The organism is Burkholderia sp. Ax-1720 (assembly GCF_011753035.1).
GTDB classification, from domain to species: Bacteria; Pseudomonadota; Gammaproteobacteria; order Burkholderiales; family Burkholderiaceae; genus Burkholderia; species Burkholderia gladioli.
In genome coordinates, this window is sequence record NZ_VWWK01000002.1 from 1 (window position 1) to 56765 (window position 56765).

Below are 56765 nucleotides of genomic sequence, written 5' to 3' on the forward strand. Positions count from 1 at the left end.
CGCCATCGCGGCGCGACGGCGCGCACCGTCGACGTGCTGACGGCGCTGTTGCCGCCGCCTGGCGCCGCCGCGCGCGACGAGGCCTGGACGGCCTGAGCGCGCGCCATCGGAGGGCGCATCGCCCCGAGCGAAGACGGCCGGCATTGCCGGCCGTTCGCACGTTTACGCGTTCAGCAAACCCTTCTTCTCGATGAAGGCGATCACCTCGGCCACGCCTTCCAGCGCCTTCAGGTTGGTCATCACGTAGGGGCGCTCGCCGCGCATCTTGCGCGTGTCGGAGGCCATGATCTCCAGGTTCGCGCCCACCAGCGGCGCGAGGTCGGTCTTGTTGATCACCAGCAGGTCCGACTTGGTGATGCCGGGGCCGCCCTTGCGCGGGATCTTCTCGCCGCCGGCCACGTCGATCACGTAGATCGTCAGGTCCGACAGCTCGGGGCTGAAGGTGGCCGCGAGATTGTCGCCGCCCGACTCGATGAACACGATGTCGGCATCGGGGAAGCGGCCCAGCATGCGATCGACGGCCTCGAGGTTGATCGAGGCGTCCTCGCGGATCGCCGTGTGCGGGCAGCCGCCGGTCTCGACGCCCATGATGCGTTCCTCGGGCAGGGCGCCCGCCACGGTCAGCAGGCGCTGGTCTTCCTTGGTGTAGATGTCGTTGGTGATCGCCACCAGGTCGTAGCGCTCGCGCATCGCCTTGCAGAGCATCTCGAGCAGGGTGGTCTTGCCGGAGCCGACGGGGCCGCCGATGCCCACGCGCAGCGGCGGCAGTTTCTTGGTACGGCGGGAGGAAGCGGAGGGCGTGTTCATGGTCGTGCGTTCAGGAGCGGAACAGTCGGGAGTACTGGGTTTCGTGCCGCGCCGACAGGATGCCGAGCAGCGGCGCGAAGGTGTTGATCGCCTCGGGCGGCGTGGCCAGCGCGCGGCGCACCGCGGCCGCGATGGTGCCGCGCAGCGAGACCAGGATCTTCTGGCCGGCGAGCTGGCCGAGCGGCACCGCCTTGAGCGCGGCGGCGGCCTGGTTCTCGACCCAGCCGAAGGCATAGGCGGTCAGCGTCGCGTCGGCCGCCGCATCGTGCGCGGCGGCCGCGAAGGCATAGGCGGTGGGCAGCGCGATGGGGCGCATCGCGGCCAGCGTGGTGCGCTGCGCGGCGTCGCCCCATTCGAGCGAGCCGCACAGCTGGGCGAGCGACCAGCCCATCTGCTCGGTCTCGCGGCGCAGTTCGGCCGATTCGCGGCTGGCGATGAATTCCGCATTGGCGTCGAGCAGCGCCTCGGTGTCGTGCCGGCGCCAGCGTTCGAGCTGGTGCGCGACCAGCGGCAGCTCGCCGAGCGCGAGCACGTCGGCCAGGCCGCTGGCGATCCAGTCGCGCGCGCTGTCGGCGTCGCGGATCAGCTCGGCGTCGAGCGCGGCCTCGAAACCCTGCGAATAGCTGAAGGCGCCGATCGGCAGGGCCGGCGAGGCCAGGTGCAGCAGCGCGACGAGTTCAGTCGTGTCCATGGTCGTGGCAATGCTTGCAGTCGTCGCCGTGCCGGTGCTCGTGATCGTGATCGTGCCGATGTTCGTGCGGATGCGCGTGCGCGCCGTGCGCATGCGCATGATCGTGCCCGTGCGCATGATCGTCGTGATCGTGGCCGTGCCCGTGCGCATGTCCGTGATGCTCGCCATACACCTGCTGCGCGAGCGCGTAGTCTTCCGCGAAGCTCGCGTCGTGGCCGTGCCGATGACCGCCGCCATACGCGCCCGCCTCGGGCTGGAACGGCGCCTCGACGCGTTCGACGCGCGCGCCGAGCCGCGTCAGCATGTCGGCCAGCACCGGATCGTATTCGAGCTTGAGCGTGTCCAGGCCGATCTCGACCGGCGTGTGACGATTGCCGAGATGGTAGGCCGCGCGCGTGAAGGTCAGCGCATCGGGCGCGCGTACCCGCATCACCGCCTCGGCGGCGGCCACCACGCGCACCAGCGCGCCGTCGTCGGCCACCAGCACGTCGCCGTCGGCCAGCACGGTGCCGCGCGGCAGCACCACGGCCAGCTCCTCGCCGCTGTCGAGCGTGGCCGCGAAGCGGCTGCGGCAGCGCGCGTCATAGGCCAGCGTGAGGGTCGGCGCGCGGGCCACCAGCGAGGCGGCCAGCTTCACGTTCGGGGCAATGCGTTTGTCGAGAGTGCGCATGAAACGTAATCGGAATCCGGTCAGAACAGGAAGTAGCGCTGCGCCATCGGCAGCACCGTGGCGGGCTCGCAGGTCAGCAACTGGCCGTTGGCCACCACGTCGTAGGTTTCGGGGTCGACCGTGATGCTCGGCCGCCAGGCGTTGTGGATCATGTCGGCCTTGGTCACCGTGCGGCAGCCGCGCACCGCCACCACCTGCTTGGCCAGCCCGTAGCGCGCGGCCACGCCGCGATCGGCCGCCAGTTGCGAGACGAAGGTGAGCGAGGTGCGCCCGAGCGCGCCGCCGCGGGTGGCGAACATCTCGCGGAAATGCACCGGCTGCGGGGTCGGGATCGAGGCGTTCGGGTCGCCCATCTGGGCCACCGCGATCATGCCGCCCTTGAGGATCATGGCCGGCTTCACGCCGAAGAAGGCCGGCTCCCACAGCACCAGGTCGGCCCACTTGCCCGGCTCGACCGAGCCGACCTCGTGGGCGATGCCGTGCGTGAGCGCCGGGTTGATGGTGTACTTCGCGACGTAGCGCTTGGCGCGGAAATTGTCGTTGCGCGCGCCGTCCTCGGGCAGCCGGCCGCGCTGCACCTTCATCTTGTGCGCGGTCTGCCAGGCGCGGATGATCACCTCGCCCACCCGGCCCATCGCCTGCGAATCCGAGGACATCATCGACAGCGCGCCGAGGTCGTGCAGGATGTCCTCGGCGGCGATGGTCTCGCGGCGGATCCGCGATTCGGCGAAGGCCAGGTCCTCGGCGATCGACGGATCGAGGTGATGGCAGACCATCAGCATGTCGAGGTGCTCGTCGAGCGTGTTGATCGTGTAGGGCCGCGTCGGGTTGGTCGACGAGGGCAGCACGTTCAGCTCCGAGCAGACCTTCAGGATGTCGGGCGCATGGCCGCCGCCGGCACCCTCGGTGTGATAGGTGTGGATCGTGCGGCCCTTGAAGGCGGCCACCGTCGATTCGACGAAACCGCCCTCGTTGAGCGTGTCGGTGTGGATCGCCACCTGCGTATCGGTTGCGTCCGCAACCGTCAGGCAGTTGTCGATGGCCGCCGGCGTGGAGCCCCAGTCCTCGTGCAGCTTGAGGCCGATCGCGCCGGCCGCGATCTGTTCCTCGGCCGGCTGCGGCAGGCTCACGTTGCCCTTGCCGAGGAAGCCGATGTTGATCGGCCAGCCGTCGGCGGCCTGCAGCATGCGCTCGAGGTGCCAGGGCCCCGGCGTGCAGGTGGTGGCATTGGTGCCGGCCGCGGGCCCGGTGCCGCCGCCGATCATGGTGGTCACGCCCGAGGCCAGCGCCTCGTCGATCTGCTGCGGGCTGATGAAGTGGATGTGGGTGTCGATGCCGCCGGCCGTGACGATCATGCCCTCGCCGGCGATCACCTCGGTGCCCGCGCCGATCGCGATGGTCACGCCGGGCTGGATGTCGGGGTTGCCGGCCTTGCCGATCGACTGGATGCGGCCGTCCTTGATGGCGATGTCGGCCTTGACGATGCCCCAGTGATCGAGGATCACCGCATTGGTCACCACCGTGTCGGCCACTTCCGCCGCGACGCGCTGCGACTGGCCCATGCCGTCGCGGATCACCTTGCCGCCGCCGAACTTCACTTCCTCGCCGTAGATCGTGCAGTCGCGCTCGACCTCGATCAGCAGTTCGGTGTCGGCGAGGCGGATGCGGTCGCCGGTGGTCGGGCCGAACATTTCCGCGTACGCGCGGCGGCTCAAGCGTAGTGTCATGGTGTCGAATCCTTGGGGCGCCCGGCGGGGGCCGGGCTGCGAACGATGGGAGGGCGCGGGGGCCGGCCTGGCGGGCTCAGAGCTTGCCCATCACCTTGCCCTGGAAGCCGTAGACGATGCGATCCCCCGCCAGCTCGACCAGCTCGACGGTGCGCGTCTGGCCGGGCTCGAAGCGCACGGCGGTGCCGGCGGCGATATTGAGCCGATAGCCGCGCGCGGCGGCGCGATCGAAGGACAGTGCGTCGTTGACTTCGTGGAAGTGGTAGTGCGAGCCGACCTGCACCGGCCGGTCGCCGGTATTGGCGACCGCCAGCGTGAGCGTGGCGCGGCCGACGTTGAGCTCATGCTCGCCGTCGTCGGTGAGGATTTCGCCGGGGATCATGGTGGGCCTCAGGGAATCGGGTGATGGACGGTGACCAGCTTGGTGCCGTCGGGAAACGTCGCCTCGACCTGGATGTCGGGAATCATCTCGGGCACGCCGTCCATCACGTCCTCGCGCGTGAGCAGGGTGGTGCCGTAGTGCATCACCTCGGCCACGGTCTTGCCGTCGCGGGCGGCTTCCATCAGCGCCGCGGTGATGAACGCGACCGTCTCCGGGTAGTTGAGCTTCAGTCCGCGGGCGCGGCGGCGCTCGGCCAGCAGCGCGGCGGTGAAGATCAACAGCTTGTCCTTCTCTCGTGGGGTCAGCTTCATGAAAGCCTAATGTTTAGCTAGACGTAATGATTCGAGCGTGTGTTGCAGACATGGCAAGCGATCCTAGCATCGCGACCGGTGGCCCGCATGAGGTTCTCTCTGAATGCAAGCCGTGTGCCATGCGGTAGTGCGCTGCGCGGCCCGTTTGCGTGCGCGCGCTCACCGCGCCGGTGCGCGGGGCCGGCGCGGTGCATCGAGATGGTGCGAGGAAGAGGGGGAAGGGGGAGGAGAGCCTCAGGTCTGCCAGAGCCGCAGCGGTTTCGCCTCGACGCCGTGCACCACCGGGCGCAGCCGCGTCCACTGCTCGACGAACAACTGCTGCAGCGCCTCGACCGAGCCGGCCAGCGCGCGCACCAGCATCACGCGCGGCGCGACGCAGGTGGCGCCGGCGCGCAGCGTGTCGGTGAAGGGCAGCGTCGGCGCCAGCGATTCCGCCAGCGCGTCGGTGCAAGCGTCGCCGATCGCCCACAGCGTGCCGTACACGGGGAAGCCGGCCAGCCCTTGCGGTGTCTCGCGCAGCGGCTCGGTCGCGCCCAGGTGCGCGCGCTCGACCCAGAGCGGCTGTCCGTCGGCGCCGACGATGCGCGCATACGAGGCGATGCGCCCGACCGACCAGGTTTCGCCGGCGGCCTGCCTGCCCAGTTGCGAGACGTCCCAGCCGATCACGCTGGCGCGTTCGCCGAGCGTCAGCGAAAACTCCAGCGATGCCTGGGCCGCGTCGAAGAACAGGTTGTTCTGCGGCAGCCAGTCCAGGCGCGCGTCGTCGCCCACCTCGATGGCGATGCGCTGCCGCGCGTCCAGGCCGTTGGACTTGTACCACTTGGTGGCGCCCGGCGTGGTGATCACCGCATGCGAGCCGGCGCCGACGCGCACCGCGATGTCGAGCCGGTCGCCGCCGGCCACGCCGCCGGGCGGATGCACGATCACCGCGTGGCAGATCGCGTCGCCTTCGGGATAGAGCGGGCGCTGGATCCGCAGCGGCCCGTCGTGGCGGCGGTGTACCAGCGCCGTGCGCTGCGCGGATTGCCGCTCGAAGCCGAGCTCGAGCGTGGCGCGCCAGGATTTCTTCGCGGCGGCACCGGTGGTGGCGCTATCGGGTGAGGCGGGGGCGTGCGGATCGTGAGCGGACATCGAACGAACGGAAAGGCATCGGGCAAGGGACCGGGCGAGCGAGCCGCGCGATCCGGACAATCCGGAACCGGCCGCCTGGCTGCTGCGCTTCGACTGCGTTCCGGCGCGGCTCCTGCCGCGCGCCGACATGCTACCTCAGGCGGCCATGCCGGCGCGCGCGGATCAATATTGCGGCCCCGGCTCAGCCGCGTGCCGGCGAGGCGGTCCAGCGATCGCCGAGCAGCGCGCGGTAGCTCGCGTACATGCCCAGCACGACCAGCGCGGCCAGCAGCGGCGTGACCACCAGGGCGCGCAGGGCCACCGGCAGCCACGGCGCGGCCAGCGCGTCGGCGCCCAGCGCGAGGGCATGGACCAGCGCGACCGGCAGGTTGCGCAGCACGGCGCGCGCGCTCGCCAGCATCGCCTCGCCGGCCGATGCGCGGCGCAGCACCACCAGGGCCGGCGCGAACCAGAACAGGGCGAGCGCCAGCGCGTAGCAGGGCAGCGCCACCAGCAGTGACAGCGCCTCGGCCTCGAGCGGGTCGGCCGGCATCAGATGCGACTGGCGCAGGCCATGCGCGGCCGCGTAGCCGGCACCGGCGATCGCGGCCGTCGCGCAGCCGATCGCCAGCAGCGTGTTGCGATGCTCGGCCACTGCGAGCCAGGCCTCGCCGAACGACCAGGCTCGCGCATGGGTGGCGCGTTCCTGCATCAGCACCAGCACGGCGGCCGCCAGCGGCGCGGCCATCGGCGCGAGCAGCGCGAGGCGCGGCGCCAGTTCGAACAGGGTGGCCGCGTCGGCGCAGGCGAGCAGCGCGAACAGCCACCAGACGGGCCGCTGGCGCGCGATCGACAGCCCATGCGCGAGCCAGCCGGGCAATTGGCGAATCGATACGCCGCGCGGCGTGCCGCGGCGACGCGGATCGTAGGGGCGCGCGACGGCTGCCGCGCTGGAAGCGATGTGCCGGTTCATGACCGTTTCCTCTCGATGAAAAAACACTGCATGAGTCAGGGGGATGGCGCGCCGCGTCAGGCCGCGCCGGTGTCGAGTCGTTCGGTGATGCGTTCGGCCTGGCGGCGCACGTAGCGCACCAGGCCGCGCCAGGTGGCGCGGGTCAGCAGCAGGCAGAGCCAGAGGCCGAGCAGGCCGCTGACCAGCATCGCGAAGCCGTAGAGCAGGGTGCCGATGCGCTCGCCGTGCGAGCCGACGATCACCAGCCGGTCGCGTCCGCTGCCGAGCGCGACGTGGTTGCGGTCGATCTCGATCGAGTCATCGCCGCTCTTGAGGCTCAGGTGCGGGGTGTCGCCCGCGACGAAGGACATGCTGCCGTCGCGGTCCCTGATGTCCCAGGCCATCGACTCGGGCTTGCCGCCCACGCGCGCGGCCGAGACCTTGTCGCCCTGCTTGTCGCGCAGCTCGAGCGCCACCACGTCGATGCGCCGGATCGACCAGCTTTCGCCCTCGACGGTGAACAGCGCGCGCGAGCCGCCGACCGCCTCGGCGTGCAGCTTGCCGTCGCGATTGTTCAGCTCGAGGGGCCCCGCCGTGGTGACGATCGATACATGCGTGCCGGCTTGCGGGCGCAGCACGAAGCGCTCGCCGTCCACCCGCAGGTCGGGCACGTTCAGGTGCGCCAGCAGCGCTTCGGTGCTCGCCGCGGCGGTGCCGGCCTGGCTCGCCTTCGGTGCCTCGGGGGCGGGCGGAGCCTGTGGCGCGCTCGCGGCGGCGGACTTCTCGTCGTCATCGTCGTCGTCTTCGTCCGCGTCGCGACGGGCGGCCGCCTTCGCGCCGGCGCGGCCGTCGTCGGAGCCGGCCTCGATGCTGAACGGAATGAAGTCGGCCGAGGGCCAGCCGAACAGGTGATGGCTGCCGAGCATCAGCACGATCGCCAGGCCCGCGGCGAACAGCCCCGCCGACAGCGCATAGGCGGCGGTGAGCAGCAGCAGGTAGAACATGAAGGGCACCAGCAGCAGCAATTGCAGCAGGCCCAGCCCGGCGATCGAGGCGAACACGCGCATCAGGTTGCCGAACGAGCGGCGCGTCTCCCACTGGCGGAAGTTGGCCTGCGCGCGCAGTTCGCGGGCGAGCTTGGCTGGCTCGCCCAGCGCGGCCACCACCTCGGCCTCGCTTCGGCCGGCGGCCAGCGCGTCGCCGATGTACTCGCGGTAGTCGGCGACGATCTCGTCGACCACGTGCTTCGGCAAACTCCGCAGTTCATGCCGCAATTGCTCGATGAATGCGTCCTGCGTCATTGCTGCTCCCCTGTCGCGGTTGGCACGCCGGGCAAGCCGAGCACGCCGTTGACTTCATTGACGAAACTGCGCCATTCCTGTTCCATGCCCGCCAGGCTGCTGCGCCCCGCGGCCGTCAGCGAGTAGTACTTGCGCGGCGGCCCCGAGCTCGACTCGACGAAGTAGGTCGACACCCAGGCCTCGGCCTGCAGGCGCCGCATCAGCGGGTAGATGGTGCCCTCGCTGATTTCCATGGTTTCCGACAGCGTCGAGACGAGTTCGTAGGCGTAGCTGTCCCCGCGTGCCAGCACGGCCAGCACGCACATGTCGAGCGTTCCCTTTTTCAACTGGGTCTTCATGCGAATCCGTCTGCTTTGGTGTGCATTGCAGGGTACCTTGCAATGCACGATTGTTGGCGGGACTTGTTCCGTCGAGCCATGGGCTGCAATGTAGCAGCCGGTATTGTTTTATGCAAGGTACTGTTTCATGCACGACAGCGGAGGCGGGAAAAACCGCGCCCGGCAAGCGCGACGGCCTTGCCGGGCGGGCGAGGGAAGAATACGGGGGCGCGATGGCGGGCATCGAGCGCCGCCCGCCATCGGGGTGGCCTGCATGGCGCCGGCGGGGAGCCGGCCGGCGCCGTGCCGATCGGAGCCGATCAGCTGCCGGACAGGCTGAAGGTCGGCGAGCGGTAGCCGATCCCGGCGCGGCCCAGCTTCGGCAGCTCGCGCTGCTTGAGCACGGTGGCGAAGCCGGCCCAGTCCTGGTTCAGCGCGTCCTTGTCGACCAGGTGCGTGTCGCCGAGCTTGTAGCGCACGCCGGCCGCGTACGGGCGCTCCCAGTCGGCGCGATGCCAGGCGCGCTCGGCCAGTGCCAGCAGGCGCGGGTACACCATGTACTCGAACTCGCTGTCGTTGCGCATCACCTCGCCCCAGGCCTGGCCCTGCATGCCTTCCAGGCGCGGCGCGGCGCCGGTACCGGTCACCTCGAACGGATTGCCGTCGCGGTCGCCGATCACCTCGGCGTTCTGCGGCAGGTTCTCCGGCGCGAACGAGAACACCTTGTACTCGTCGGTCGCGTGCGAGCCCCAGTAGTAGCCGCGCTCACGCGGGTTGGTGGTGTAGGGGAAGTCGAAGTAGAGGTAGTCGGGCAGGGCCAGCACGGTGCGATAGCCCTTCGCGCTCCAGTCCCGCGCGCTGTCGGCGGCGCCCCAGAACAGCGTGTCCCACAGCGTCACCATGGTGTTGCGGGTGCTGAAGTCCTGCGGGCCGTTGGCATGCTTGAGGCCGTCCTGCCAGGCCGCCATGGTGCCGATGCCGTTGGCCGCGACCTGCGCGCTGACCTGCTGCGCGAAGCGCGTCGGCAGCTCCTCGGTCGACTTGATCTCGCCGCGCTGCAGCAGGGCGGTGCACATCGGCGAGCGGGCCCAGGGCAGGTCCTGCGCGGCCTGGTCGACGCGGCCCTTGTTCGGGTCGGTGCCGTTGAGCGGCTGGAAGCCGGCGCCGAGCAGGATGTTCTTGGCCTCGTCGCCGCCGAAGTGCCAGATCGGCAGCGGCGCCTGAGCATCGGCGTACATCGCGGCGATCTCGCGGATCACCTTGGTGGCGAACTTCAGCGAGCCGGGCGCGCAGGGGTTGAGATAGCTGCGGCGATCGTAGAACTGCACCGACAGCGTGTTCGAGGTGTCCTGCGGATCGACCAGCCGGTACTCGCTGGCCTCGCGCTCGCGGCCGAGCGCGTGGAACAGCCGGTAGCGCACCTCCATCGACTGCACCGCGGCGCGCGCGTGGGCCGGCATGTCGATCTCGGGGATCACGTCGACGAAGCGCTCGGCCGCGTAGCGCAGCAGCGAGACGTATTCGTCGCGACGCAGGTAGCCGCCGCCCGAGCGGTTGTCCGGCCCCGAGCCGAGCTGCGGCAGCAGGCACAGCGTCTCGCTCGGATCGTGGCAGCGGCGCGAGCCCACCGCCGTCAGCTCGGGCAGGCCGGGGATCTCGATGCGCCAGCCCTCGTCGTCGGACAGGTGCAGGTGCAGGCGGTTGAGCTTGTAGGCGCTCATCTGGTCGATCAGCTTGCGCAGCGTGTCGGCGTGCTTGAAGTTGCGCGCCAGGTCGGCGTGCATGCCGCGATGCGGGAAGCGCGGCGCGTCCTCCACCTGCATGGCCGGGATCCGGCCGCCGCCGGCCGGCGTCAGCGAGAACAGCGTCTGCACGCCGTAGTAGAGGCCGGTCTGGTCGTAGGCCTCGATGTTTGCGCCCTGGCGCGTGATCGAGAGCCGGTAGCCGCCGGGGATCGCGATGTCGGCGGGCAGTTGTTGCGGCACGATGCTGCCGCGCACCGGCAGGCCCGAGCCGCCCAGGCCCAGCTCGCCGGCGCGCTCGCGCAGCGCCGCCACGTGGTTGGCCGCGAGGCCGGTGAGTGCCAGCTGCACGCCGCGCAGCTCCACCGTGTCGTTGCCGAGGCGCTCGCGCTTCACGCTCGGCAGGGCGCGCGACGCCACCGGCTGGACCGCGGCGGGCGGCGCGTTGCCAGTCGAGCTGCTCTGCGCGTCGGCCGGCAGCGAATCGACGTAGCGCGTCTCGTCGTCGGTGTCGTTATGGCGCAGCACGGTCGGCAGCGCGCCCGAGACGATCACGTAGGGGCGCGGCAGCAGATCGCTGTAGCGCAGGAACCAGTATTCGGCCACGAAGGGCACGGTCAGGCGTGCGCCGGGCGCGAGCGTGACCGCGCCGGGCTTGGGCGTCAGCTCGTAGAGGTCGCCCGTCAGGTGGCGCAGCGTGAAGCCGGGATGGTCGATGCGCAGCAGGCGCCGGATGCTGTGCAGGTAGAGCTTCCAGCCGTCGCCGCTGATGCGCGCCTGGCCGCGGTTCTCGAGGATCAGCCGGCCGGTGGCGCAGCTCGCCGAATCGGCGCCGAGATCGGCACAGGGCACGCCGGCCGCGTTCGCGTTGTTGTTGTCGATCGCGTAATGCAGCATCAGGTCGCGGCCGAGCTGGGCCGACAGCAGGAACGGGCTGAGGATGCCGCCGGGAGGCCGGGCCTGCGCGCCGGGCGTGGCAGGTGCGCCCGGCATCGGCGCGTTGAAGGTCTGGGCGGATTGCGCGCCGGCGGCGGCCGGTAGCACGGCGGCCGCGATCAGGGCGGCCTTCAGGAGCAGCGTTCGGTTCATCGGATTTCCCCAAGAGGATGCGGCGAATCAAGGCCCGGGAGCCCGGGATCGTGGCGGCCGGTGTGTCCAGGAAACGGGCGCGCGACGGCACGCGCGATGCCCGATGGGCATCGCGGATCGGTGGCGCGGCAATCGTCAAACGGGTGCGGCGGATGCAGCAGGTGCTGAGGCGGGCTGGACGCCGGGGCGCGCTCGCGCGCGTGCCGGCGGCAGCGGAACTACGGGAATGGCGTGGGGCAGGGTCGGCCGCCGGCATGCCGGCAAGCCTGGGGCGCAACGCGGCGCGCCGAAGCGGAATTCTTCATGTCTCCCCCTCTCAGTGGGACGCGGCCTGTCGTCAGCCTTGCGCGAAATATTACGAAATCTCCAATTGGTGTTCAAGTGGTATTGATTTGGAATTGAACTGGCATTAACCCGAATGCCTGGGAAAGAATCGGGGCGGGGAGGGGACGGGCAAGGGGGAAGCGGGCGGGGCCGCGGCCGGCGAGGCGCTCGCGATCGGCGGGCTTGTCGTGGAAATCCGGGGCGCGGGGGGCGCCCCGGGAGCGGGGGAAGACGGGGAGGCGGGGAAGGCTCAGACGGCGATCAGCTCGCGCACGCCCTTGGCGTCCATCTCGTCGGCGGCGCCGCCGGCGACGATCTCGCCGCGGCTCATCACCCAGTAGTGATCGGCGATCGACTTCGCGAAGTCGTAATACTGCTCGACCAGCAGTACGGTCATCCCGGTTTCGTCGACCAGTTGCCGCAGCGTGCGGCCGATGTCCTGGATGATCGAAGGCTGGATGCCCTCGGTCGGTTCGTCGAGGATCAGCAGTTGCGGCTCGCTCATCAGCGCGCGGCCGATCGCGAGCTGCTGCTGCTGGCCGCCGGAGAGATCGCCGCCGCGCCGCGTGCGCATCTCGCGCAGCACCGGGAACAATTCGTAGATGCGATCCGGCACCTTCGAGGGTGCCTTGCGGCTGGCCGCGCCCACCAGCAGGTTCTCCTCCACGGTCAGGCGCGGGAAGATATCGCGGCCCTGCGGCACGTAGGCGAGCCCGGCGGCGACGCGCGCATGCGGCGCCAGCGCGTCGAGCGGCTTGCCGCGCCAGGCGATCTGCCCGTTCTTCGCGGCCACCACGCCCATCATGCAGCGCAGCAGGGTGGTCTTGCCCACGCCGTTGCGGCCGAGCAGAACGGTCAGCTTGCCTTCCTCGGCGCTCAGGTTGACGTTGCGCAGGATATGGCTGCCGCCGTAGAACTGGTTGAGGGAATCGATCTTCAGCATAAGCTAGTTGTCCTTCAGATTCGTCAACGGCCGAGGTAGGACTCGATCACGGCCTCGTCGCGCTTGACCTGATCGAGCGTGCCTTGCGCGAGCACCGCGCCTTCGGCCATCACGGTCACGCAGCCGGTTTCGCCGGCCAGCGCCGCGACGAATTCCATGTCGTGCTCGACCACCATCATCGAGCAGCTGCCGCGCAGCGCGTTCAGCAACTGCGCCAGCTCCATGGTCTCGTGGTCGGTCATGCCGGCCGCGGGTTCGTCGAGCAGCAGCAGGGCCGGCTGCTGCATCAGCAGCATGCCGATCTCGAGCCGCTGCTTCTGGCCGTGCGAGAGCTCGCCGGCCAGGCGGTAGGCGCTGTCCTCGAGCTTGATCAGCGCGAGCGTGTCCTCGATGCGGCGCTGCGCCGAGCGGTCGAGCCGCGCGCGCAGCGAGGCCAGCCAGCCCTTGTCGGTCTTCATCGCCAGCTCGAGGTTCTCCCAGACCGGGTGCGCCTCGAACACGGTCGGCTTCTGGAACTTGCGGCCGATGCCGGTGCGCGCGATCTCGGGCTCGCTCATGCGCGACAGGTCGAGGGTCTGGCCGAGGAACACCTTGCCCGCGTCGGGCCGGGTCTTGCCGGTGATCACGTCCATCATGGTGGTCTTGCCGGCGCCGTTCGGGCCGATCACGCAGCGCAGCTCGCCCGCGTCGATCGACAGCGACAGCTTCCTCAACGCGCGAAAGCCGTCGAAGCTGACCTCGATGTCCTCCAGGTAGAGGATGGTGCCGTGCGAGGTATCGATCGCGCCGGGCTCGACCACGCGCGCCATCGAGGCCACGCCGCTGAGGGTGAGCGCCTCGGCGCCGCCGTCGGGCTGGGCCAGGTCGGGCATCATGCCGTTCTCGTTCATCGACGCGCTCCGCGTTTGATCAGGGAATCGACCAGGCCGACGATGCCGCGCGGCATCAGCAGCGGCACCAGCACGAAGATCAGGCCGAGGAAGAACAGCCAGTATTCGGCGAAGTAGGCGGTGAAGAAGCTCTTCGCGCCGTTCACCGCGAAGGCGCCGACGATCGGCCCGATCAGCGTGCCGCGCCCGCCCACCGCCACCCAGATCGCCATCTCGATCGAGTTGCCCGGCGACATCTCGCTGGGGTTGATGATGCCGACCTGCGGCACGTACAAGGCGCCGGCGATGCCGCACAGCACGGCCGAGACGGTCCAGATGAACAGCTTGTAGGCGAGCGGGCTGTAGCCGAGGAACATCAGGCGCGTTTCGCCGTCGCGCACGGCGGTGACCACCCGGCCGAGCTTCGAGGTGACGATCGCGCGCGCGGCGAGGAAGGCCAGCACCAGGGTGGCGAAGCTCGCGAGCAGCAGCACCGTGCGCATGCCGGGCGAGGTGATGCCGTAGCCGGCGAGGCGCTTGAAGTCGGTGAAGCCGTTGTTGCCGCCGAAGCCGGTCTCGTTGCGATAGAACAGCAGCATCGCCGCGAAGGTCATGGCCTGGGTGATGATCGACAGGTAGACGCCCTTCACGCGCGAGCGGAAAGTGAAGAAGCCGAACACCCAGGCGACCACGGCCGGCACCAGCACCACCAGCGCGAGCGCCACCGCGAGGTGGTCCGAGCCGCTCCAGTACCAGGGCAGCGACTTCCAGTTCAGGAACACCATGAAGTCGGGCAGGCTGCTGCCGTAGACGCCGTCGTGGCCGATCTCGCGCATCAGGTACATGCCGATCGCATAACCGCCGAGCGCGAAGAACAGCCCGTGGCCGAGGCTCAGGATCCCGCAGTAGCCCCATACCAGGTCGAGCGCGAGCGCGCCGATCGCGTAGCACATGAACTTGCCGGCGATCGTCATCGCGTAGGCGGACAGGTGGAAGGCGCTCGATTCGGGCACCACCAGCGCGGCCAGCGGCACGCCGATGCCGATCGCGATGCACAGCGCGATCAGCGCGAGCCAGGCGCGCCGCGACAGCAGCGCCGCGCGCGGCGGCAGGCCCAGCGCGAAGCCGGGCGCGCCGCCCGCGACGGGCGTGGGCACCGTGGCCGGCGCCAGCGAGGAAGAGGAAGTGATCGAGGTCATGGTTCAGGCCTCCGCGCTGCGGCCCTTCAGGGCGAACATGCCCTGCGGGCGTTTCTGGATGAACAGCACGATCATCACCAGCACCGCGATCTTGGCGAGCACGGCGCCCCAGAACGGTTCGATCGCCTTGCTGACCAGCCCCAGGCCGAAGCCGCCCACCACGGTGCCGGCGATCTGGCCGACGCCGCCCAGCACCACCGCCATGAAGGAGTCGATGATGTAGTTCTGGCCGAGGTCGGGGCCGACGTTGCCGATCTGCGAGAGCGCGCAGCCGCCCAGGCCCGCGATGCCGGCGCCGAAGGCGAAGGCATAGGAATCGACGCGCGCGGTCTTCACGCCCACGCAGGCCGCCATCCGGCGGTTCTGCGTGACGGCGCGCACGAACAGGCCGAGCCGGGTCCTGGTCAGCACGCCCCAGGCGATCGCCACCACCAGCAGCGAGAACACCAGGATCGCGATGCGGTTGTACGGCAGGATCAGGTTCTGCATCAGGGTCACGCCGCCGCTCATCCAGGACGGGTTCGAGACCTGCACGTTCTGCGCGCCGAAGATCATGCGGGTGGCCTGGATCAGGATCAGGCTCACGCCGAAGGTGGCCAGGAGCGTTTCCAGCGGGCGGCCGTAGAGATGCTTGAGCACGGTGCGCTCCAGCACGATGCCCACCAGCGCCGCCGCCGCGAAGGAGGCCGGCACGGCCACCAGTGGGTACCAGTCGAAGGCGCCCGGCGCGTAGCGCTGGAACAGCGTCTGCACCACGTAGGTGGCGTAGGCGCCGATCATCAGGAATTCGCCGTGCGCCATGTTGATCACGCCGATCAGGCCGTAGGTGATGGCCAGGCCCAGCGCGGCCAACAGCAGCACGCTGCCGAGCGAGAGGCCGGCGAACAGGGTGCTGGCGATCTCGCCGCGCTCCTGCAGCGAGTGCAGCGCGTCGAGCCCTTGCTGGGCGGCGGCGCGCACCCGCGCATCGGGCTCGGCGTAGCTGCCGTCGGCTTGTTTGGCCACCAGCGGGCGCAGCTGCTCGATCATGTCGAGGTCGTGGCGCGCGGCCACCACGTCGACCGCCTCGAGCCGCCTGGCGGGATCGGCGTCGTGCAGCGCGGCGATCGCCCACAGCGCGTCGAGCCGGCGCTTGAGCGTGGCATCGCTTTCCCTGGCGCGGGCCTTGTCGATCAGCGGCTTGAGCGAGGCATCGGGATTCTTCAGCAGGGCATCGACGGCGGCCGTGCGCGTGGCGAGATCGGGCGAAGCCAGGTCGAGGCCCGACAGCGCGTTGGCGACCTTGCTGCGCAGCAGGTTGTTGAGCGTCACGGCTTGCGCGTCGCCGGGCTGCACGGCGGCGCCCGAGAGGGCGTCCTTGGTGCTGCCGTCGTCGGCTTGCAGCAGCAGCCGGCCGTCGTCGGCGGCCAGCGCGGTGCCGTCGGCCAGCGCATGCAGCAGGCCGACCGAGGCGGCGTCGCCGGCCGCGGCCAGATGATCGATCGCCGCCAGTTTCGCGTCGAAGTCGTCGCCGGCCAGCGCGGCTGTGTCGGCGGCGTCGAGGGCGAAGGCGGCGGGGCTGCCGAGCGCGAATGCCGCGCAAACCAGCAGCATCCGCAGGAAGGGGCGCAGTGTCATGGGAGGGATCCGTCGAGCGAGGACATCGCGGGGCATGAGCGGCACGATCCGAGCCTCATGCCCCGGTACGGCGAATTACGCCAGCGCGGCGGCGCGGCGGCGGCGCAGGAAGTCGCCGATCGAGCTGACCACGTCGGGCTTGCCCGCGTTGCCCGGAATGTAGGGGCTCCACGGCTGGGCGCGCACCGTGGTCTTGGTGCGCCAGACCACGTTGAACTGCCCGTCGGCGCGGATCTCGCCGATCATCACCGGCTTGTGCAGGTGGTGGTTGCCGTCCATCTCCAGCACGAAGCCCGAGGGCGCGTTGAACTTCTGGCCGACCATCGCCGTGCGCACCTTGTCGACGTCCGTGCTCTTGGCCTTCTCGACCGCCTGCTTCCACATGTGGATGCCGACATAGGTCGCCTCCATCGGGTCGTTGGTCACGCGCTTGGCGCCGCCGGGCAGGTTGTTCTTCTTGACCCAGTCCGCGAACATCGCCTTGAACTTGGCGTTCTCCGGGTTGCGCAGCGACATGAAGTAGTTCCAGGCGGCCAGGTTGCCGACCAGCGGCTTGGTGTCGATGCCGCGCAGCTCCTCCTCGCCCACCGAGAAGGCCACCACCGGCACGTCGGTGGCCTTGAGGCCCTGGTTGCCGAGCTCCTTGTAGAAGGGCACGTTCGAATCGCCGTTGATGGTCGAGATCACGCAGGTCTTGCCGCCCTGCGAGAAGGTGCGGATGTTCGAGACGATGGTCTGGTAGTCGCTATGGCCGAAGGGCGTGTAGACCTCCTGAATATCCGCGTCCTGCACGCCCTTCGATTTCAGGAAGGCGCGCAGGATCTTGTTGGTGGTGCGCGGGTACACGTAGTCGGTGCCGAGCAGGAAGAAGCGCTTGGCGCCGCCGCCCTCGGCGCTCATCAGGTATTCGGTGGCGGGAATCGCCTGCTGGTTCGGCGCCGCGCCCGTGTAGAACACGTTGCGCGACATCTCCTCGCCTTCGTACTGCACCGGGTAGAACAGCAGGCCGTTGAGTTCCTCGAACACCGGCAGCACCGACTTGCGCGACACCGAGGTCCAGCAGCCGAACACCACCGCCACCTTGTCCTGGGTCAGCAGGCCGCGCGCCTTCTCGGCGAACAGCGGCCAGTTCGAGGCCGGGTCGACCACCACCGGCTGCAGCTGGCGGCCCATCACGCCGCCGGCCTTGTTGATTTCCGCGATGGTCATCAGCGCGGTGTCCTTCAGCGAGGTCTCGGAGATCGCCATCGTGCCGGACAGCGAATGCAGCACGCCAACCTTGATCGGCCCCTTGTCCTCGGCGTGGGCGAGCGGCAGGCGCCCCGCCAGCGTGAGTGCACCGGCCATCGATCCGATCTTCAACAGACTGCGACGCTTCATCGAGTTCCCCTTGACGTGTTGGCGTGATTGCGCCGAGCCGGCGCTTCGAGGAGCGATAACGCAAGGCATGTGCCAGCGGGCCCGGAATCCCCAGGCGACGGGGCTCGGCAGGGCTTTTTGTTCGCCGGGCGAGCCGTCGCGGTGCAGGCGCGCGGCACGCCGATGAGCCGCGGCGGTGCAAGGGCGCGGCCGATCGTGGTGCATCGGCGGGCGATGCACAGCCGACGATCATGCGTGTGCGCGATGCGTGCGGCGCCCGCACGTTCGGGACGCATCGCACGCACCGCGATGTATCGGGAAGGGGGAGCGGCGGGGCGGCGCCCCGCGCGCGGGCATCGGCGGCGCACAAAAACGAACGCCGCTGCCTGGAGGGCAGCGGCGTTGGGGAGCGAGGCGCTCGGGACGGCTTGCTTCGGCTCGCGAGGGGCCGGGGCCCGCCCGGCGGATCAGTAGCGCGGGACGGCCGGATCGACGTCGCGCGACCAGGCGTCGATGCCGCCCTGGAGGTTGTAGAGCTTCGTGAAGCCGCGCGATTCGAGGAACATCGCGACCTGCGCGCTGCGCATGCCGTGATGGCAGACGCAGACGATCTCGGCTTCGTCGTCGAGCTCCTCGCTGCGCGCGGGGATCTGCTGCATCGGGATCGACACGCTGCCCGCGATGCTCGCGGTGGCGATCTCCCACGGTTCGCGCACGTCGAGCACGAGCGGCGCGGGGCGGGACGAATCGGCCAGCCAGGCGGCCAGGGCGGGGGCGGTCAGGATCTGCATCGGCATGAGGATATCGGGGTGGCGTGGATCAGAACTTGAAGCGCGAGGGCTCCATGGCGTTGACGAGGTGGTCGACGTAGGTCTCGAACACGTCGGCGACGCGGAACTGCTTGTCGTCGATGCGCGTGATGATCTGCGCCTTCATGACCGGGCGCGAGCCGACGAAGGCGGCCAGCCGGCCGCCCACCTTCAGCTGCTCCAGCAGCTCCTGCGGCACCACCGGCAGGCCGCCCGAGACGCAGATCACGTCGTAGGGGCCCTTCTCGGGCAGGCCGCGCGCGGCGTCGGCCAGCACCACCTCGGCATTGCTCACGCCGTTGTCGCGGAGCTTGTCGGTGGCGAACTGCACCAGGGCCGGGTCGATGTCGACCGTCACCACGTGCTGGCCGCGATGGGCCAGCAGGGCGGCCATGTAGCCCGAGCCGGCGCCGATCTCGAGGATGCTCTCGTGCTTCTTGACCGCCAGCTCCTGCAGCATGCGCGCCTCGACGCGCGGGGCCAGCATCTTCTGGCCGCCCGGCAGCGGCAGTTCCAGATCGGCGAAGGCCAGATCACGGTAGACGCTCGGCACGTACAGCTCGCGCTTGACGACCGACAGCAGGCTCAGGACCTCAGGGTCCAGCACTTCCCACGGCCGGATCTGCTGTTCGATCATGTTGAAACGCGCATTGTCGATGTTCATGGTGGTCTTGCCGCGGGGCGGCCGTCAGCGGGGAAATTGAGTGACCGATTGTACCAAACGCCTCGCCATCGCTGCGCCCGGACGCGGCGGCGGGATGCCTTCGCGCAAGGCCGCGCGGCGCCCGGGACGACCGGGGAGCGAGGCGGGCGGGGCTGCCATGCCACGGCGGGCCGGCACCGCGCCGCGCCATGGACCGGCAGGGCGCCGGCGGCGCCCGTCTCAGCCCTTGGCCTTGCGGATCTTGTCCTCGAAGGCCTCGTCGAGCTTGCTGGCCTTGCGCGGCGCCGGCGGCGAGAGGCCGTTGACGAAGGCCACGAACTCGTCGAGCGGCAGCGGCGCGCAGAGCTTCTCGAGGCTGCCGCTGGCGCGGTCGGTCAGGTAGAACAGGTCGCCCGGCACGCTGACGGCGGCATAACGCGGATTGCCGGTGCGGGTCTTCAGGCGTTCGACCGCGTGGGTCGCTTTGGTCGTGCGCATGGGGAACGGCGAAAAGCGGGAAACCGCCACTGTAGCGCAGATGGCGGGCGGCTCGCCGGGCCCGGTTCAGAGCGTGCGCGAGCAGCGGCCGGCCATCGCGTCCGACAGGTAGGCGTCGAAGCACATCGCGATATTGCGCACGAACGGCCGCCCGGCGGGGCGGATCGTCAGGCAGCCCGGTTCGATCGCGACCAGGCCGTCGCGCTCGAATTCGCGCAGCGCGGCCAGTTCGCGGGCGAAGCGATCGGCGAAGCGGATCCCGTAGGTGACCTCGATCTCGGCGAAGGGCAGGGTGGCATGGCACATCAGGCGCATGATCACGTCGCGACGCAGCCGGTCCTCGGCGCTCAGCCGCCGGCCGCGCGCGATCGGCAGCCGGCCCGCGTCGATCGCCGCGCCCCAGGCGGCGAGATCCTTGGCGTTCTGCGCGTAGACGTCGCCGACCTTGCCGATCGAGGACATGCCCACGCCGATCAGGTCGGTGTCGGCGCGCGTGCTGTAGCCCTGGAAGTTGCGCTGCAGCGTGCCCTTGCGCTGGGCGGCGACCAGCTCGTCGGAGGGCCGCGCGAAATGATCCATGCCGATGTAGATGTAGCCGGCATGCGTGAGCGTCTCGATCGCCAGGCCCAGCAGGGCCACGCGCGCGGCCGGCGGCGGCAGGCCGTCCGCGTCGATGCGGCGCTGCATCTTGAACAGCTGCGGCAGGTGCGCGTAGCCGAACACGGAGATCCGGTCCGGCGCCAGCTCGATCACGGCGGCGAGCGTGCGCGCGAAGGTCTCGACGGTCTGCTTCGGCAGGCCGTAGATCAGGTCGACGCTGACCGAGCGGTAGCCCACCAGGCGCGCGGCCGAGATCAGGCTGGCGGTGAGTTCGATCGGCTGCTCGCGGTTGACGGCGCGCTGCACCTCGGGATCGACGTCCTGCACGCCGAGGCTGAGCCGGTTGAAGCCCTGCATGCGCAGGTGGGCGAGGGTGGCGGGCGTGGCGGTGCGCGGGTCGATCTCGATCGAGATCTCGGCCTCGTTGTCCGCGGCGATCGGGAAATGGGCGCGGGTGGCGGCCATCAGCTCGGCCATCTGCGCGTCCGACAGGAAGGTGGGCGTGCCCCCGCCCCAGTGCAGCTGCGTGATCACGCGATCCGGATCGAAGCAGCGCGCCTGCAGCGCGAGCTCGCGCTTGAGGCGGTCCAGGTAGGGACGCGCGTGGGCGCGGTTGCGGGTGGCGATGCGGTTGCAGCCGCAATAGAAGCAGGCTGTCGCGCAGAACGGGATGTGCACGTACAGCGACAGCTCGCTGGAGGCCGCGCCCGGGTCGGCCGCCGCGCGCTCGTAGTCGGCGATGCCGAAGGCCTCGTCGAATTGCAGCGCGCTCGGGTAGGAGGTGTAGCGCGGGCCGTTCGCCGTGTATTTCGCCAGCAAATCGGGACGGAACAGGGGGGAGGATGAGCAGGACGTCATGTAGGAATCGACAGGCGACGAGCGACGCGGTTCAGTCTAGTGGCTTCCCGTCTTAACGAGATAAGCCGATCTGGGCGAAGTTTGCGATGGCACAATGCGGGTTCGCGCGGCGGAGCCGGTCTTGGGGCCGGCCCTCGCCGCCTGGTTGAATCAGTGCGGGTTTTTCGACGTGAACGTAGCAGTCAAGCAAGGGGCGGATGCCGCGCATGCGTGCCGCGAGGGATGCGGCGCCTGTTGCATCGCGCCCTCGATTTCGAGCCCGATCCCGGGCATGCCCGACGGCAAGCCGGCCGGCGTGCCTTGCGTGCAATTGGGCGAGGACCTGCGCTGCGCGATCTTCGGCCGTCCCGAGCGCCCCGCGTGCTGCGCCGGGCTGCAGCCGCAGGCCGAGATGTGCGGCGCCTCGCGCGGCGAGGCGCTGGCCTGGCTGACCCGGCTCGAGACCGCGACGCGCCCCGCCTCATGAGCAGGAGATCTGGCATGACCCCATCCCGTGCGAACGGCCGTCGTCGTTTCGTGACGGCCGCGCTCGCGGCCATGGCCGTATCGGCGTCGCTGGCTGCCTGCGGCGCGACGCCCACCTTTCCGTTCATCCCGAACCACTACACGTTCTCGAAGAACGACGTGCAGCGCGCGGTGGCGCGCAAGTTCCCTTACCAGCGCACCGTCTCGCAGGTGCTCGACGTGGCGCTCGCGAACCCGGCGGTGGGGCTGCTGCCCGAGCAGAACCGCATCGCGGTGCAGCTCGACGCGCGTTTCGCCAGCCCGTTCCTGCGCGAGCCGGTGAACGGGACGTTTACGGTATCCGCGCAACTGGCTTACGATCCGGCCAGCCTGTCGGTGGTGCTGCGCGCGCCGGCCGTGGACAGCGTGAACCTGCAGGGCGATGCGCAGGCCTATGCGCCGCAGGTCGGGCAGGCTGCCGGGCTGCTCGCCACGCAGGTGCTGACCAACTATCCGATCTACACCTTCAAGCCCGAGCAATTGCAATTTGCCGGGGTTAACTACGAACCCGGTACAATTACGATCCTTACAAACGGCATACGCGTCGAGATCGTCGAGAAATGACGGCATCGAGCGCGCGGCCGGCCGGGTCGCGTGCTGGATCGACGGGGGGCGACCCGTTTCTGCAACTCTGACGAACGGGCGAAGGATGGACTGGATACTGATCTGCAAGGCGCTGATACTTGGCGTCGTCGAAGGGCTGACGGAGTTTCTCCCGGTGTCGAGCACCGGCCACCTGATCGTCGCCGGCAGCTTCCTCGACTTCAACGCCGAGCAGGAGAAGACCTTCGACGTGGTGATCCAGTTCGGCGCGATCCTCGCCGTGTGCTGGGAATACCGGCGCCGGATCGGCACCGTGGTGGCGGGGCTGCCGACGCGGCCCGAGGCGCGCCGTTTCGCGCTGAACGTGGTGATCGCGACGCTGCCGGCGATCGCGCTGGCCCTGATGTTCGAGAAGGCGATCAAGCGCCTGCTGTTCTCGCCGGTGCCGGTGGCCTTCGCGCTGGTGGCCGGCGGCCTGGTGATCCTGTGGGCGGAGGCGCGCCAGCGCGATCGTAGCGAGCCGGCCCGCGTGATGTCGATCGACGCGCTGAGCCCGCTCGACGCGTTGAAGGTCGGCATCGCCCAGTGCTGCGCGCTGATCCCCGGCGTCTCGCGCTCGGGCTCGACCATCATCGGCGGCATGCTGGCCGGCCTCGACCGGCGCGTGGCGACCGAATTCTCGTTCTTCCTCGCGATCCCGATCATCTTCGGCGCGACCTTCTATGAAACCGTGAAGGACTGGCACGCGTTCTCGGTCGATTCGGTCGGGCTGTTCGCGGTGGGGATGGTGGCGGCCTTCGTCAGTGCCTTCGCCTGCGTGCGCTGGCTGCTGCGCTACGTGGCCTCGCACGATTTCACGGCGTTCGCGTGGTACCGGATCGTGTTCGGGCTGCTGGTCCTGCTGGTCGGCTACAGCGGTTGGCTCGACTGGAGTTGAGCCGGCGCTGCAGTTGCCGCGCATGAAAAAGCGGTCATGCATCCTGTCGATGCATGACCGCTTTTTTTTCGTTCGGGCTCCTCGCGATTCGAGGGGCGGGCGCCGGGATGAAGCTCAGCCGGCGCGCTTGCGGAACACCAGGTCCCAGACGCCGTGGCCGAGCTTCAGGCCGCGTCGTTCGAACTTGGTGACGGGGCGATAGTCGGGGCGCGGCGCGTAGCCCTCGGCGGTGTTCTCGAGCTGGGGATCGGCGCCGAGCACTTCGAGCATCTGCTCCGCGTAGTTCTGCCAGTCGGTGGCGCAGTGCAGGTAGCCGCCCGGCTTCAGGCGCGCCACCAACTGCGCGACGAAGGGCGGCTGGATCAGGCGGCGCTTGTGATGGCGCGCCTTGTGCCACGGATCGGGGAAGAAGATGTGGACGCCGTCGAGGCTGTCGGGCGCGAGCATGTTCTCGAGCACTTCCACCGCGTCGTGCTGGATGATGCGGATGTTGCTCAGATCCTGTTCGCCGATCAGCTTCAGCAGCGCGCCGACGCCGGGCTCGTGCACCTCGACGCCGAGGAAATCGTCGTCGCGGCGATGCGCGGCGATCTCGGCCGTCGAGCCGCCCATGCCGAAACCGATCTCGAGGATGCGCGGCGCCTGGCGGCCGAACACGGCGTTCCAGTCGGGCTGCTCGGGCTGGTAGGGCAGGACATAGCGCGGGCCGAATTCGTCGAGCGCGCGGCGCTGGCCCGTCGACACGCGGCCGGCGCGCGTCACGAAGCTGCGGATGCGGCGCAGGTGCAGCGGGTTGACGTCGTCGGACGGCGTGGCGGAGGCGGCATGGCTGCCGTCATCGTCGGGCGTGCCGTCTTGCGGCAGGCCGGTTTCGTTGGGATCGTGGATCATCGTGTTCAGAATGGACGAGTCGCGCGCTGGCTGCCGGTGCGAGGCGCAGCGCGGCGGTGTGCCTGGTTCGTCGCGTGGTTCGTATCGCCGATCGCCGGCTTGGGCCGAGGCTCGGGAGCGCCGGCCCGGTACGAAAAAGCCGCCTTCATGAGGCGGCTTCGCGCGCGCTTCGGGCTATTTTATCTGTTGCCTGGTGCCTGACAGAGAGCCGCGAAGAGGTACGTAATCTGGAGCGGGCGATGGGAATCGAACCCACGTCATCAGCTTGGGAAGCTGAGGTAATGGCCATTATACGACGCCCGCAGAACGGGGGATTGTACAGGGAGGTGGGTGGGGAGGGCAAGGGGGATCGGGCGGGGAGTTTTGCGGCTCGTGAGGTTCTTGTGGGTGGGGGGAGGAGGGCGGCATGATCGAAGCGCGCGATATTCTTATGGAGATGTCGTAATTGCATGAATGGATTTCTTGGCATTACCACCTAGCTGATCGAGTCGTTCCTGATCTTCGTTATCGTGAAAATAAGAATCCAGGCTGCCGTAGTTGGGCTGGCCCCATGAAAAACCGATTCCGATACTTGTCAGACGCTCAGCAGTGGCAGTAGATGGATGCCTTGGCGAACCATGACCTCGCAATTCCGACAGGGGCGTACGAATGTCATGTTTTGACAGAATGGATTCTGAATGTTCCCCTGCGCTGCTAACGCGCAATCAAATTCTCTTCGCTTGCAATATGATGGCGGCAGGTATCAGTGGCCGGTTTGCTGCTTTGATCGCTGGCAGTGGATTATTAAAAAAGCCTTTCGATACTCAGAGGGTGGCTGCGACGGCCCTAGCGGCCGCCCTCGCCATTGCAGAGCAAGGGGTGTGGGCATCCCTATGAGAGAAAGAGCCTCGTCGGGCTTGCCGTCAACAAGAACCGGGTAGCACATGAACCTGACCGATTTGATTCAGTCACTGCAGGGTGGGCTGATCCAACAAGATCGTCTCTTGAAGACGGACATTCCGTCGTTGCCGGATAACGCGCTCGTGCCTCGTCGCGCCGTGAGCTATTCCGAGCTCGGCCGTGATTTTCGCGTCACTCTGGATATGGTGTCGACGGCCAGCGACATCGAGCTGAAAACGCTGATCGCGCAGCCGATGACGCTTTGGATATTGCTGGCAGACAAGTCCTATTTGCCAATCAACGGCTACATCCATACGGCTCGCCGACTCGGTGCTGAAGGCAGCCAGGCAAGCTATCAGCTGACGTTCGCTTCCTGGATGCACTTCCTCAAACACCGCCGTGACATGCGGTATTGGCAAGATCGAAGCGTCGACGCGATCATCGCCGATGTGTTCAACGCCCATCCGCAGGCGAGCGGGCAGTTCCAGTTTGCATTGTCGAAGCCGCTGCCATCGCGTTCGTATTGTCGTCAAAGCGAATCTGACTGGAATTTTGTCCATCGGTTGATGGAGGAGGAAGGTCTGTTCGGTTTCTGGCGGCAGAACAAGGATGGTAAATCGCATACCTTGGTCGTGACCGACGACGTTCATTCGCTCGATCAGATACAAAGCAATCCTGTCGAGTTTTACAGAGCCGGCGCTGGCAGTGAAGTGGATGCGTTTACGCAGTGGGCGGGTTCGCGGACTTTGCAGAGTTCGGTGCATACAACCCGCACGTTTGACTACAAGGCGCCGTCAGTGGGTGCCAATCCCAAGGGCACGACACTGCCGACCATGGCTGGGCAGGGCAATCTGCCCGAGCAGACCGAGGTCTACGAGTACACGGGGGCCTACACCTACGATCGACAGGATCGAGGCGAGCATCTTTCCAAAGTGCATCTGGAAGAATGGGAATCACGCGCCAAGCGTTTTACCGGAGCGGGTGGCGTGCGCGGCATCGATGCGGGTTTGCGATTCGAATTGAGCGGTCATCCGGAGCATGATCGCGATCCTGCCAGCCAGCGAGAGTTTGCCGTGATCAAGGCATGGCGCTACATCGAGAACAACCTGCCACTGTCGGATCAGGAGGCCAGTTTCCCGCACAGCTTGCAGGATGAGTTGGCTCGGGCAAAAGCGGAATTCTCAGGAGTCTTCGTCAATCATGATGACGGTTCGGCGGGCTTCTATCTGGTCGAAGTCGAGGCGCAACGTACCACGGTTCCATACCGTAGCCCGTTCGAACACAAGAAGCCGGAGATGCACCTGGAGACGGCAATCGTCGTCGGCCCGCAGGGTGAGGAGGTGTACACGGACGAACTCAACCGCGTGAAGCTGATGTTCATCTGGGACCGACAGAATCAGGGTGACGCGGGTGCTTCGTGCTGGGTTCGAGTGGCCCAGTCGGATACGGGCGGCGGCTACGGTGGTGTCCATATGCCCCGCGTCGGTGAAGAGGTACTGGTCGGTTATCTAGGGGGTGATTGCGATAGACCGATCGTCCTGCATCGCGTCTACAACGGAAAAGCTAGCCCGCAGTGGCACAGCAACGGCATTCTGTCCGGGAACCGCTCCAAGGAATACGGCGGCAGCGGCTACAACCAGATGGTGATGGACGACGCGACCGGTCAGAACCGGGTCCAACTGATGAGCAGCAGCGCGAACAGCATGCTGCATTTGGGCTATCTGATCGATCAGAGCGGCAATACACGTGGCGGTTATCTCGGCAGCGGGTTTGACTTGCGGACCGACGATTACGGTGCGGTGCGCGCAAGCCAGGGCCTCTACCTAACGACGCATGCCAAGCAGGCGAGCAGCCAGCCGCTTGATGTGCGCGAGGCTCAGCAGCAACTTGTCAATGCGGAAAGCGTGATCGAGGCGATGTCGCAGGCAAGTCAGACGCATCAGGCGGAAAGCTTGGATGACGGGCATACGGCACTCAAGGCTTTCACTGATGCGACTCAGAATAGCGCGCAAGGCGCCTCGTCGGGGGGGAGGACCGCGGGTGGAGGTACGGGGAGCGCAAATGCGTTCAAGTCGCCGGTCATGCTGATCGCAGCCCCTTCCGGTATCGCATTGTCGGCGCAGCAATCCGCGCATCTATCCAGCGACCAGCAGACCAATCTCGTCAGTGGCCAGGGTATGTTCATCGCCAGCGGGAAGTCGTTGGTCGCGACTGTCGCGGAGAAGATCAGCCTGTTCGTGCAAAACTCCGGGATGAAGCTGTTTGCCGCGAAGGGAAAGGTGGAGGTCCAGGCGCATGCGGACGACATCGAAGTCACCGCGCAAAAGACGGTCAAGGTCTTGTCGGCGACCGAAAATATCGAGATCGCCGCGAAGCAGGAGATCCTGCTTACCTCGGGTGGGGCCTATATCCGGATCAAGGATGGCAATATCGAGATTCACGCGCCTGGAAAGATAGACATCAAGGGAGCGCAGCATTCGTTTGCCGGCCCCGCAAGCTTGCCCTACCCGCTTCCTGGCTTGCCGCAATCCATTTGTGTCGAGTGTCTGCTGAAGCGTGCTGCGTCTCGGGCCGCGCTGATTACAAAGGGAGTTTGAGATGCCTTTGGTAACCGCTGCGTCGGACGGGGGCTTCGTTTCGAGTGTGCAGGCCCACGCGATTGCGGTTCCGGCGCAGGAGAAAGCGCGGGGGCAGCAACCAGCGCCACGATCGGCATGCGCAGAATGCTTGCGGCGGCGAGCAGCCACCCGAGCAGCGTTTGTGGACAAGAAAGGATCATGACTAGATGGAAGCCATAACCCTATTCGCGGCGGCGCAATCGCAACGCGCACATGTCTACGCCTTGGTGGACCCGGCGCAAGACAGAGCCTTGCCGGCTGCGCTGCAGTTCGCTTCAGCCCGCGCCGTATGTCTGCTTGACGGTGCGGCAGACGTGCTCGCAGTCGCTCCACATCTGATTTCGATCGACGAGGCAAATTATCAGCGTGCGGGAGAGTGGTTGGAGCAGCGTGCGTCGCGCGTTCCGTGCGCGACGCTGCTGATCTCCACCATGTCGTTGGAAGCCCTGGTGAGACACTTGAGTTCGTTTATCGATGTCGTTCTTCCGGACAGGACGATCATGGCGCTCGCGTTCTGGGATCCCAGCATACTCGCGGTACTGAACGGCGCTACGGGGGACAGCAGCCAGCACGTTCGCGGCCCTGTGCTGACGCTCGGGCAGAAGCAAGCTTTTCTGGCTCCGATTCTTGAGTGGTGGTATTGGGATCGGATGGGGTGTCTCCAGGCCATAGACTGGAGTAGAGAGGCTGCCGTGAATGCAGTGGTAGCAATACAGCCGCCTCTGCACCTCGACCAAAGTCAGGTGGATGAACTGGTTGAGGCCAGCGTGCCGGACAGTATCTTGTATTACATCCGGCTCAACATGCCAGGTCTGCTGCTTCGCATACCCGAGCCAGCACAGTATGCATTTGTGCGTTCGCAGATACTGAATGCCCGAAAATATGGGCTGGAAGGTACTGGGGATCTCGTCAACTATTGCTGCGTCGCGCTTGCGTATGGAGATGCGTTTGACGCGCTGCCAGAAGTTGCTGTTTTGCTGGAGCAAGTCAGGAGCAAGGTGCTAACCTTCGACGAGTTCATGAAGTTCTTTCCGAGCGATATCCCGACGGTCGACGCGGTTTATTGATGATCTATCTACTGAATTGATGAAATGAAAAAAAGATCTGAAATCGCAATCAATGTCGTGGTTTGTCGTTTGCTCATTGGTCTGATGTCTTTACTGCCGCTCGCGGCCTGCTCGGAGAGAACCATGAACCTTGATGTTTCGATCTACAATTACTGGCCTCGTGCGATCTATGACGTCGCGGTGAATAGTCAATACGCAGGTGGTGCGTATATGGCTTACCATCCCGGTGGCGCAGGCGGCTCCGTTGTCTGTTGCGTCAAAGTCAAGCCAGGTCCGATAACGATCGAATATTCTCTCGGGGGCTCGGAGGGCATGCCGAGACTTGGGGAGAGAATTCATGCAACAGCAGTTTTGCAGGAGTTGCCTGGCAACTCCAAAGTCCTTACTGTACATGTGTATCCCAACGGGACTGCTTTCGCCGAGGCTTCCAAGGAGTATGTCGATGAGCGGCCGGAGCCAGAGGGTAAAAAATAATGAGCTCGATTCCGCAGTCGTCTTCAATCACGCAAATCATATCGGCTGCAACACGTGACGTCCCCAAGGCGCCGCCGACTGCAAAGCAAGACTGTTCCGATGTAGTCCACCTTGCTTTCTTCTTTGACGGTACTGGAAACAATCGAGATGCGGATGCAGCCGGGCAGCGATGGAGCAATGTCGCGAGGTTGTTCGATGCTGCGATGAACGATCCGTCAAAAGGCATCTATCGTTTTTATATCAGCGGCGTCGGCACTCCCTTCAACGGCGAGGTGTCTTGGATCGATAAACCTGACGTGTGGCTAGAAGATCACGCGCTCGGCGGCGCATTTGGCGCTGGGGGGGACCGTCGCCTGCTCGATGGCGAAGACCGCATGAATCAAGCACTGCGCCAAGCCGTCGTCAACAATGCCAGGAAGATGGGGGGGGAGCTCAAGCAATACGTCGATAAGAATAAGGACGCAAGTCTGAACGATCTAAATAAGGCGATTGGAGCGCATCGTCTCATCAAGGTCATCAACGTCTCGGTGATAGGCTTTTCTCGTGGCGCGGCCCTTTCTCGCGCATTCGTGAACATGCTGGTGGGCCAGTGCAAGAAGCAGGGAGATGGCTCTCTGACATTGAATGGTTTCCCGATTCGCTTCACGTTCCTGGGTGTATTCGACACGGTTGCTTCGTTCGGGATGCCTGCTCACAACATCACGCTTCCTCTGGAGCAACGAGATCTGCGTATTCCCGCCTGTGTGGAGCGGTGCGTCCACTTCGTTGCAGCCAATGAGTTGCGCTACTCGTTTCCGGTGGATTTGATTCGTGAAGGTGGTAAGTACAAGGCTGGTTGGACCGAAAAGGTCTATCCCGGCGTGCACTCGGACATCGGCGGGGGATACGGGCCCACGGAGCAGAATCTGGATGGGAACTATGCCCGGATTCCCATGACCGATATGCATCAGGAAGCGCTCAAGGCTGGTGTTCGCCTGTTGTCGATGGCGGAAATCAAGAGCACCCTTGCTCCGATTTTTGATCGCTTCGTCGTCAAGCCGGAAACGCAGAAGAGCTATCAAGCCTACATGAGCGCCGCTCGTCCGCCAGGGACGTCCGTCGAGGCCGACATGCAGTGCCATATGAAGTCATACTACGAAAGTAACGGGACGATTTCGCGTAAAAAACAACCTCTCGCTGGCCAGGTTTCATTCAACAGCAGTTCCATTAAGCATGCCATGTGGGGGACGATCGACATTGAAGCACCCGCCTACGCCGAGGCATTGAAGACGCATCGGGACGTCGTTGTGACCAATCGCGGTACCTCTGAAGAGCGTGTCTTTTTCTATACATTCAAGCCCGAGCAGTGGAGGCTCGATGCTTGGATGACTAATGCGCCGGATAGCGTCGTCAATTTTTTCGCGCACTACGTTCATAATTCCAAGGTCGATTTTATTGCAAACGTCGAACCGTTCAGTTACTTCCGGCCACGTGGCGTGTTTGAGCAAAGGGTGTCGTAGTGGGGAGGTGCTGGATATATTTAAATGCTGATTTGCAAGGGTTCTGGTCGAGCGAAGGGTGAGGGAATTGCCAAACGACATGCGGTGGAAAAGAATCTGCGGCGTGCTGCTAGGGATGGCGATTCTGACGTACGGATACCAAGAAACGACCGCTAATTGGGAGATCGTTTCCAAGACATTCACGAAAGGCGACAAGCCATACGGAGGTGGCAGCTTTGTCATCCACGGCGATCAGGCAATAAGCCTGAAAATCGTGGGCCCGGAGATCTTGTTCAAGCCCGCGAGCGAGGCGGCCAATCCGGATATTGCCGAGCCGACGCAACCGTGGATGGCCGACTCGGGCCAGCGTATGAATCGCTGGACGGTCAACTTCCTTCGAGGTCCGATCGACGGCTCGATGAGTCGCGTGTTTTCCGAGCCGGGGCAGACAGGTGCCTGGTGGTATTCACACGACTGGAACACGCTCTATATCAGCACCGGGTGGATGGACTATACGTCACCCATTCCTCCCGATGGGCTTACGCCCCAGGTCACCAGGCTCTGGCGTTCGCAGGACGGGGGCAAGAACTGGACGCAGCTCGGATGGCCTGCCACGGCCGACATTGGCCGATTGCTTTTCCTGGACCCGATGCGCGGATATGCGCTCGGGTGGGGGCCGCATGTATGGCGCACGACCGATGGCGGAGAATCCTGGCATGAAATTCAGATGCCTCCACTGGCGGGCAGAGGGCGTCCTAGGGGCGTGTTCGACGGAATCAACCTCAGCCGTGATGGCGTGTTGCGCGTTGCCTACTATGTGTACGAACTTCCGGACATCAAGGCTTCGAGCGTCGTTTATCGCTTGGGCTGGGATCAAGAGCAATTCGAGCGCGAAGTCGTATTGCCGAATCAAACGATAGTCAGTATGGATTCCGCACCTGACGGGGCGAATCGATACGCAATCTACACCCTGTCGCACGCCGGTGTGCCGGAGGACCAGAATGCTGGCGCGGGCACGCCAAAAGAGCCTGGGCTGATTTCGACCTGGACGAATGGCGAGCCTGCAACTTTGCGGCAACTGCGCACATTCGAGCCGCGTTTCCACCTCGATAGCATGACGATCGGGGTTCGCGGGGTGGTGATGGTGTATGCGACAGACGCAAGCGGCAGCGGTGCGCCCCGTGACTACAGTCTGTACAGCATGGATGCTGGAAAATCTTGGAGGCAGTTGGATGATGGTCCGACGCAGGGCGGCTATTTCGATCCCGATACGAGCACGCTCTATTCACTGTCTGCCTACACCTTGAAGAAACGAAAGATGTAGGCGAGTTTGGAAAAGGCGTGGGCTGGACCACGGGCGTTCGCGATTTGTCGAACGCGATGCCCTATCTGCCCCGAGAGAGTCTGACGACATCTTCGGCGATCGGATCACTTGCCCGCTGCCGACCTGCAACGCGACAACGCAAATGCTCGAATTGGTGACAAATCCAAAACGAGGCCGTTGCCGGTAAAATCCATCCGCAAATTTGAGCGGGGAGCCGTCCCCGAGAGAGACCGGCCCGCTACAGGCCTTACAAGAAGTTGGGAAAAGAATGAATGTGACCGAATTGATTCAGGCCATTCAGGGTGGCCTGATTCAGCAGGACCGGCTGATCAAGGTGGATATTCCCTCCCTGCCGGATAACACGATGGTGCCGCGCCGGGCCTTGATCGAATCGCAGCTCGGCCGCGACTACAGCGTAACGCTCGATCTGATTTCGACGGCGGGTGACATCGAACTCAAGTCGGTGATTGCCCAACCGATGACGCTGTGGATCCAGCAAGCCGACAAGTCCTATTTGCCGATCAATGGCTACGTCCATACGGCGCGCCGGCTCGGGGCGGATGGCAGCTTCACGCTCTATCAGGTGAGTTTCGCGTCGTGGATGCACTTCCTGCGCTTTCGTAGCGACATGCGGTATTGGCAGGACAAGTCGGTCGATCTCATCATCACCGACGTGTTCAATCAGCATCCTCAGGCCAAGGCTTATTTCCAGTTCAGCCTGTCGAAGCCGCTGCCATCGCGATCGTATTGTCGTCAGAGCGAATCCGACTGGAATTTCGTCCATCGGCTGCTGGAGGAGGAGGGGCTGTTCGGTTTCTGGCGGCAAGGCAAGGATGGCAAATCCCATACGCTGGTGGTGACCGACGATATTCATTCGCTCGATGAGGCCTCCCCCAATCCGATCAGTTTCTATCGAGCCGGGACCGGCAGCGAAGCGGATGCGTTCACGCAATGGGCGGGTTCCCGAACCCTGCAAAGCACGACTCACACGACACGCACGTTCGACTACAAGTCACCTTCATCGGGCGGCAATTCGAAGGGGACGACGCTGCCGACGATGGCCGGCCAGGGGAGTCTGCCGGCACAGGCCGAGGTCTACGAATACACGGGTGCTTATACCTACTCGCGCCAGGATCGGGGAGAGCAACTCTCGAAGGTCCGTCTCGAGGAATGGGAGTCGCGCGCCAAGCGTTTCCTGGGCGTGGGTGGTGTGCGTGGCATCGATGCAGGTTTGCGTTTCGACCTGACGGGTCATCCGGAGCACGACCGCGATCCTGCCAATCAACGCGAGTTTGCCGCCATCAAGGTTCGGCGCCATATCGAGAACAACCTGCCGTTGTCGGATCGGGAGGCCAGCTTTCCGCACAGTTTGCAAGCCGAACTGACCGAGGCGAAGGCCGCATATTCGGGCGGCGGCGTCAGCCATGATGATGGTTCCGCAGGCTTCTATCTGGTCGAGGTCGAGGCGCAGCGTACTGCGATTCCCTATCGCAGCCCGATCGAACACGAGAAGCCGGAGGTGCATCTCGAGACCGCCATCGTGGTGGGGCCGCAGGGAGAAGAGGTCTATACCGACGAACTGAACCGGGTGAAGGTGATGTTCGTCTGGGATCGGCAGAATCCCGGTGACGCGGGGGCTTCGTGTTGGGTCCGGGTGGCGCAGTCGGATACGGGCGGGGGATATGGCGGCGTGCATATGCCTCGCGTTGGCGAAGAGGTCATCGTTGGTTATGTCGGCGGTGACTGCGATCGACCGATCGTGCTGCATCGCGTCTACAACGGTGCCGTCAGCCCGCAGTGGCACAGCAACGGAATTCTGTCCGGCCATCGCTCGAAGGAATACGGCGGTAGCGGCTACAACCAGATGGTGATGGACGACGCGACCGGCCAGAATCGCGTCCAGTTGATGAGCAGCAGTGCCGGCAGCTTGTTGCATCTGGGTTACCTGATCGACCAGAGCGGCAATGCTCGCGGTGCGTATCTCGGCTCGGGCTTCGATTTGAGGACGGATGCATACGGCGCCGTGCGTGCGTCGCAAGGGCTGTATGTCACGACCCATCCAAAGTCGGCGAGCAGCCAGCCGCTAGACGTTCGTGAAGCGCAGCAGCAACTCGTCAACGCGGAGAGCGTGGTCGAGGCGATGTCGCAGGCAAGCCAGGCACATCAGGCGGAAAGTCTTGGGGACGGGCACGACGCGCTCAAGGCGTTTACCGACGCGACGCAGAACAGCGTGCAGGGCACGCAGTCGGGAGGGCTGACGGCGGGAGGTGGAACCGGGAGCGTGAACGCGTTCAAGACACCGGTCATGTTGGTGGCGAGCCCGTCCGGCATCGCGTTGTCGACGCAGGAATCCTTGCATGTGTCGAGCGATCAGCAAACGAATCTGGTCAGCGGACAGAGCACCTTCATCGCCAGCGGGAAGTCCTTGGTCGCGAGTGTTGCGGAGAAGATCAGCCTGTTCGTGCAGAACGCGGGGATGAAGCTTTTTGCCGCGAAGGGCAAGGTGGAGCTTCAGGCGCATTCGGACAACATCGAAGTCACGGCGCAGAAGACGGTGAAGGTTTTGTCGGCTACGGAGAGAATCGAGGTCGCGGCGCAGCAGGAGATACTGCTGACTTCAGGCGGTGCGTATATCCGTATCAAGGGGGGAAACATCGAGATTCACGCTCCGGGGAAGATCGATGTGAAGGGGGCGCAGCACGCGTTCAGTGGACCGACTCGGATGGATTATCCGTTGCCGCAATTGCCAACTTCCAGCCATGCAGCTGCGATGCAATATTTGTATCACGACAATGAGCCTGTTCAAGGTGCCAAGTATGTTGCGACGCTGTCAGATGGCAGCACTCGGGAGGGTACGCTCGACAGTCAAGGCAAGATGCATTTGGATGATGTTCCGGTCGGTACGATCCAGGTCGCCCTTGGTCCCGACGCTCGCACCTATGCACGCAAGAACGCATCGGACAATCCTGACTTCAAGGGTGGGTCGCTCTCGGACAGCGATATCGATGCATTGATCCAAAAACACGGGGGAGCATCCACTTGAGCTGGAGTCTTGCGGATTTCAAAGAGACGTCGATGCAGGTTGGGCAGTGGTGTTGGGGAACGATGCAAGGCGCGTTCAACGAGAAACAGTCCATTAGCCAAATTCTGACTGATGCAGCCATCGGCATGATTCCTGTCGTCGGTGACGTGACCGCTGTGCGCGATCTCCTCGCGGTCAGCATCGGAATGAGCACCGATCCTCGGAAGCGAGAAAGCGTTACTGAATGGGTGTTGCTCATCATTCTTGCGTTCGCGCTGATCCCGGTGTTCGGTGGCGTAATCAAAGGCGTGGGGCGCCTTGCTTTGCGTGTAACCGAGGATGTCGAGAAGAACCGGAAGTTGCTGGCCGAGGTGATTCAATTTTTGAATCGAGTCGGGCATGGCGATGCGCCGCAATGGCTGCGCTCGCTGAATGTGAAGCAGTATCAGCAGCAACTCCTAAGCAAGCTCAAGGATTTTTGCAAGAGCATGAGCAGTACGGTAGACAAGGTGCTGACCGCTCGTGTTGGCAGGATGCTGCCGGACCGATGGAGGCTTCAACTGCATGTGGTTGGCGGCGGGTTTGATGATCTGTCGAACCTTGCAGACAAGATGGTTCCGAAGGCGCTAGACGAACTTGAACAAAAAATTCATGTGCTGCAGAGCACTGCGTACGAAGGCGAAAAAAAGTCGATCGCGACTGGAGGTGCACCAAAACTTGAGCGAGAAGCCGAGGCTCATCTTGATGAGAAGGTTCGCGAGCGTAAGTTCTTGCCGGGCGAATTTTCTCCGAACAGTGCCTTCACTGAAAAAGAAAAACTTGTCGCGAAACTAAAGGGGAAATATGGAAGTTGGATTGCGCAGGGCTGGCCCGATCTTTTTCACACCAAGGGAACAATGCTCGCAACCGGTACAAAGGAAGTGTATCTAAATATCTCGTCATTTCACGGCGAGATTGTTGCATGGAATGCAGCAAAGCTTGCGGGAAAGAAGGTGTTTCGCGTATTTGGAAATGCGGGCGTGATTGGTGGGGAGTCTTGGGCTGGCGGTATGTATTGGGGGCTGGGGAAGTTGCCTGAGACCGCTGAGCAATGGCGCGAATTGTGTGCTGTGCTGGATAAATTCAATGCCAATGGTTATATGGTGGCTGCCGACCTGCCCAGTAATCTCGAGAAGCTTTGGCCCGAAGCGCGGGCATGGATGGGGAAGGTTGCTGAGCAGTATGGGCATGGCGGAGATCGTCTTCAGTACCTGAAGGGCGGTGGAGATCAGCTGTTTGGTAGCTTTGGGAAGGAAGTAAGTCAAGAGATATCAAGAATTGGTGATCTCATGAAGAAGGGTGAATTGGGTGACGTTCATTCCGAGGAAATTGGTGGCGTAACATTTAAATTTTTCAAGACCAATTGGAAGAATGTAGAAAGTTTATTTGGATACGGTAAGGCCGCGGATGATGCTGGTGTGGCGGTCACGCGAAAGCTCGGACAGGAAGAAATTCGGAATAAATAACGGCCCAAAGCGATGAGTACTTACGATATGCAGGACGACGTCACACGTCGGCGTGTTTTCTGGCTGCTGCAGCGGCTAACAAGTTGGTCTTTGTGGAAGGCAAAGCGAGATGCCTTCAAGAAATTTTCAGATGCATATGAGACTGCCGTTAAATCCTGGGCCGCTGGTGATCCGGAGGTCGTGGATGCAGATTCTTTGACCGTCATTTACGAAATTTTGAGTGATCTCGATAAGGGGATTGCTGATCTCGCGAAAGGGTACCGCTTTGTGTGGCGTGTTGAGCAGCCCCTGGAGCGTGCCCTCATCCGGTTTGCAGAACTGGCTAGCGGTTTTTATCGCCACCCTCGGTATTGGGAACATGGCGGTCAAACCGCGCCGTACCCTCCCAAAATCGATGCGTTGTATCAAGCAATGCGTGCATCTCAGTTTCAGATGGATGACGCTCCGTTGGAGGTTTGGTCTAGCGGCAAGATTGCGAATCTCGAAAGCCCAGATTCTTTGCTTGATCCTGATAATTATGATCATGGGTTCTATAAGCTTGCGTTCCCGAAGTTTCCGGAATTTTTGCCAGCCGTACCGAATCCATCCGGACCAGTAATTCGTTCCGGCGAGATCGTGCCATGCGATGGCATATGGGAACCCATTGGCATCGCATTTGATCGGGGAAGATCGGCTGAATCGGTTGGCGGGCGGGAGGGAAATAACGGATGTTTTAATTATTTCGTTGCTGAAACTGAGGCGCCAAATCTTTCTTCGGTTGATGATGCTACGCTTCAACTTATCGCCGAGCCTACTTGCTGGCGTTTGCTTTGGAGAGATGAGCGCTATCGAGATGGAGTAATTGGTGACGAGTCACAATTTTTTTTGAAATCTGACGATGAGCCGGTGGCTTCGCCGGCGATTGAAGTGCCGTTGGTCCGAACGAGTGACATTTGTCCACTTTCTGGAGAGTGGCGCACGGACGAGTACGGCGGTAAGACCATTAGTGTTGAACGAGGCGCAACGATGCCCGACATGTTGGTACGAGGTGCAACGGGCGAGTTGATTGTGCATTGGGTAACTTGGCGGCTGATAAAGAAGTGCGAGTGACTGGTGTTTTGGGGCGCGTGGTCGTATGTCCGCTCGATATATAAATTCCGGATCGCGGGGGTTATATATCGAGCGAAGGGCGAGGGTGAGCGCGGATGTGTAGCATTTCGATCTGTATTTCAGCGAATTGGAAGGTGGCGCTTGGTGGTGCGAGGAATTCGGCCGTCTGTTACGCGATTATTTTTTTCTCCTTGCTGATTTCTGCATGCTCGGAGAAATCAATGGATGTGGCGATTTATAACTACTGGCCTCGCCCCATCATGGACGTGTCCATCAACGGACAGTACGCGGGCGAGTCATTTGGTGAATATCATCCAGGTGGCGTAGGCGGAAAAGTTATTTGTTGCGTGAAGGTGAAGCAGGGACCTGTTTCTGTAGCCTGGACTTTGGATGGCCCGCCGAATGCCCCGGGGAATGGCACCAGGATTCAGGCAGTGGCGGTTAACGAACATATTTCGAGCGGTGCCAAGGTGCTGACCATTCATATCTATCCCGATGAGACTGTTTTCGCTGAGACATCGAAAGAGTACGTCGACGAACGCCAACGGCAATTCGATGGTCGGAAGTGATTTGCTCAAACTTGACGGGCAAGATCTGAATGTGAATGAATCGATGCACAAGGCAAAATCCACAATGCTGAATACACTGACCTTAACCCCCGAGCAGGAACTGGAAGCGCGCGCCAAGGCGTTTTACCTGCTGAAAAAATGGACCAGTATCACATTCCTGGAGCACGCTGTCGCGCTGTACCGGGATTTCCTTTGTGCATATGCGAAGCAACTGGATACGCCGGACCCGCGTCAGGAGGATTGGGAGACGCAATACAACGGCGAATTCCTGAGGGCGCTGATAAGAATGGATCAAGGCCTTGAATCATTGCGCAAAGGCTCCGACAAACGATCGGCCTATTGCTCGCTGATTGCAGCCGGGCAACGAATTAGTGATCTCGTCTTCGGCAGGAGCGCAGACGAAACCGGCAGGAAATATGAACCATTCTTTTATTCGCTCGGAGTGAGGGACACCAACTACACGGCTACCGTATATGCCACGGAGTGGGCAGAAGGCGTATGGATCATGGAGCTGAGTTGCTTTGCGCTCAAATGCACTGCTGGCCTGGATTTCAGTGGCTGGCTGACCCATGGAAAGCGCGTCGACGGTGGATCCCGCATCTTCAAGCACTGGACGTATGAGTCCCTGTTCCAGGATGCATACCATCCCGCGTGGAGAATTTGGCCTCCTGGCCGTAGTTATCCAGAACGACTTCCTGCTTGCCCGCCCAAGAACGAATCCTCCGAGGGCGAGATCCACAGTGGCCGGGAAATTCCGGTAGAGGGTATATGGGAGCCGTGGTTGCCTGACGGCAAGGTTGGTTGCCCGAGTTACTTCCTCAAAGGCAGCATCGCCCATCAGTATCTTCTGGAGGGGACCAATGACGAGCACGCCGTAGCTTGGCGATTGCTATGGGCTGACGAGCGCTATCAGGGCGGAGACATCCCCGCTGAGGAAGATGCCTATTTTCCCGGGCCTGCCGTGCAGGCCGAGATACGCGCCTTGCCTGGAGAACCGTGCTCGCGTAGCGGCTACTGGCAGAGCCCGGCCATGCAGGATCTGGCCTACGTTGATGCTGGAGAGCCTATGCCGGGGCCGCGTCGCTCATCAAGGGGAATGGTGATTTGGTATTACTGCGATTCTCCGCCATACAACTGAAGCAGGCCGTTCTCTCGGGCTATTGAGTGGTCGAGGCAATCGATGCAGATCTGAACCAATCAATCGCTATCATCGACGCGCGGGCCTCGAGCCTCCGAATTGCCACACCCGCGCCCAGCGCCTACAGTTACAGAAAGCGCCGCACCTCCCCGAATCCCTGTCACGCCAGCCCAGGAGCCCCCTTGTTCCTCTCCCTCGTCGCGATCTTCATCGGCGCCGGCCTGGGCGCCTTGCTCCGCTGGGCCTTGAGCCTGGGCATGAACCTCATCCTCCCCGAACTCCCGCTCGGCACCCTTGCCTCGAACCTGATCGGCGGCTACCTGATCGGCGTCGCGATCGTCGTATTCGGCGCGAAAACCGGCCTGGCTCCCGAATGGCGCCTGTTCGTGATCACCGGTTTCATGGGCGGCCTGACCACCTTCTCGACCTATTCCGCCGAGGTCATGACGCACGTCGTGGAGGGCCGCCTGGGCTGGGCCGCCGTGGTCGCCTTCGTGCACCTGCTGGGTTCCTTCCTGCTGACCTTCCTGGGCATCTGGACCGCGCGCACTTTCCTGGTCCCAGCCTGAACCCGCCCGGCGTACATCAGGCACTTGCACCCGCAACAAACAAAAAGCGCCGCATGAAGCGGCGCTTTCCAGATCATCAAAACCTAAACCAGCTCAAGCCACCATCACATCGTCAGCAAGGTCATCGAGATCGCCACGCGCGTGACCACCATCAGCAGCACCTGCACGATCACGAACAACAGGATCGGCGACAGGTCCAGCCCGCCGATATTCGGCAGCACGCGACGCAGCGGATTGAGCAGCGGGGCGGTCAGCGGGAACAGGATCGCCATGGCCGGCGAGCGCGGGTTCAGCCACGACAGCAGCGCCATCAGGATCGTCATCCACAGCACCAGGTTGAGCGCCCATTTGGCGATGGTCAGCAGCGCGACGATCACGATGGTCGGCAGGATCGACAGCACGTCCATGCCGGCCAGCGACATCATCAGCACCACGTAGACGAAGGCAGTCAGCAGCGCCGCCACCACGCTGGCCCAATCGATACCGCGCGTACCGGTGATGACGCGGCGCAGCGGCAGCACGATCCAATTGGTCGCCTGCAGCACGGCCTGCGTGACGGGGTTGTACGGCGGCACGCGTACCGCCTGCATCCAGGCGCGCAGCAGCAGGGCCGCGCCGAACAGCGTGAATACGGTATTGAGCAGAAAGCGGGCGATCTCGCCGAGCATCGTTGGAATCCTTGTCTGACAGTCGGGTAGCGTGCGGCCGCCGTATCGTGGCGGCATGCATCGGGCGTCACCTTATCACGGCTCGCGGCGCCCGGGGGCAGCCTGCGCGAGCCGCCGATCGAGCAGGGCGTCCACGCCCCGTTCCACCGCGTCGAGCCCGGCCGGCGGCGTCGCGCGGCGCCTGGCCAGCTCGACGGCGCGGCGCGTCATCAGCGCGTAGAGCGTGGCGTGATCGCCGCCCATCTGGTCGAGCAGGTCGAGCTGGCGCTCGACGATGCCGGCGTCGCCGCGCGAGACCGGGCCGGCCAGCGCATTGGAGAGGCCCTTCTCGCGCGCGGTCTCGATGGTGCCGGACAGCATCGGTAGCAGGGCGCGCAAGGCCTCTGCCTCGTCCATGCCAAGCGTGCGCCATAGCTCGACCGCTTCGGCCAAGCCGCACAGCACGAAGCTCGCCGCGTAGTTGGCGGCCGCGTGGTAGCGCATCCGGCCACCGGCCGGAATCGCCAGCGGATGGCAGCCGAGCGCGCTGCTCAGTGCCTCCAGCACCGGGCGCAGGCTGCCGCCGGCCTCGATCGTCACTGAGCAGCCTTCGATCCGGGCCAGGTCGGCGTCGCCGCCGCCAAATAGATAGAGCGGATGGAAACCGCCGGTCTGCACGCCCTGTTCGGCCGCCGGCGCGAGCAGGTCGACGCTCGAGGCGCCGCTGCAATGCACGAGCGCCTGGGTTGGCGCGCGCGCGGGATCGAAGCGCAGCGAGGCGGCCACCGGCCCGATGCCGTCGTCGGACACGGCCACGAACACCAGGTCGGCCGCGTCGACCACTGCCTGTGCGTTCTCGACGGCCGTGCAGCCGTCGATCTGCTCGGCCAGCGCCCGCGCCGGGGCAGGCGAGCGGCTCGCCACCGCCACCACGGGATAAGCGGCCTGCGCGAAGCGTCGTGCCAGGCAGCGGCCGAGGCGGCCGGCACCGATGAAACCGAGACGGGGAACGGGAGGAAGTGACATGGGCGAAGCAGCGAAGATCGGCAAGCCGTCAGTATCCCGTATTTGCGCCGCCAGCCGGGGATCCCGCCCGAATGCTCGGTAGCGTGGGCAACGGCCGTTCGATTGGTGCCGAATCGGGCGGTAATTTGTAATCAATCATTACCCTGGACGAGCCGCATTCGACTCCGTCTATCGGAAATCCTGACCGATTTGCCGGGTCGATCGAGGGCGCGAAGCCCGGCCGGCGCGCCCGGCGGGCCGGGGCGCATCGCGAAAAGCCCCGCCGGGCGTGGCGCGAGGGCGCCGCGCAATTGCAATTTGCAACAAATGCGCTTGGTCCGCGGGAGGCGATTTCGCTACATTGGAGTCCATACAACAGCGCATTCCTTGCTGTTCATGTGGCCGGCCAACTTGACGTGCCGCCAGGAGAATCGAAGTGAAAAAGCTCATTCCTTTCGTTGCAGCCGCCGCTCTCGGCCTCGGGGTCGCGAGCGCCGCCCAGGCTCACGTTTCGATCGGCGTCGGTATCGGCCTGCCGATCGCCCCGGCCTACCCGGTCTATGCCGCGCCGCCCCCGGTCGTCTACGCGCCGCCTCCGCCGCCTGTCGTCTATGCTCCGGCGCCGGCCTATTACGCACCGCCGCCGGTGGTCGTCGGCGGTTACTACGGCCGGCCTTACTGGCACCACTATCATGGCTACTACGGCCACGGCTATTACGGCCGCCGCTGGTAAGCCCTCGCGCGCTCGATGCGCGTGAACACGGCGCGACACGGGAAACCGTGCCGCGCCGTTTGCTTTTGGGGCGCGGGAATCAGGCGCCGGCGTGCACGATCAGGTCGCGATAACCGCCGACGATCACGCTATAGGAGAAATAGGCGAACAGCAGGGCCGACACCACGTGGCAGGCGCGCATCAGTCCCGCGCCGGCGCGCTTGCGGCCCTGGCTGGCGAGCCCGCAGAGAAACAGCGTCCAGGCCAGGCCGCCGAGGAAGAAGCCGCCCAGGAACACCGAGGCGGTGACGGGCGTGGTGGCGCCGGCCTTGGCGATCAGCGCGCCGCCGACGGCGGCGAACCACAGGATCGCCGAGGGCGAGGACATCGCCAGCAACATCCCGCGCAGGAAACTGCGCGGCGAGCTGGCCTGGGGCACGGCGTCGGCGTCATCGCCGCTTGCCGTGGCCGAAGGCGGCGGGAACAGCGCCTCGCGCGCCATCTTCCAGGTCAGATACAGCAGCACGGCGCCGCCGCCGAGCCAGACCACCCAGCGCACCGCCTCGAACTGCAGCAGCACGGCCATCCCGGCCAGCGCGAGCGCGGCATAGACGAGATCGCCGAAGCAGGAGCCGAGGCCGAGCCAGAAGCCGGGCTTGAAGCCATGCGAGAGCGTGAGCGAGAGGATCGCGACGTTGACCAGGCCGATGTCGAGACACAGGGACAGCGACAGGAAAAAGCCGTCGGACAGCATGGAGGCGGAGGGAGGCACCATCGTCATTCGGGAAACACGTGTGGATGATCGAGGCCGCGAGCGATACCAGGGCCGCTCGCGGCTCGGCAAGCGCGCTCGAGCCGCGGCTTGCTTGTTATCAGGCACTCGCCGCGAGGATCGGGCGATGAAGCGAGCCGGCGCCATATAGAAGACGAGCCGGCCCTGTCGAGGCGAGACAGATCAGGACAGCCCGAGCTCGTTCCATAGCGTATCGACGCGCGCCTTCACGGCAGCGTCCATCTCGATCGGGCGGCCCCATTCGCGCTGCGTCTCGCCGGGCCACTTGTTGGTGGCGTCCAGCCCCATCTTCGAGCCGAGGCCGGCCACCGGCGAGGCGAAATCGAGGTAGTCGATCGGCGTGTTGTCGACCAGCACGGTATCGCGCACCGGGTCGACGCGCGTGGTGATCGCCCAGATCACTTCCTTCCAGTCGCGGATATCGACGTCCTCGTCCACCACCACGATGAACTTCGTATACATGAACTGGCGCAGGAAGCTCCAGACGCCGAACATCACGCGCTTGGCGTGGCCGGCATAGCTCTTCTTCATCTGCACGATCGCCATCCGGTAGCTGCATCCTTCCGGCGGCAGGTAGAAGTCGGTGATCTCGGCGAACTGCTTCTGCAGCAACGGCACGAACACCTCGTTGAGCGCCACGCCGAGCACGGCCGGCTCGTCGGGCGGCTTGCCGGTATAGGTCGAGTGGAAGATCGCGTCGCGGCGCATCGTGATGCGCTCGACGGTGAACACCGGAAACCACTCCTGCTCGTTGTAGTAGCCGGTGTGATCGCCGTAGGGGCCTTCCAGCGCATGTTCGTAGGCGGCCGCGCCGCGCGTGCCGCTCGGGCGCGGCGGCGCGCCGGCCGGCGCCGGCTCGGGCGTGCCGTCCTGCGGGTAGATGAAGCCCTCGAGCACGATCTCGGCGCGCGCCGGCACCTGCAGGCCGTCGACGCCGGGCGTCAGGCACTTGGCGAGCTCGGTGCGCGCGCCGCGCAGCAGGCCGGCGAACTGGTATTCGGAGAGCGTGTCGGGCACCGGCGTCACCGCGCCGAGCGTGGTGGCGGGATCGGCGCCGAGCACCACCGCCACTGGATAGGGCTTGCCGGGATTGGCCAGCGCGAACTCGCGGAAGTCGAGCGCGCCGCCCCGATGGGCGAGCCAGCGCATGATCAGTTTGTTGCGTCCGATCAGCTGCTGGCGATAGATACCGAGGTTCTGCCGCGTCTTGTTCGGGCCGCGCGTGACGGTCAGCCCCCAGGTCAGCAGCGGGCCGGCGTCGCCGGGCCAGCAGGTCTGGATCGGCAGCTTGTTCAGGTCGACGTCCTGGCCTTCCCAGACGATCTCCTGGCACGGCGGCGAGGACACCGTCTTCGGCGCCATGTCCCACACGGCCTTGGCCATCGACAGCAGCTTGCCGGCATCGGCCAGGCGCTTGGGCGGGTCCGGCTCCTTCAGGGCCGACAGCAGGTGGCCGACCTCGCGCAGCGAGGTGAGGGCGCTGGCGTCGTCGGCGTGCTCGGCGTCGACACCCATGCCGAGCGCGACGCGGCGCGGCGTGCCGAACAGGTTGCCGAGCACCGGAAACCGGTAGCCGGTGGGCGGGTCGAACAGCAGCGCCGGGCCGCCGGCGCGCAATACCCGGTCGCACAGCTCGGTCATTTCGAGCACGGGCGACACCGGCTGGGTGACGCGGCGCAACTCGCCGATGCCTTCGAGACGCTGGGTGAAATCGCGTAAGTCTTTGTATTTCATGGAAATGTTCGCTGGATCCGGCGGCGCCGGCGGTGCGGGAGGCGGCGCCAGGCGCCACGGATCGAGCACCGATTCTACCCGCCGAAGCGTTTGGACGAATGTGTCCCGAAAATTTGTGAAGCGTCCGTGAAAGCCAGACGGCACGCGGCTTTTCGATCCGGTGCGTAATAAATGATTACTTTTTGTTATGATTTCGGGACTTTATAGTGTTGACGATCTATAAAACCGTCCCTAGAATCCGCTCACATTGATCGCCGGGCCCTGGCAGCCAGCCAGTCCGCTCCGGTTCCTCAGACGCTCCGCGTCGCCGTCCGCCGCGACCTGCACGGCACTCGACGGTTGTAGTCGTCCTAGCCAGCGCCTTCGCGACGCTGGTTTTTTGCGTGGGAGCCACCGCGCGTCAGCCTGCCCGCCGGGCGCTGAAGCAATCCGCCGTGGCCCCCGAACGGTACACATACCGTTTCTCCGATGTCGCCGCCCCGTCCGGGCGAGCGGTGTCCTGATTCCGCGGCCACGCGTCCTTCTCGCTTCGAGTCGAGCGAGCCGCACGAGTCATGTTCATGGGAGATCTGAATGAACGCTTGGTTATCGTGGCGTCCCAACGAACGGCATGCGCAGCTGCTGCGCGAAGTGCTGCGTCGCGGGACGCGTGTCAGCCACCATCTATTCAGCGTGGTCGGCGGCCTGGCCGTCGTCACCGCGTTCGCGCTCTGGATGATGCCGAACGCCCGCGGCACGCTCGCCGCGAAGCTGATGCCCGTGCTGTCGGCCGCCGTCAAGGCCGGCCCGGCGCGGCTGCTGTCCGGGCACCCGCTGCCTGCCTTCGGTCCCGGCAATGCCGACGAGGACCTCGACGCCGACGGCCGCACCTCGCCGGTCTCGTACAACCCAACGGGCGAGGCCGGCGGCAACGCGGTTGACGCCGCTGCCGACGCGGCCGCCGCCGATGCGGCCCACAACAGCCAGTCGCCGGTCACCCTGGCCAAGCTGATCCCGCTGCAGCGCGTCGCCCTCGACGCCCGCAGCGACCGCGTCTTCACCAGCCGCGAGCAGTCGCTGGTGGCCAACTACCTGGCGCGCCGTTACCACGTCGCGCAGGAGCCCGTCGGCCGCTTGGTCACGGCTGCCTTCCAGACCGGCCACGATATCGGCCTGGACCCGCTGCTGCTGCTGTCGGTGATGGCGATCGAGTCGGGCTTCAATCCCTACGCGGAAAGCGGCGTCGGCGCGCAAGGGCTGATGCAGGTGATGTCGAAGATCCATTCCGACAAGTTCGAATACGCGGGCGGCACCGATGCGGCGCTGCGCCCGGTGGTGAACATCCAGGTCGGCGCGCTGGTGCTGAAGGACTGCATCGCGCGCGGCGGCTCGCTGGCCGGCGGCCTGCGCCTCTACAACGGCGTGACGGGAACCGACGACGGCGGCTACAGCGCCAAGGTGATGGCCGAACGCGCTCGCCTGCGCGACGTCTCGCGCGGCCGCAACGTGTCGATCTACGCGCCGCTGCTGCCCACGCCGGTGACCACCACGGCCTCGACGACCGCCTCCTCGGGCGGCAAGCGCGTGCAGGCGACGCTGGACGGCGCCCACCCGATCACCATCAAGGCCAGCTCGCCGGCCGAGTCCAAGCCGGCCGCCACGCCGCAGGCCGACGCGAGCAACGAGACGGGCGCGAAGCACGACGGCTCGTCGGAAGTCGGGACCTGATCGAGCCGGGCGGGCCGACTGGTCCGCCTCGCGAAGCACGGTCGACGAATACGAAAAAACAGGGCGCCCTCGGGCGCCCTGTTTGTTTTCCGGAGCCGGTCGCGCCAGGCGCTTCCCGTCCCCGAATTTGCAACTTTCTGTTTCCGGCCGCGAGCCTTCGCTCAGCCGCCGAACAGCTTGCGCAGCCGCGCGACGGCTTCCTCGAGACGCTCGTAGGCGGTCGCATACGACAGCCGGATGTAATCGCGCGGCGCATGCACGCCGAAATCCATGCCCGGCACCAGCACCACGCCGGCATCCTCCAGCATCGCGTCGACCAGTTTGGCACTGTCGCCGGCCGCCGGATGCGCGACGCCGCCGCAGCGCGCGTAAACATAGAAGGCGCCGTCGGGCGTCACCGGAACCTCGAAGCCGAGCGAGGCCAGCGCCGGCACGATGTAGTCGCGGCGGCGCATGAATTCCAGCCGCCGCGCCTCGTAGATCGCCAGCGTGTCGGGTTCGAAGCAGGCCAGCGCGGCATGCTGGGCGAGCGCCGAGGCGCAGATGAACAGGTTCTGCGCGAGCTTCTCGAAGGTGCCGACCAGCGCGGGCGGCACCACCAGCCAGCCGAGCCGCCAGCCCGTCATGTTGAAGTACTTGGAGAAGCTGTTGACGGTGATCACCTCGTCGCTGAAGGACAGCGCCGAGACGGGCGGGCCGTCATAGCTGAGGCCCTGGTAGATCTCGTCGATGATCGCGAAGCCGCCGCGCTCGCGCACCGTCTGCAGGATCCGGCCGAGTTCGTCGGGCGCGAGCGAGGTGCCGGTCGGATTCGACGGCGAGGCCAGCAGCACGCCGCGCGTGCGCTCGCCCCAGCGCTCGCGCACGTCCTTCGCGCTCAACTGGAAGCGCGCCTCGGGGCCGCTCGGCACCAGCACCGGCCGGCCTTCGGCGGCTGCCACGAAGTGCCGGTTGCAGGGGTAGGACGGATCCGGCATCAGCACTTCGTCGTCGCGGCCGACCAGGGCCAGGCAGGCCAGCAGCAGCGCGGCCGAGGCGCCGGCCGTGACGATCACGCGCTCGGGCGCGATCTCGAGTCCGTAGGCGCGTGCGTAATGCGCGGCGATCGCCTCGCGCAGCGGCCCGATGCCGAGCGCGCTGGTGTACTGCGTCACGCCGCGCCGCATCGCCGCCGCGGCGGCCTCGACCACCGGCTCGGGCGCCGTGAAGTCCGGCTCGCCGATGCTCATGTGGATCACGTCGCGCCCGGCCTGTGCGAGCCGCGCGGCCTGCTTGACGACTTCCATCACATAGAACGGCTGGATCGCGTCGACGCGCGAAGCCAGCCGGATCAGCGATTCGGCAGCGGTATTCATGTCGGGCAGCGGGGAGGGGGTAAGGAAAAGCGGGCGCCGGGGCGCCCGCCACAGGTCACATCAGGAGCGGCGCGCGGCGGCTTCTTCCGGGCGCAGCTTGAGGGCCAGCTTGTCGAGCACGCCATTGACGTACTTGTGGCCGTCCGAGCCGCCGAAGGTCTTGGTCAGCTCGATGGCTTCGTTGATCACCACGCGGTAGGGCGTCTCGATCTGGTGCTTGAGCTCGAAGGTGGCCATCAGCAGCACCGCGCGCTCGACCGGCGAGAGCTGCTCGATCGGGCGATCGAGGTTGGGCGCCAGGATCGCGGCCAGGTCCGCATGCTCGCGGACCACGCCGTACACGATGGTTTCCAGCAGCTCGCGATCCGCCTTCTCGTAACCCTGCGCGCCGCGCAACTGCGCGTCGATCTCGCCGGTGGACGCGTTCGACAGCAGCCACTGATACAGGCCTTGCGTCGCCAGTTCGCGCGATTGTCGGCGTGCGCTCTTCTTCATTCGTTTTCCTCTTCGTCTTCTTCTTCCTCGTCCTCGTCTTCCTCATCGTCGCTCAGTTGGTCGAGCGTCATCGTGAGGTTGGCCATCTCGACGGCCGTGCGGGCCGCGTCGCGACCCTTCTCGGTCATGCGCGCGATGGCCTGCTCGTCGTTCTCGGTGGTCAGCACCGCGTTGGCGATCGGCGTGTTGAAGTCCAGCGCGATGCGCGAGATGCCGGCGCCGCTTTCGTTCGAGACGAGTTCGAAATGGTAGGTCTCGCCGCGGATCACCGCGCCGAGCGCGATCAGCGCGTCGAACTGGTTGCTTTCCGCGAGCTTCTGCAGCGCCAGCGGGATTTCCAGCGCGCCGGGTACGGTGACCAGCAGCACGTCCTCGCCGGTGACGCCCAGGCGTTCGAGTTCCTCGACGCAGGCATCGGCCAGGCCGTTGCAGACGGGCTCGTTGAAGCGCGACTGCACGATGCCGATGCGCAGGCCTTCACCCTCGAGATTCGGTTGGTATTGTCCGATTTCCATGTTCTTTCCGTGGTTGGATTCAGCGTGATTGGGAGCGGCGCTCAGCGGCTTGCGTCGACATCAGAGCTCGGACGCCGCGCCGCCGGGCATCGGCACGAAGCCCGTCACCTCGAGACCCCAGCCCGACATGCTGCCGAGCTTGCGCGGGTTCGCGAGGACCTGCATCTTGCCGACGCCGACATCGCGCAGGATCTGCGCGCCGATGCCGAACGTCTTGAAATCGACCGGCCGGCGCTTGAGCGCGGCCGCCTTCTCCTCTTCGTCGAACGCGAGAAACACGTCGACCAGATGTTCCTTGGTATCGCCGCAATTGAGCAGCACCACCGCGCCGAGGTCGCGCGCGGCGATTTCCTTCATGGCCGCGTCGAGCGTCCAGGAGTGGGTCGAGGCGCCGGTCTCGAGCAGGTCGAGCACCGACAGCGGCTCGTGCACGCGCACCGGCGTGTCGACCTCGGGCGAGGGCGTGCCGCGCACCAGGGCGATATGCGGCGAGCCGGTCGGCTTGTCGCGATAGAGCACCGCCTGGAATGCGCCGTGGGCGGTCTGCATGGTGCGCTCGGAGACGCGCTCGACGATCGATTCTGTGCGGCTGCGGTAGTGGATCAGGTCGGCGATGGTGCCGATCTTGATGCCGTGTTCCTTGCTGAACTCGATCAGGTCGGGCAGGCGCGCCATCGAGCCGTCGTCCTTGATCACCTCGCAGATCACGGCGGCCGGCGTGAGCCCGGCCAGGGCCGTCAGGTCGCAGCCGGCCTCGGTGTGGCCGGCGCGCACCAGCACGCCGCCCGGCTGGGCCATGATCGGGAACACGTGGCCCGGCTGCACGATCTGGTCGGCGCGGGTGTCGCGCGCGACGGCCGTGGCGATGGTATGGGCGCGGTCGGCGGCGGAAATGCCGGTGGTCACGCCCTCGGCCGCCTCGATGCTGACCGTGAACGCCGTGCCGTATTGCGTGCCGTTGCGGTAGGTCATCAGCGGCAGGTTGAGCTGCTTGCAGCGCTCCTGGGTGAGCGTCAGGCAGATCAGGCCGCGACCGTAGCGGGCCATGAAGTTGATCGCTTCCGGCGTGACGAATTCGGCGGCGACGACCAGGTCGCCCTCGTTTTCGCGGTCTTCCTCGTCGACGAGGATCACCATGCGGCCGGCTTTCAGCTCGGCGATGATGTCGGGCGTGGAGGCGAGCGTCATATCAGAAAAAGGGTGTCCGCTGGGGAAAAGCGCTATTTTACGTCAGGCCGGCCCGGCTGCCTTGGAAATCGGGCGGCGTGGCATGATCGGCGCTGGCGCCGTCCGGCGCGCATGCCGTCGCCGGGCCGGCCGCGCCGCGGTGGCCGCGTCGCGTCTGCCATTCGTCCGCCGTTCGTCCGCCATTCTCGCCGCCCTGTTTCGAATCGCCTGCCTGGAGCCTCGAATGTCCGTCCACACCTGGTTGCTGTTTGCCTTCGCCTACCTGCTGACCACGCTCACGCCGGGGCCGAACGTGCTGCTGGTGGTGCGCAACACGGTGCGCCACGGCGCGCGCGGCACGGTGGCCTCGATCCTCGGCAACCTGCTGGTGCAACTGGTGGTGGTGACGCTGGTGGCCCTCGGCGTGGGCGCCTTGCTGGCGGCCATGCCGCCGCTGTTCGTGGCCCTGAAGCTGGCCGGCGCCGCCTACCTGATCCTGATCGGCATCCGCCAGTGGCGCGAGGGCGGGCGGCCCGCCGCCGGGACGAACGCGGCGGCCCCGGGCGAGGCCGTGGCCGCGGCGGCGCCGGTGAGCCGCCTCAGGCTGTTTCGCGAGTCGATCCTGGTGGCCGGCAGCAATCCCAAGACGATGATCTTCCTGTCGGCCTTCATGCCCCAGTTCATCGACCACCAGCGCTCGCTGCCGCTGCAGTTCGCGCAGATGTACCTGACCATCGCGCTGCTGGTGCTGGTGGTGCACACGATCTACTCGACCGGCGTGCGCCATCTGCATGGGCGCCTGCGCGCGGGCCGGGCGGTGGCGGCGATGCGGCGCATGACGGGGCTGGTGTTCGTCGGTTTTGGCGTCGAGCTGTTGACGGCGAAGCAGCCTTGAGGGGCGGCATCACAGTAAAGCCATTGCCCCAAGCTTGAAAGTGTGTACCCGCTAACGTGAAATCACCAAAAACCGGATCGAGCGGAGTCCGATAACCGTTTTCCAGAGGCTGGCTGGGCGCAGTACTGAAAGAATTCAAAAAGTTTCGAATCCTTGCGCCATTCCACTGCGTCGTCCTGGCCCAGATGGAGCGCCTGCTCGATCTGACTGGCCCAGTCTATTACGCAGGTGGCGCCGCGGGTGGCTTGTTCGAGTGCTTCGAGCCGGCGCACGACCAGATTGGCGGCCGCATCTTCGGCGACCTGCCGCGGCGCTTCATCTGCCCCCCACTGTAACCACCGCATCATGTCAGGCCAGCGCAGCGTGAGTGTGATCCATCGGGCGTAGTGGTCTAGGGACGGCGCGCGCCATTGAGGGTCGATGCGCCGTCTCGCGTTACGCAGTGACAGATAGAGCCGCGCGAGATTGACCATTCTCTTGATTTCACGAGGATTTCCCGCGCTGTGCCGTCCAAGCTCTCGAATGATGTGACCGACATCTCGGCTGTCGGCCGCCGGCGTGCTTGCCTTGACGGCTGCCGATGGCGAGACCGAGGGCATGACGGAGCCGACGCCGTCGCTAGCTGCCGAGATGAAGGCAGCCGGCGGAGTGATATCGGGATCGACCGATGCGGACGGTTTCGCGATTGACGCCGGCGCATGTCTGGCCGATGCGCCGAGCGATTTCAGGTAGTTGTCGAGCTTGGCCTGCGGAGGAATCGTGAAGGGCAACTGGACGAACTTGTCCATGAAACGCCAGCCGAGCGGGACGCCACGCTCGTAGCTCGGCAGGCGTTGTCGAATGTCTTCGTGAGCCTTGTCGAGTGCAGCGGCGATCATCTGCGGGTCCATGCCGATCACGAACATGCAGCGATAGGTGTCGCTGGCAAGCAGCATGCTGACGCCTTCCACTACGTTGGCGATCTTGGCTGGGGAGCATCGATCAAGGTCATCCACAAAGATGACGATCGGCGAATGCTCGCCTGAGCTCTCTTTCGGCGCTGCCGTCAGAACGCGCTTCAGATCGGCATGAATCTGATGAATGGCGCCTACCGATTGCGTGTAATCGGGGACGGTGAGATATGGTGCAAGGCTGAATCTGGCGGGTTCCGCTTGCGTTTGCCGCTGCGTTATCCAATATCGGCCAACGAGATAGAGCGCCAGCAGGATCAGGCTCGCGATGGCACCGGGGTAACCGTATTGGCTGAGGCGACTGATGATTGGACCGAGTTCGGGAAACACTCGAGCTGCACCCAACCCAAGGAAGGAAAGCATGGCGCTCGCCCCGAGCAGCGCGGCACGTCGAGCCTGCGCGAGCCAGACCGTCGCGATTCGGTCATAGATCTTGCGGCGCACGATGCCGTCGTCGATGCGCGAAAGGTGCAGGCGTAGCAGGAACGCCTCGCGTTCGCGAACCGGCAGGCGATCGCTGATCTGCGAGACGATGGCGTCGACCAATCCAGCCCACACCTGCTCTGAAGATTCATACTTCCATGCGTTGAACCAGATCGTGAGCATCGAATCGCGATAGGCAGAAGGGATGGCGTCCCCGGCAGCAAAGGCATTGCGTGCCGGCAAATCCAGCTTTGCGGCGGCTTTCGCCTCGCTGATCTGATGGCAAAACTCAATAACGGGAGCGAATGCCGCGCGAATACGATTTCGCCAACGCCACGACGCGGGAGTTGGGCGGGAGGAGCGGTCAGCAGCGGCCTCGGCTACTGCCAGGTTGGCGGGATCGAGCAAAACGGGCGTATCCGCGTCTTTTTTTCGGTCGAGAAATCGCATCACCTGCCCCAGCGTGAGTTGGCGCTCGGTGGTCTTGTCCCGAAGTTCCGGGGAGGCTTTTTGACGATCGATGCGATCGCGGATCATCTTCATCAACGATGACTTGCCCACTCCCCAGGGCGCCTGAATGCTGATGCTGAGCGGTGCCGAAGTGCCCGGACTTTTCAAGAAGGATGAGATGGCGTCGGCATAAGCCGTGTAGCCGAGATGATCTTCGGACGACGCCGTATCGTTGAGCAAATTCATGACCACCTGGCCGGTCCGAACATCCTCATAGGCTTCGAGCAACTCGACAGGCTCCACTCCCATCATGCTCAGGTAGCCGACGTACTCACCTTCGCTTTCCAGGAGCGCGCGAACCAGATCGTCCACGCTGTATTGTTTGCCGCGCCCCGCTGACGTGGCGCGAGCTTCCGCGCGGCGGAAAATGGTGGCCACGTTCCGGGTTCGGTCAAGTTCACGGACACTAGTGAACATCGACGGCGTGTCTCGATCGCGCCCGAACAATTGTTGCCAGGCGGAATCGTATCGCTCCGCTGCAAGTTCGCGAATTGCCGAACTGAAGGCGCTCGTATCTGGATCCCCCTGAAATTTGGCAAGAGCATCGGAAAACGCGGCGTCGACGATCCCGAACAGCAATACCTCGGTGGTCAGGTAAGGGTCCTGTCGAGATTGTGCTAGCGCGTCCGCGACGGCGATCACGACTTCGGCGGGAGAGCTGGCCTCGTTTGCGGGCGCTGGGGACGATCGCCGGGAGTTTTCTTCCGCTGATTCCACGATCCCTTCGATGCTGTCCCATAACGGCTCGAACCCTGGGGTATCTGGTCCAGGGGTCGAGATCGTGATCGCGATACCCGGACGCCGATCAAACCCTGATCGAATCAGCGCATTGAAGATGACGGTGAAACTCTCCGTGAGCTGAAGTCCTGCAACTCCAGTGCCCATCAGCGGAATCCACCATGAGCCCATGGACTGGAGCCGATAATCCTGCAGGCATCGGCCCAGATTGGTTGCGAGCAGTTCAGACGGCTGTCTGCCATCGACGGTTACGATGAAACAGAAATGGGTGGCGCCGATCTGTGAAATGAAATATCCGCTTGCCAGTTGCTGAGGCGTTGGAAAATGTTCCTTACCCAGTCCGAATTGGTCAAGTACATACGAGCTGAGTTCTCCCGGCGCGCCTTGTGAGCCGGTCGAAAGAAAAACGGCGTCGGCTTTGGGGATCGAAAGAGAAGTAACGGTGATCGATTCGCTGAGACGAACCTCTGTTCTGTCGCGGATGTCCATGCCGGCCCCGGTGGTCGATCGGCACCTTGTTTCATGCGCCGCCCGTTTATTTGATTGGATTTCCGACCAGGCTGCCCTGGTTGATTTTTTTGCAAATTTTCCGGGATTTCGATGGGCATGTCGATGCCCGGAAATGGCTGAGTGCCATTCCGAGTATCGAATACAACGGGGAGGAGACGGCGTTCACCCCGGAGGTCCGGATTTGTGGGGCAAACCCGGCTTTACGCATGCAGGGGCTCCAGCTCGTCTCTCCAAGGCGGGGGTGCTCCACCGACGCCTGCTCTGATTTACTTCCCGCCCAGCTTCTCCAGCACCACCTTCGCCGCCTGCTCCGACGAGGCCGGGTTCTGCCCCGTGATCAGCAGCCCGTCGGTCACCACGTAGGACTGCCAGTCGGCGCCCTTCGAGTAATCGCCGCCCTTGCGCTTCAACTCGTCCTCGACGAGGAAGGGCACGACCTCGGTCAACTGCACCGCTTCCTCCTCCGAATTCGTGAAGCCGGCCACCTTCCGGCCGTTCACCAGCGGCTTGCCGTCCTCGCCCTGGGCGTGGCGCAGCACGCCGGGCGCGTGGCAGACCAGCGCGAGCGGCTTGCGCGCGGCGAAGGTGGATTCGATCAGCGCGATCGAATCGCGATCCTCGGCCAGGTCCCAGAGCGGGCCGTGGCCGCCCGGGTAGAACACCGCGTCGAACGCGTCGTGCGTCACCGAGCCGAGCCGCACCGTGTCAGCCAGCGCGGCCTTCGCCTCGGCGTCGGCCTCGAAGCGATGCGTCGCCTCGGTCTGGAAATCGGGTTCGTTGCTCTTCGGGTCGAGCGGCGGCTGGCCGCCTTGGGGCGAGGCCAGCACGATCTCGGCGCCGGCATCCTTGAACACGTAATAAGGGGCGGCCAGTTCCTCGAGCCAGAAACCCGTCTTGCGACCGGTATCGCCGAGTTGGTCGTGCGAGGTCAGCACCATCAGGATCTTCATGACATTTCTCCAGGGGACATCCAGGGTTGCGGTAAATGAGTAACGGACCGCGATGAAACCGGGCAGGCGCGGCAGGGCGCGAGGCGATTGTCGCGCCTCGGCATGACGGGCCGGCGGCAGTGCAGGTCCGTCACATGTCGCTGCGCCGGCCGCCCGGCGTTCGCTACGCGGCCATGCAGGTCAGGGCGCCGGATCAGCCAGCAATTTCGACACCCGCGCCGGCTTCGGCCAGCGTCGGGTAATCGACATAACCGATCGGGCCGCCTTCATACAGATGCTCGCGGCGAACCGCGTTGTAGGGCCCGTCCTCGCGCAGCCGCGAGGGCAGGTCGGGATTGGCGATGAACAGGTTGCCCCACATCACCGCGTCGGCCTTGCCCTGCGCGAGCCAGGCATCGGCGCTGTCGCGCGTGAAGGCCTCGTTGGCGATCAGTGGGCCGCCGAAGGCCTGCTTGATGGCCGGCGCGAGGCTGTCGGGGCCTTCCTTCTCGCGCGTGCTCAGGTAGGCCACGCCGCGTTGCTTCAATTCGCGGGCGACGTGCAGGAAGGTCTCGCGCAGGTCCTCGTCGCCCATGCCGTGGTCGACATAGCCGCCCACGCCGCCGTCGCCGCGCGGCGCGAAGTGGACGCCGACGCGTCCCGCGCCCCACACGCCGATCACGGCATCGGTCACCTCCAGCAGCAGCCGCGCGCGGTTCTCGATCGAGCCGCCGTAGGCGTCGCTGCGCCGGTTCGCCGAACTCTGCAGGAACTGGTCGAGCAGGTAGCCGTTGGCGCCATGCACCAGCACGCCGTCGAAGCCGGCCGCCTTCGCGTTGGCGGCACCCTGGCGATAGCTCTCGACGATGCCCGGCAATTCGTCGATCTCGAGCGCGCGCGGCACTGGGTAGGGCACCTTCGGCCGCACGCGGCTCACGTGGCCTTGCGCGGCGATCGCGCTCGGCCCGACCGGCTGCTGCCCGTCGAGGAAGATCGGATGCGAGATGCGGCCGACGTGCCAGAGCTGCAGCACGATGCGCCCGCCGGCCTCGTGGACCGCGCGCGTCACCTCGGCCCAGCCGCGGATCTGCTCGTCGTTCCAGATGCCGGGCGTGTCGGCGTAGCCGACGCCCATCGGCGTGACCGAGGTGGCCTCGGTGAAGATCAGGCCGGCGCCGGCGCGTTGCGCATAGTAGCGGGCCATCAGCGCGTTCGGCACGCGGCCGGTCGCGCGGCTGCGCGTGAGCGGGGCCATCAGGATGCGGTTGGGCAGCGTCAGTTCGCCGAGCTGCAGGGGATCGAAGATCGTGGTCATGGTGGTTCGGATAGTCAGGATCGGGTGGATGCCGCCCGGCGCATTCGCGTTCGTGCGCTGCGCCGGGCGAGCCAGGGGATTCGGGGCCGAGCGGCTCAGGACTTCGCGACCAGCACCAGCTTCTGGTTCACGAATTCCTTGATGCCGAGCTCGGACAGCTCCTTGCCGTGGCCCGAGCGCTTCACGCCGCCGAACGGCAGCTCCGGCGCGGTGCCGGCCAGGGCGTTGATCCACACGGCGCCGGTCTCGATGCGCGAGGCCAGGCGTCGTGCGCGTTCGATGTCCCGCGAGAACACCACGCCGGCCAGGCCGTAATGCGAGTCGTTGGCCAGCTCGGCGGCGGCATCGTCGTCGGCCACCACGTAGACCTGCGCGACCGGGCCGAAGAATTCCTCGAAGTAGGCCGGGTTGTCGCGCGTGATGCCGGTCAGGATGGTCGGCTCGAAGTAGTTGCCCGGGCCGTCGATCGCGCGGCCGCCGTAATGCAGCGTGGCGCCGTGTTCGACGGCCGCCGCGACCTGGCGCACGATGCCTTCGCGCGCGGCGGCCGAGGACAGCGGCCCGAGCTGGGTGCGCTCGTCGAGCGGATCGCCGATGCGCACCTGGCCGAACGATTCGGTGAGGCGGCGCAGGAAGGCCTCGGCGATGTTCGCGTGGACCACGAAGCGCTTCGAGCTGGTGCAGACCTGGCCGGCGTTGTTGAGCCTGGCTGAGGTGCCGACCTTCACGGCGCGCTCGAGATCGGCGTCGTCGAGCACCACGAATACGTCGTTGCCGCCCAGTTCCAGCGTGGTCTTCTTGAGGTACTTGCCGGCCTGCGCCGCGACGACGCTGCCGGCCTTCTCGGAACCCGTCAGCGCGGCGCCCTGCACGCGGTCGTCGGCGATCAGCGCGGCCACCTGGTCGGCATGGATGAAGAGATTGGTCCAGGCGCCTTGCG

General features: G+C 65.3%; 50 protein-coding genes and 1 tRNA gene (1 of these 51 running past the window's edge). 17 read left to right on the forward strand and 34 right to left on the reverse strand.

The window, feature by feature from the left end:
* Nucleotides 1-162: 162 nt before the first annotated feature.
* The 20 genes from ureG to hemN all read right to left on the reverse strand — a co-directional run bounded on the left by ureG (nucleotide 163) and on the right by hemN (nucleotide 20818).
* A complete protein-coding gene (gene ureG, locus F3J18_RS00670; RefSeq protein WP_025098765.1) occupies nucleotides 163-807 on the reverse strand; it encodes an urease accessory protein UreG in 645 nt (214 codons plus the stop codon).
* A gap of 10 nt (nucleotides 808-817) precedes the next feature.
* The gene (locus F3J18_RS00675) at nucleotides 818-1498 is read right to left on the reverse strand and encodes an urease accessory UreF family protein (protein WP_166910706.1); all 681 of its coding nucleotides are present in this window, start codon (nucleotides 1496-1498) and stop codon (nucleotides 818-820) included.
* Entirely contained in the window at nucleotides 1485-2168 is a 684-nt protein-coding gene (gene ureE, locus F3J18_RS00680; RefSeq protein ID WP_166910708.1) for an urease accessory protein UreE, read from the reverse strand. Before ureE ends, F3J18_RS00675 begins: the two co-directional genes overlap by 14 nt.
* A gap of 20 nt (nucleotides 2169-2188) precedes the next feature.
* Complete coding sequence (ureC, locus tag F3J18_RS00685) at nucleotides 2189-3895, reverse strand: urease subunit alpha (protein WP_166910710.1); 1707 nt, start codon at nucleotides 3893-3895, stop codon at nucleotides 2189-2191.
* Nucleotides 3896-3971: 76 nt separating this feature from the next.
* A complete protein-coding gene (locus F3J18_RS00690; protein WP_013696859.1) occupies nucleotides 3972-4277 on the reverse strand; it encodes an urease subunit beta in 306 nt (101 codons plus the stop codon).
* A gap of 8 nt (nucleotides 4278-4285) precedes the next feature.
* Entirely contained in the window at nucleotides 4286-4588 is a 303-nt protein-coding gene (locus F3J18_RS00695; RefSeq protein ID WP_025098768.1) for an urease subunit gamma, read from the reverse strand.
* A 234-nt stretch (nucleotides 4589-4822) separates the two neighbouring features.
* On the reverse strand, nucleotides 4823-5719 hold the full coding sequence (locus F3J18_RS00700; RefSeq protein ID WP_036048009.1) for an urease accessory protein UreD: 897 nt from the start codon (nucleotides 5717-5719) through the stop codon (nucleotides 4823-4825).
* Nucleotides 5720-5900: 181 nt separating this feature from the next.
* The gene (locus tag F3J18_RS00705; RefSeq protein ID WP_166910711.1) at nucleotides 5901-6671 is read right to left on the reverse strand and encodes a BPSS1780 family membrane protein; all 771 of its coding nucleotides are present in this window, start codon (nucleotides 6669-6671) and stop codon (nucleotides 5901-5903) included.
* A gap of 56 nt (nucleotides 6672-6727) precedes the next feature.
* A complete protein-coding gene (locus F3J18_RS00710) occupies nucleotides 6728-7951 on the reverse strand; it encodes a DUF1700 domain-containing protein (RefSeq protein WP_166910713.1) in 1224 nt (407 codons plus the stop codon).
* Nucleotides 7948-8289: a PadR family transcriptional regulator gene (locus F3J18_RS00715; RefSeq protein WP_025098772.1), complete on the reverse strand. Its 342-nt coding sequence runs from the start codon at nucleotides 8287-8289 to the stop codon at nucleotides 7948-7950. The genes F3J18_RS00710 and F3J18_RS00715 overlap by 4 nt, the downstream gene beginning before the upstream one ends.
* A gap of 299 nt (nucleotides 8290-8588) precedes the next feature.
* A complete protein-coding gene (locus F3J18_RS00720) occupies nucleotides 8589-11099 on the reverse strand; it encodes a family 20 glycosylhydrolase (protein WP_166910715.1) in 2511 nt (836 codons plus the stop codon).
* A 574-nt stretch (nucleotides 11100-11673) separates the two neighbouring features.
* Nucleotides 11674-12366, reverse strand: a complete 693-nt coding sequence (urtE, locus tag F3J18_RS00725) for an urea ABC transporter ATP-binding subunit UrtE (protein WP_166910717.1) — start codon at nucleotides 12364-12366, stop codon at nucleotides 11674-11676.
* A 23-nt stretch (nucleotides 12367-12389) separates the two neighbouring features.
* Nucleotides 12390-13256: an urea ABC transporter ATP-binding protein UrtD gene (urtD, locus tag F3J18_RS00730; protein WP_025102064.1), complete on the reverse strand. Its 867-nt coding sequence runs from the start codon at nucleotides 13254-13256 to the stop codon at nucleotides 12390-12392.
* Complete coding sequence (gene urtC, locus F3J18_RS00735; RefSeq protein ID WP_025102063.1) at nucleotides 13253-14434, reverse strand: urea ABC transporter permease subunit UrtC; 1182 nt, start codon at nucleotides 14432-14434, stop codon at nucleotides 13253-13255. Before urtC ends, urtD begins: the two co-directional genes overlap by 4 nt.
* A 3-nt stretch (nucleotides 14435-14437) precedes the next feature.
* The gene (gene urtB / locus F3J18_RS00740; protein WP_166910719.1) at nucleotides 14438-16051 is read right to left on the reverse strand and encodes an urea ABC transporter permease subunit UrtB; all 1614 of its coding nucleotides are present in this window, start codon (nucleotides 16049-16051) and stop codon (nucleotides 14438-14440) included.
* A gap of 75 nt (nucleotides 16052-16126) precedes the next feature.
* Complete coding sequence (gene urtA, locus F3J18_RS00745; protein WP_025102061.1) at nucleotides 16127-17431, reverse strand: urea ABC transporter substrate-binding protein; 1305 nt, start codon at nucleotides 17429-17431, stop codon at nucleotides 16127-16129.
* A gap of 446 nt (nucleotides 17432-17877) precedes the next feature.
* A complete protein-coding gene (locus tag F3J18_RS00750; RefSeq protein ID WP_025102060.1) occupies nucleotides 17878-18201 on the reverse strand; it encodes a rhodanese-like domain-containing protein in 324 nt (107 codons plus the stop codon).
* Between the two features lie 28 nt (nucleotides 18202-18229).
* Complete coding sequence (locus tag F3J18_RS00755; protein ID WP_123036358.1) at nucleotides 18230-18883, reverse strand: protein-L-isoaspartate O-methyltransferase; 654 nt, start codon at nucleotides 18881-18883, stop codon at nucleotides 18230-18232.
* 219 nt (nucleotides 18884-19102) lie between these two features.
* On the reverse strand, nucleotides 19103-19360 hold the full coding sequence (locus F3J18_RS00760) for a hypothetical protein (protein WP_025102058.1): 258 nt from the start codon (nucleotides 19358-19360) through the stop codon (nucleotides 19103-19105).
* A 66-nt stretch (nucleotides 19361-19426) separates the two neighbouring features.
* Nucleotides 19427-20818, reverse strand: a complete 1392-nt coding sequence (gene hemN / locus F3J18_RS00765) for an oxygen-independent coproporphyrinogen III oxidase (protein ID WP_166910721.1) — start codon at nucleotides 20816-20818, stop codon at nucleotides 19427-19429.
* Nucleotides 20819-20987: 169 nt separating this feature from the next.
* On the opposite strand from hemN, the gene F3J18_RS00770 reads away from it, so the two are divergent.
* The 3 genes from F3J18_RS00770 (at nucleotide 20988) to F3J18_RS00780 (ending at nucleotide 22802) form a co-directional block, all read left to right on the forward strand.
* The gene (locus F3J18_RS00770) at nucleotides 20988-21284 is read left to right on the forward strand and encodes a YkgJ family cysteine cluster protein (protein WP_025102056.1); all 297 of its coding nucleotides are present in this window, start codon (nucleotides 20988-20990) and stop codon (nucleotides 21282-21284) included.
* Nucleotides 21285-21298: 14 nt separating this feature from the next.
* A complete protein-coding gene (locus tag F3J18_RS00775) occupies nucleotides 21299-21886 on the forward strand; it encodes a DUF1439 domain-containing protein (protein WP_036034269.1) in 588 nt (195 codons plus the stop codon).
* Between the two features lie 85 nt (nucleotides 21887-21971).
* A complete protein-coding gene (locus tag F3J18_RS00780; RefSeq protein WP_025102054.1) occupies nucleotides 21972-22802 on the forward strand; it encodes an undecaprenyl-diphosphate phosphatase in 831 nt (276 codons plus the stop codon).
* Nucleotides 22803-22916: 114 nt separating this feature from the next.
* On the opposite strand, the gene trmB is transcribed toward F3J18_RS00780, so the two are convergent.
* Entirely contained in the window at nucleotides 22917-23693 is a 777-nt protein-coding gene (gene trmB / locus F3J18_RS00785; protein ID WP_166910723.1) for a tRNA (guanosine(46)-N7)-methyltransferase TrmB, read from the reverse strand.
* 228 nt (nucleotides 23694-23921) lie between these two features.
* Nucleotides 23922-23996 (reverse strand) — tRNA-Gly (locus F3J18_RS00790).
* 620 nt (nucleotides 23997-24616) lie between these two features.
* On the opposite strand from F3J18_RS00790, the gene F3J18_RS00795 reads away from it, so the two are divergent.
* The 11 genes from F3J18_RS00795 to crcB all read left to right on the forward strand — a co-directional run bounded on the left by F3J18_RS00795 (nucleotide 24617) and on the right by crcB (nucleotide 39425).
* Complete coding sequence (locus F3J18_RS00795) at nucleotides 24617-27169, forward strand: type VI secretion system Vgr family protein (protein WP_166910725.1); 2553 nt, start codon at nucleotides 24617-24619, stop codon at nucleotides 27167-27169.
* A 188-nt stretch (nucleotides 27170-27357) separates the two neighbouring features.
* On the forward strand, nucleotides 27358-28257 hold the full coding sequence (locus F3J18_RS00800; protein WP_166910726.1) for a DUF4123 domain-containing protein: 900 nt from the start codon (nucleotides 27358-27360) through the stop codon (nucleotides 28255-28257).
* A gap of 123 nt (nucleotides 28258-28380) precedes the next feature.
* A complete protein-coding gene (locus F3J18_RS00805; protein WP_166910728.1) occupies nucleotides 28381-28731 on the forward strand; it encodes a hypothetical protein in 351 nt (116 codons plus the stop codon).
* Entirely contained in the window at nucleotides 28731-30230 is a 1500-nt protein-coding gene (locus tag F3J18_RS00810) for a DUF2235 domain-containing protein (protein WP_166910730.1), read from the forward strand. Before F3J18_RS00805 ends, F3J18_RS00810 begins: the two co-directional genes overlap by 1 nt.
* Nucleotides 30231-30345: 115 nt before the next feature.
* Nucleotides 30346-31533, forward strand: coding sequence for a glycosyl hydrolase (locus tag F3J18_RS00815; RefSeq protein WP_166910731.1), 1188 nt, complete (start codon nucleotides 30346-30348; stop codon nucleotides 31531-31533).
* 268 nt (nucleotides 31534-31801) lie between these two features.
* Nucleotides 31802-34576: a type VI secretion system Vgr family protein gene (locus tag F3J18_RS00820; protein WP_166910733.1), complete on the forward strand. Its 2775-nt coding sequence runs from the start codon at nucleotides 31802-31804 to the stop codon at nucleotides 34574-34576.
* Nucleotides 34573-36060 (forward strand): hypothetical protein, encoded by a 1488-nt coding sequence (locus tag F3J18_RS00825; RefSeq protein WP_166910734.1) that lies wholly within the window; start codon nucleotides 34573-34575, stop codon nucleotides 36058-36060. Before F3J18_RS00820 ends, F3J18_RS00825 begins: the two co-directional genes overlap by 4 nt.
* A gap of 12 nt (nucleotides 36061-36072) precedes the next feature.
* Complete coding sequence (locus F3J18_RS00830; RefSeq protein ID WP_166910735.1) at nucleotides 36073-37149, forward strand: Imm72 family immunity protein; 1077 nt, start codon at nucleotides 36073-36075, stop codon at nucleotides 37147-37149.
* A gap of 221 nt (nucleotides 37150-37370) precedes the next feature.
* Entirely contained in the window at nucleotides 37371-37718 is a 348-nt protein-coding gene (locus F3J18_RS00835) for a hypothetical protein (RefSeq protein ID WP_166910736.1), read from the forward strand.
* Nucleotide 37719: 1 nt separating this feature from the next.
* Nucleotides 37720-38856, forward strand: a complete 1137-nt coding sequence (locus F3J18_RS00840) for an Imm72 family immunity protein (protein WP_240154555.1) — start codon at nucleotides 37720-37722, stop codon at nucleotides 38854-38856.
* 182 nt (nucleotides 38857-39038) lie between these two features.
* Complete coding sequence (gene crcB, locus F3J18_RS00845; RefSeq protein WP_013696879.1) at nucleotides 39039-39425, forward strand: fluoride efflux transporter CrcB; 387 nt, start codon at nucleotides 39039-39041, stop codon at nucleotides 39423-39425.
* 104 nt (nucleotides 39426-39529) lie between these two features.
* On the opposite strand, the gene F3J18_RS00850 is transcribed toward crcB, so the two are convergent.
* The gene (locus tag F3J18_RS00850) at nucleotides 39530-40093 is read right to left on the reverse strand and encodes a YggT family protein (protein ID WP_013696880.1); all 564 of its coding nucleotides are present in this window, start codon (nucleotides 40091-40093) and stop codon (nucleotides 39530-39532) included.
* A gap of 75 nt (nucleotides 40094-40168) precedes the next feature.
* Nucleotides 40169-41098, reverse strand: a complete 930-nt coding sequence (locus tag F3J18_RS00855) for a DUF2520 domain-containing protein (RefSeq protein WP_166910737.1) — start codon at nucleotides 41096-41098, stop codon at nucleotides 40169-40171.
* Between the two features lie 415 nt (nucleotides 41099-41513).
* Here F3J18_RS00855 and F3J18_RS00860 point away from each other — a divergent pair, with 415 nt between their 5' ends.
* Nucleotides 41514-41810 carry a hypothetical protein gene (locus tag F3J18_RS00860; protein WP_017920475.1) on the forward strand — a complete coding sequence of 99 codons (297 nt, stop codon included), beginning with the start codon at nucleotides 41514-41516 and terminating at the stop codon, nucleotides 41808-41810.
* Nucleotides 41811-41889: 79 nt separating this feature from the next.
* On the opposite strand, the gene F3J18_RS00865 is transcribed toward F3J18_RS00860, so the two are convergent.
* Complete coding sequence (locus F3J18_RS00865) at nucleotides 41890-42564, reverse strand: LysE family transporter (RefSeq protein WP_166910738.1); 675 nt, start codon at nucleotides 42562-42564, stop codon at nucleotides 41890-41892.
* Between the two features lie 180 nt (nucleotides 42565-42744).
* Nucleotides 42745-44316, reverse strand: a complete 1572-nt coding sequence (locus F3J18_RS00870) for a UbiD family decarboxylase (RefSeq protein WP_166910739.1) — start codon at nucleotides 44314-44316, stop codon at nucleotides 42745-42747.
* Between the two features lie 573 nt (nucleotides 44317-44889).
* Between F3J18_RS00870 and F3J18_RS00875 the strand changes: the two genes are divergently transcribed.
* Nucleotides 44890-46023 carry a transglycosylase SLT domain-containing protein gene (locus F3J18_RS00875; RefSeq protein WP_166910740.1) on the forward strand — a complete coding sequence of 378 codons (1134 nt, stop codon included), beginning with the start codon at nucleotides 44890-44892 and terminating at the stop codon, nucleotides 46021-46023.
* 161 nt (nucleotides 46024-46184) lie between these two features.
* Here F3J18_RS00875 and F3J18_RS00880 read toward each other — a convergent pair whose 3' ends face one another.
* Genes F3J18_RS00880 through ribBA form a run of 4 tightly spaced genes read right to left on the reverse strand, consistent with a single transcriptional unit; the run spans nucleotide 46185 to nucleotide 49576 of the window.
* The gene (locus F3J18_RS00880) at nucleotides 46185-47378 is read right to left on the reverse strand and encodes a pyridoxal phosphate-dependent aminotransferase (RefSeq protein ID WP_166910741.1); all 1194 of its coding nucleotides are present in this window, start codon (nucleotides 47376-47378) and stop codon (nucleotides 46185-46187) included.
* A 60-nt stretch (nucleotides 47379-47438) separates the two neighbouring features.
* Entirely contained in the window at nucleotides 47439-47873 is a 435-nt protein-coding gene (gene nusB, locus F3J18_RS00885) for a transcription antitermination factor NusB (protein WP_013696887.1), read from the reverse strand.
* Entirely contained in the window at nucleotides 47870-48388 is a 519-nt protein-coding gene (ribH, locus tag F3J18_RS00890) for a 6,7-dimethyl-8-ribityllumazine synthase (RefSeq protein ID WP_017920341.1), read from the reverse strand. Before ribH ends, nusB begins: the two co-directional genes overlap by 4 nt.
* Before the next feature lie 60 nt (nucleotides 48389-48448).
* Entirely contained in the window at nucleotides 48449-49576 is a 1128-nt protein-coding gene (ribBA, locus tag F3J18_RS00895; RefSeq protein ID WP_013696889.1) for a bifunctional 3,4-dihydroxy-2-butanone-4-phosphate synthase/GTP cyclohydrolase II, read from the reverse strand.
* A 223-nt stretch (nucleotides 49577-49799) separates the two neighbouring features.
* On the opposite strand from ribBA, the gene F3J18_RS00900 reads away from it, so the two are divergent.
* Nucleotides 49800-50450 (forward strand): LysE family translocator, encoded by a 651-nt coding sequence (locus F3J18_RS00900; RefSeq protein WP_166910743.1) that lies wholly within the window; start codon nucleotides 49800-49802, stop codon nucleotides 50448-50450.
* Between the two features lie 62 nt (nucleotides 50451-50512).
* On the opposite strand, the gene F3J18_RS00905 is transcribed toward F3J18_RS00900, so the two are convergent.
* The 4 genes from F3J18_RS00905 to F3J18_RS00920 form a co-directional block, all read right to left on the reverse strand.
* Nucleotides 50513-53560: a P-loop NTPase fold protein gene (locus tag F3J18_RS00905; protein ID WP_166910745.1), complete on the reverse strand. Its 3048-nt coding sequence runs from the start codon at nucleotides 53558-53560 to the stop codon at nucleotides 50513-50515.
* A gap of 287 nt (nucleotides 53561-53847) precedes the next feature.
* Nucleotides 53848-54531 carry a type 1 glutamine amidotransferase domain-containing protein gene (locus tag F3J18_RS00910; RefSeq protein ID WP_166910747.1) on the reverse strand — a complete coding sequence of 228 codons (684 nt, stop codon included), beginning with the start codon at nucleotides 54529-54531 and terminating at the stop codon, nucleotides 53848-53850.
* Between the two features lie 193 nt (nucleotides 54532-54724).
* Nucleotides 54725-55825 carry an alkene reductase gene (locus tag F3J18_RS00915; protein ID WP_166910749.1) on the reverse strand — a complete coding sequence of 367 codons (1101 nt, stop codon included), beginning with the start codon at nucleotides 55823-55825 and terminating at the stop codon, nucleotides 54725-54727.
* Between the two features lie 95 nt (nucleotides 55826-55920).
* Nucleotides 55921-56765, reverse strand: partial view of an NAD-dependent succinate-semialdehyde dehydrogenase gene (locus F3J18_RS00920; RefSeq protein WP_025098150.1) — the 3' portion only. It continues 529 nt past the right edge of the window; 845 of the gene's 1374 nt are visible here — the last part of the coding sequence; its start codon lies off the right edge, out of view — the gene reads right to left on this strand; the stop codon is at nucleotides 55921-55923.

Bases quoted from the DNA above. Each gene is read 5' to 3' on its own strand.
- F3J18_RS00875 (WP_166910740.1), top strand. From the start codon at position 44,890: ATGAACGCTTGGTTATCGTGGCGTCCCAACGAACGGCATGCGCAGCTG.
- F3J18_RS00690 (WP_013696859.1), bottom strand. From the start codon at position 4,277: ATGATCCCCGGCGAAATCCTCACCGACGACGGCGAGCATGAGCTCAAC.
- urtA (WP_025102061.1), bottom strand. From the start codon at position 17,431: ATGAAGCGTCGCAGTCTGTTGAAGATCGGATCGATGGCCGGTGCACTC.
- ribBA (WP_013696889.1), bottom strand. From the start codon at position 49,576: ATGACGCTCGCCTCCACGCCCGACATCATCGCCGAGCTGAAAGCCGGC.
- F3J18_RS00795 (WP_166910725.1), top strand. From the start codon at position 24,617: ATGAACCTGACCGATTTGATTCAGTCACTGCAGGGTGGGCTGATCCAA.
- ureG (WP_025098765.1), bottom strand. From the start codon at position 807: ATGAACACGCCCTCCGCTTCCTCCCGCCGTACCAAGAAACTGCCGCCG.
- F3J18_RS00850 (WP_013696880.1), bottom strand. From the start codon at position 40,093: ATGCTCGGCGAGATCGCCCGCTTTCTGCTCAATACCGTATTCACGCTG.
- F3J18_RS00820 (WP_166910733.1), top strand. From the start codon at position 31,802: ATGAATGTGACCGAATTGATTCAGGCCATTCAGGGTGGCCTGATTCAG.
- F3J18_RS00900 (WP_166910743.1), top strand. From the start codon at position 49,800: ATGTCCGTCCACACCTGGTTGCTGTTTGCCTTCGCCTACCTGCTGACC.
- F3J18_RS00715 (WP_025098772.1), bottom strand. From the start codon at position 8,289: ATGAAGACCCAGTTGAAAAAGGGAACGCTCGACATGTGCGTGCTGGCC.
- hemN (WP_166910721.1), bottom strand. From the start codon at position 20,818: ATGACGTCCTGCTCATCCTCCCCCCTGTTCCGTCCCGATTTGCTGGCG.
- F3J18_RS00805 (WP_166910728.1), top strand. From the start codon at position 28,381: ATGAACCTTGATGTTTCGATCTACAATTACTGGCCTCGTGCGATCTAT.
- F3J18_RS00710 (WP_166910713.1), bottom strand. From the start codon at position 7,951: ATGACGCAGGACGCATTCATCGAGCAATTGCGGCATGAACTGCGGAGT.
- urtE (WP_166910717.1), bottom strand. From the start codon at position 12,366: ATGCTGAAGATCGATTCCCTCAACCAGTTCTACGGCGGCAGCCATATC.
- F3J18_RS00780 (WP_025102054.1), top strand. From the start codon at position 21,972: ATGGACTGGATACTGATCTGCAAGGCGCTGATACTTGGCGTCGTCGAA.
- ureC (WP_166910710.1), bottom strand. From the start codon at position 3,895: ATGACACTACGCTTGAGCCGCCGCGCGTACGCGGAAATGTTCGGCCCG.
- F3J18_RS00915 (WP_166910749.1), bottom strand. From the start codon at position 55,825: ATGACCACGATCTTCGATCCCCTGCAGCTCGGCGAACTGACGCTGCCC.
- F3J18_RS00720 (WP_166910715.1), bottom strand. From the start codon at position 11,099: ATGAACCGAACGCTGCTCCTGAAGGCCGCCCTGATCGCGGCCGCCGTG.
- F3J18_RS00905 (WP_166910745.1), bottom strand. From the start codon at position 53,560: ATGGACATCCGCGACAGAACAGAGGTTCGTCTCAGCGAATCGATCACC.
- F3J18_RS00750 (WP_025102060.1), bottom strand. From the start codon at position 18,201: ATGCAGATCCTGACCGCCCCCGCCCTGGCCGCCTGGCTGGCCGATTCG.
- F3J18_RS00775 (WP_036034269.1), top strand. From the start codon at position 21,299: ATGACCCCATCCCGTGCGAACGGCCGTCGTCGTTTCGTGACGGCCGCG.
- F3J18_RS00855 (WP_166910737.1), bottom strand. From the start codon at position 41,098: ATGTCACTTCCTCCCGTTCCCCGTCTCGGTTTCATCGGTGCCGGCCGC.
- F3J18_RS00865 (WP_166910738.1), bottom strand. From the start codon at position 42,564: ATGGTGCCTCCCTCCGCCTCCATGCTGTCCGACGGCTTTTTCCTGTCG.
- F3J18_RS00815 (WP_166910731.1), top strand. From the start codon at position 30,346: ATGGCGATTCTGACGTACGGATACCAAGAAACGACCGCTAATTGGGAG.
- F3J18_RS00910 (WP_166910747.1), bottom strand. From the start codon at position 54,531: ATGAAGATCCTGATGGTGCTGACCTCGCACGACCAACTCGGCGATACC.
- F3J18_RS00870 (WP_166910739.1), bottom strand. From the start codon at position 44,316: ATGAAATACAAAGACTTACGCGATTTCACCCAGCGTCTCGAAGGCATC.
- urtB (WP_166910719.1), bottom strand. From the start codon at position 16,051: ATGACACTGCGCCCCTTCCTGCGGATGCTGCTGGTTTGCGCGGCATTC.
- F3J18_RS00695 (WP_025098768.1), bottom strand. From the start codon at position 4,588: ATGAAGCTGACCCCACGAGAGAAGGACAAGCTGTTGATCTTCACCGCC.
- F3J18_RS00810 (WP_166910730.1), top strand. From the start codon at position 28,731: ATGAGCTCGATTCCGCAGTCGTCTTCAATCACGCAAATCATATCGGCT.
- urtC (WP_025102063.1), bottom strand. From the start codon at position 14,434: ATGACCTCGATCACTTCCTCTTCCTCGCTGGCGCCGGCCACGGTGCCC.
- F3J18_RS00800 (WP_166910726.1), top strand. From the start codon at position 27,358: ATGGAAGCCATAACCCTATTCGCGGCGGCGCAATCGCAACGCGCACAT.
- trmB (WP_166910723.1), bottom strand. From the start codon at position 23,693: ATGATCCACGATCCCAACGAAACCGGCCTGCCGCAAGACGGCACGCCC.
- F3J18_RS00675 (WP_166910706.1), bottom strand. From the start codon at position 1,498: ATGGACACGACTGAACTCGTCGCGCTGCTGCACCTGGCCTCGCCGGCC.
- ureE (WP_166910708.1), bottom strand. From the start codon at position 2,168: ATGCGCACTCTCGACAAACGCATTGCCCCGAACGTGAAGCTGGCCGCC.
- F3J18_RS00835 (WP_166910736.1), top strand. From the start codon at position 37,371: ATGGATGTGGCGATTTATAACTACTGGCCTCGCCCCATCATGGACGTG.
- F3J18_RS00830 (WP_166910735.1), top strand. From the start codon at position 36,073: ATGAGTACTTACGATATGCAGGACGACGTCACACGTCGGCGTGTTTTC.
- F3J18_RS00760 (WP_025102058.1), bottom strand. From the start codon at position 19,360: ATGCGCACGACCAAAGCGACCCACGCGGTCGAACGCCTGAAGACCCGC.
- urtD (WP_025102064.1), bottom strand. From the start codon at position 13,256: ATGAACGAGAACGGCATGATGCCCGACCTGGCCCAGCCCGACGGCGGC.
- nusB (WP_013696887.1), bottom strand. From the start codon at position 47,873: ATGAAGAAGAGCGCACGCCGACAATCGCGCGAACTGGCGACGCAAGGC.
- F3J18_RS00880 (WP_166910741.1), bottom strand. From the start codon at position 47,378: ATGAATACCGCTGCCGAATCGCTGATCCGGCTGGCTTCGCGCGTCGAC.
- F3J18_RS00700 (WP_036048009.1), bottom strand. From the start codon at position 5,719: ATGTCCGCTCACGATCCGCACGCCCCCGCCTCACCCGATAGCGCCACC.
- ribH (WP_017920341.1), bottom strand. From the start codon at position 48,388: ATGGAAATCGGACAATACCAACCGAATCTCGAGGGTGAAGGCCTGCGC.
- F3J18_RS00755 (WP_123036358.1), bottom strand. From the start codon at position 18,883: ATGAACATCGACAATGCGCGTTTCAACATGATCGAACAGCAGATCCGG.
- F3J18_RS00705 (WP_166910711.1), bottom strand. From the start codon at position 6,671: ATGAACCGGCACATCGCTTCCAGCGCGGCAGCCGTCGCGCGCCCCTAC.